The sequence below is a fragment of the Arthrobacter sp. AK01 genome, from assembly GCF_021109375.1.
GTDB lineage: Bacteria > Actinomycetota > Actinomycetes > Actinomycetales > Micrococcaceae > Arthrobacter.
The window spans coordinates 1-56713 of the sequence record NZ_JAJOHP010000015.1 but is presented as its reverse complement, the minus strand read 5'-3'; the positions used below and the strand labels follow the sequence as shown (position 1 = coordinate 56713).

Below are 56713 nucleotides of genomic sequence, written 5' to 3'. Positions count from 1 at the left end.
AGCGTCCAGCGCTCCGTGAAAAGTGAGTCGACGTCGACGCCACGATCGACAATAAACCGGGCGCACGACATCATGTCGGGTACGGACATTGTCCAGGATGCGAATCCGCTGACCTGCCGGTACAGGTGGTCCGTCAGTCTGAAGTTGATCGTTGAGCCTACCCCAACCCAGCAGGCCTGGCCCCAAGTATCCAAAACGTTGAGGACATCGACAGCCGCTGAGGAAGCACCGGAAGTTTCCAAGCTCTTTGATACGCCGATTCCGTTGTTCAAGTCCCTGATTGTGTCGGCAACTGAACCAACCTGTGAGGGGTCAATCGACTCCCAGGCGCCAAATTCCTTCGCTCGCTCAAGGCGGGTCTCCGAGATGTCCATGGCAACAACCCGCGCTCCCATCGCTGTGGCGAGCTGGGTGGCAGCGAGGCCGACCGGTCCCTGGCCAAAGATGGCAAGCGTGTCATCCGCCGCTAAATTCAGGCGCTTTAATGCCCGCCATGCAGTGCCAGTTCCACAACTGACCGCTGCGGCGGCAAGGTAAGTGAGCCCCTCTGGCATGGGCATGACAGTGTTGAACGGAACGGAGATGAGATCCGAATGAGCTCCGTTGGCGCCTGTTCCCATGGCTACCGACCCTTCACGGCACATCTGGGTCCATCCTGATCGGCACTGATCGCATCGGCCGCACCCGAAATAGTGATGGACCATTACGGACTTTCCGATCCACGATGTGGAGACATCACTCCCGACCTCGACAATGACCCCGGCTGGTTCGTGGCCTGCAACGAACGGGTCCGCCAGATGCGGCCCTCTGTAAGCGTGAAGGTCGGACCCGCACATACCCGAGGCTCTCATCTCCAAGATCACGTCATGTGGCCCCGGAGTGGGATCCGGCAAAGTTGCCACTTCGACTCGACGCTCGCCGTGAAACAAAACACCACGCATGAATGCTCCTTTGAAACTCATGAAATTCGGCCGAATCTTTGCGCCGTGCTTAGTGCCATTGAACGGCACATCTCGCTGCGGCGAGGAAGCAGGGTCAAGCAACTAAAATGACAATATCCCACAAAATGGGATATTGTCTACGCCCTTTGATCGTGCTCTCCGCGGCCCATTGCTGGAAAACCCGCCCTAAGACCATTCCGGAGGAGGCTGCCTTGGTCGATGAGTTTGCAACCGACAGGACCCGCGTGGATGCTAATGGGCGCCCAGCGGGGGTGCACTGGAGTGATGCAGCGGAAACTGGTTGTGCACAAGCCAATACTGGAGGGGGCATGGAGCCTTAGAATGCTTGGCAGCACAGCGCGTGGCGAGGGGGTGGTCTGATTGCGATATCGCCACTCGGGTGCCGTGGCACCTTTCCTGGATGGAGGGCGGCATTCTGCTAGCCTAATTTTTCGCCGCGCAGGCCTGCTGGGACTGTGGGCTGATTTGAGGGTCGCCTATACCCCGCCGGCAATGGTGCGCGTTGAGCATGGCGAGCCAATCCGGAGACCCCCGTCAACCACGACATGGACTCCATTTTGGTGCAGCGCCAATGCTGCCCCGAGTGTGACGTCGATTCGCCGAGGCCCGTCGGCCGCCAGTGCTATGACGCTGCAGCGTTTACCGCCGTGCTGGATCTTTATCGAGATTGGCCGCATGTCATGGCGGCTGAATTCGATGGCCGCTTCAGCGTCAGGAACGTCATCCAGGGTGAAGTCCAGGCAGTCTCCACCGTAAGTTCGCAGTCGCAACAAGGTGCTTTGGGCTCCATAGAACGCCTCCGCTATCACGGCCGATCCGACGAACTTGCCATTGACTCGTGAATGTTTCCGCCTGTCTTCCATCCCTATCCTCCGTTTTGCGGTGGGTGCGTGGCAGGTCTTTGTGGGCTGCCTTGCGGACGCAGCGCAACGCCTCGGATGAACCAGCCGGTGATACTCAGAATTCTGGATTGACAATATCCCACAGTACGGGATATTGTCAATCACGCGACTTTCGTTGGTGAACTGTCTGCTTCACGAAGGGAGTCAGTTCACGTGAGGCTATCAGCGATCTACAGCCCTTCCCCTTAAAGCACTTTCTCAACGAGGAGACATGCAATGAGCGACACCCAGATTTTTAGGATCGCATCCATTCCGGCGGACGGGGTCGGCAAGGAAGTAGTCGCCGCCGGTCGACGCGTTCTTGACGCTTTGGCAAGGAATTCCGAGGGCAAGTTCTCCTTTGAATGGGCCGAGTTTCCTTGGGGTTGCGGCTACTACGCAGCGACCGGTCAAATGATGGCCGACGACGGTCTGGAGACGCTGAAAAATTTTGACGCAATCTACTTCGGAGCAGTCGGCTGGGAGAATGTGCCTGACCACATCAGCTTGTGGGGTCTGCGGCTGAGCATCACCCAGAACTTCGATCAGTGGGCCAACATCAGGCCCGTTAAGTTCCTCCCTGGCATCCAGTCCCCACTGCGTAAGGCGGACAATATAGAACTTGACTGGGTCGTAGTCCGCGAGAACAGCGAAGGCGAATATGCGGGATTGGGCGGGCGGAATCTGAGCGGCCGAGGCCCTGGAAATGAAGTGGCTCTTCAAACATCCTTGTTCACCGAGAAGGGCTGCGAGCGAATCATGCGATTCGCGTTCGATCTTGCCAGGACTCGCGCCGTCAAGAGAGTCTCATCTGTGACAAAGTCCAACGCGCAGCAGTACGGCATGGTCCTTTGGGACGAAACGTTCGACCGAGTGTCCTTGGACTACCCCGACGTACAAACCGAGAGCGTGTTGGTTGATGCTATGAGCGCCAAGTTCATTCTCAAGCCAGAAGATTTGTCTGTCGTAGTCGCGTCCAACTTAAACGCCGATATCTTGTCGGACCTGGGTTCAGCTCTTGCGGGCAGTCTTGGTCTGGCTGCCAGCGCGAATCTGAATCCTGAGCGCAGATACCCCAGCATGTTTGAGCCGGTGCACGGATCTGCGCCGGACATCGCTGGTCAGGGTATCAGTAATCCAATTGGGGCCATCGCCAGCGCCGCGCTAATGCTGGACCACTTTGGTATGCATGAGGAAGCCCGTCGTGTTGAGACGGCTATTACCACTGTCACATCCGCTGGCGCTGACCAACTGACCCGGGATGTCGGTGGGCGTGCCACCACCGAGGAGGTTACCGACGCCATCATCGCGGCCATGACTTAAATTGCCGCTTAGCCCGTGGGACGGACCCACGCCAGGCGCCGGTTAAGCAGCTGTGTCGAAGGTAGATCCTAAAATTTATGGCCGCTGACAATCATTTGACACTATCCCAGGCACGCTGAGGACAGTGAGCCACCCCTTGACAGCGTCCAGCGGTATGGATTTACCCTGGTTCATTTTGTGGGGCGATATCAGCGGCGGGTGCCACGGAGGACATGGCGGTGTCCGAAAGAGAGCGCTTCTTATGCATGAACCAGACGGTCAGACCGAAGGCAACGATGAGGGCAGTCCCGCCCATAACAGCGGGCCACCGGCCGAATTGCCACACAATCGCGGCAAGGGTAGACCCGAGCGCTCCGCCGATGAAGTTCCCGACGATGAGGGCGGTGTTGAGCCGGCTTCGAGCTGCGGGGTCCATGGAGACCATCATCGTCTGCAGGAGCACCAGAACGGATTGGACACCAACGGAGAGAAGCGCCACGGCTACAAGCACGGCGATGATCGACGCCGCGCCAAAACCTGACACTGCGACTGCCACCAATGTCAGGGCGAGCCCCATCCCGATAGCGGCGACCGACTGACCCCGGTCATAGACCCGGCCGGTGAACTGTGCTCCGACGATCCCCAGCACACCCAGAAGGCTAACCAAGCCGATTTGAGTGGTCGTGAAAGAGAACGGAGCTGCGGATAGGTGGAAGGTCAGACCCGTCCAGAACGCCGTAAAGACGCACATCAATGCTGCGCCCAGGACTGCGACAATCCTGACGGGGCGGTGCTGGACTACAGCCAACACTACGGATCTGAGCAGCTTGCCGTAGGCTATCCGATCCCGGGGGGCTAGAACGGGAATTGCCCAGGCCATGACCGCAGTGAGGACTAGCATCATCGCGGCGGCCGCGAAGTAGACCATGCGCCATCCGAAGATGTCCGCAACGATGCCGCTGGCCAAGCGCGACAAGAGAATGCCCGTCAGAAGGCCCGAGGCTACAGTCCCGACCACACGCCCTCGTTGATCATCGGTGGCAAGGTCACCAGCCAGTGGCATCAGCAACTGGCCAGCCACGTTGGTGAAGCCTACTAAGGCAAGAGTGGTCAATAGGACGGCGAAGTTGGGAGCGAGAGCGCAGCCCAGCAACGACAGGGTGCAGAGAAACATAATGATTGGAATCATTCGCTTCCGATTCACCGTATCGCCCAGCGGCACGACCAGAAATACTCCGAGTGCGTATCCCAGTTGAGTGAGAGTCACGAGAAGTCCGGCGGTGCCCGACGAGACGCTCAATGCCTCTGCCATGTCTCCAAGAAGAGGCTGTGCCCAATAGACATTTCCGACGGCGGCCCCTCCAGCGAAGGCAAATAGTCCGGTGAGAGCCCGACTGATTCCAGCCTTATGGTCTGTACCGTAGATGGACGTAGTCATGCGAGCGGTCCCTTTCATCGAGGAGTTGGCGGTCCTGCAACGAGTACCGTTTCGTAGTCCGCCGGATGGGGGTGCTTACGTGTCAGATAACCGCACGAACGGCGGCGACGATGCACTTTGGTACCACCTGTCGTCTAACGCGGTGCAGCAAAGACCGGAAGTTGAGAGTTCAGGGTCGAAGATCACCGACAGGCTCGGCCCTGAGCGGCGCAAATGGAGTCGCCTGCCCAGAGCCGAAGCTGCGTCCTGGCATGGCCAGGCCTGAGGAGCGGACTAGGCCTTCGGGAACGCCATGTACTTGACCTCGAGGAACTCGTCGATGCCGATCCGTCCGCCCTCGCGTCCCAGACCCGATGCTTTTACGCCGCCAAACGGGGCAGCCGCGTTGGCAACAATTCCGGTGTTCAGTCCGACCATGCCCACTTCCAGGGCCTCGCCGACACGGAAGCCACGGTCAATGTCCTGAGTGAAGAGGTACCCGACCAGACCGAATTGGGTGTCGTTAGCCATTTGGACGACCTCATCCTCAGAGTCGAAGGGGATGACAGGTGCTACAGGACCGAAGATCTCTTCCGTCATGAGGTCAGCCGCTGCTGGGACCTCCGAGAGTACTGTCGGTGAGTAGAAGTAGCCTGGGCGATCTGGGCGGCTCCCTCCGCAGACGACCTTCGCGCCCTTGCTTACGGCGTCATCGACGAGTTCCTGGACCTTCTGCAAGGCCTTCTCCTCAACGAGTGGGCCGACCTGTGTGCCGGGTTCGGTGCCGTCGCCGACGGTTAGCGCTTCGAGCTTCTCTGCTAGGCGGCGAGCGAATTCTTCCGCGACAGGACGCTGGATGAATATGCGGTTTGCTGCGGTGCAGGCTTCACCCATGTTGCGCATCTTGGCGGCAACGGCCCCTTCGACAGCGCGGTCCAAATCAGCATCCTCGAACACGATAAAGGGGGCGTTGCCTCCCAATTCCATCGATGAGCGCATGACATTCCGGGATGCTTGCTCAAGCAAGCGAATACCCACTTCGGTCGAGCCCGTGAAGCTAACCTTGCGTGCGATTCCGCTCGACATCCAAGGTGTTACCACCGTTGACGCCTTGGTAGTGCAAACGACATTGATTACGCCGGCCGGGAGCCCGGCCTCAACCAGAATGTCTATCAAGGCCAGGGAAGAAAGCGGAGTGAGTGCCGCCGGCTTGAAGACGACTGTGCAGCCGGCCGCGATGGCTGGCCCGATCTTGCGCATGCCCATGGCGAGTGGGAAGTTCCAGGGCGTAACCAAAACACAGGGGCCGATCGGTTCGCGCGAAACAAGAACGCGCGTCTTGCCATCGCCCGAGGTCGTCAGATCACCGCTAATACGGACCGCTTCCTCTGAAAACCAGCGAAAGTACTCGGCAGCGTAGGAGATTTCACCTTTGGCCTCAGCAAGGGGTTTGCCCATTTCACTGGTCATGATGAGGGCAAGTTCGTCCTGTCGGGCCATCACGAGGTCGTAGGCCCGCCGAAGGATCTCACTGCGCTCACGAGGTGATGTCTTTCCCCACTTCTTTTGGGCGCGGCCGGCGGCTTCAATGGCCCGTTGCGCGTCCTCGGGGCCGCCATCAGCGACACTAGCAATGACCTGCTCCGTCGCCGGATTGATGATGTCGAATCGAGCACCGGAGGAGGACTCGCCCCACACCCCGTCAATAAAAAGGCCGGTACTGACTTTGGCGATGGCTTGGCGTGCTTGCTCTGCGGTGCGGAGGTCGCTGACGTTGGTGGTCATGAGGTTTCCTCTATTTCGTTGCTTTGGTCTTCATTGCTGGTGAGGGTTGGGCTGGCCGCCGGGACCGACCCTGGATCGAGAACTTGGGCCAGGTGCAGGCCGGGCCTTGAAGGATCGAGCTGATTAATCTGCCTCGCACACGAAAATCCGTCTGTCATCACAGCGACTTCCCGGTTGGTGGCCCTAAGCGCCGGGGCCAGTGCATTCTCAGCCACCTGCATACTGACGTCGTAATGATTGGCCTCAAAGCCAAAGTTGCCGGCTACTCCGCAGCATCCATTTGCGTCGACAATGTCGCGCACACCGACAGCTTCCAGCACTGTCCGCTGAGCAGCTGCGCCGAAGACCGAGTATTCGTGGCAGTGAGTCTGGAGTACGGCCCGATCCGGTGCCGGATGCGCGGGTGACGGTTCCCAACCCGCAGCCACTTGATCGGCGACGTAAGCCGCGAAGCTTCGTACACGAGATGCGACACGTTTCGCTTGTTCCGTGTGAACCAGTTCAGGTAGGTCCTTCCGAAGCGCCGCAGCACAACTTGGCTCGACAACGACGATTGGTCGATCGGTTCCATCATCGAGTGCTGCGGCTGCTTTGGACAGGAGCCGTTTGGCGGTGCCCAACTGTCCCGTGGATATCCAAGTCAGACCACAGCATGCGTCCGCCGAACATTCCACGCCGTTCCCCGATGCGGCGAGAACACGCGCTGCGGCACCTGCGACTTCAGGGCGGAAGCCACGTGTGAACGTATCCACGAAAAGGACCACGGAGCCGGCATCGACGGACTCCACAGCGGAACGAATACCAGCTGTGGCCACTTCGCGCCGCCACTCCCCCGCGCCGGCGAAGCGAGGCAGCTTGCGTTTTGTGGTCAGTCCTCCGGCAGCGGATGCGACTTTACCCAAAGGAGTGGCCAGAACCGCATTGACGATGCCGGACATAGAACCAGTCACTTTGAGCCAACGGGGCAGCCATCCAAGGGAGAAGTGTGCTAACGGCCGCAGGCGCCCGCGGTAATAATGGTCGAAAAACTCCGACTTGTAGGTGGCCATGTCGACGCCGGCGGGGCAGTCCGTTGAGCAGGCCTTGCAAGCAAGACATAGATCCAGGACCTCCCGGACTTCCTCGGACTTCCAGCCTTCATCCACCGTTCGTGCGCCGCGAACCATGTCCTGAAGTACACGAGAGCGGCCGCGAGTGGAATCCTTTTCATCCTTGGTGGCGCGATAGCTTGGGCACATCACCCCGCCGCTGTCAGCGCGACACCGCCCCACGCCAATACAGCCTTGGACTGCATGTACCCACGGGTCGGTTCCTGAGGACCCTACCGGCCGGAGGTCAAAGCTTGTCCGCCATTCCCGATCGGGAATCCCCTCTAGTGCAAGGTTTGCGTCCATGGGATCGGGATCCGTCATGGACCCCGGATTCAAGATGCCCACGGGATCCCAAAGACGTCGCGACTCAGAAAAAGCCATCATCATCGCCGGGGAGTACATCAGCGGGAGAAGCTCGGAGCGGGCGCGGCCATCGCCGTGCTCGCCAGACAGCGAGCCTCCGTGGCTGACCACGAGTTCTGCTGCCTTGCGCGTAAAGAGCCGGAAGACCTCTCGGCCCTCGTCGCTGCGCAGGTCATAAGTGATGCGCACGTGCATGCAGCCGGCACCAAAGTGTCCGTACATGACCCCTGTAAGTGCGTGCTCGGCCAAGAGGTCGCGAAGGTCCGCTAGATAGCCGGCAAGCCGTTCAGGGGCGACAGCTGAGTCCTCCCAGCCGGGCCAGGACTCACCACCAGAGGCCAGTCGTGAAGATAGCCCTGCGCCGTCCTCCCTGACGCGCCAAAGTGAGGCGCGTTCCTTGGGGTCCGCTGCGGCGCGGCCTTGCACCAGGCGGCCGTTCTCACCCAGGCGAGCGAGTAAACGGTCAGCTTGAGCCTGCACAGATGCCGGATCGTCACCGTCGATGTCGACAAAGAGCCAGGCCCTTCCATCAGGCAACCCCAGGACCGAATTAGGTCCCCGACGATGCCTCATAGTAGCCACGATGGCCTCATCCGTGCCTTCGACCGCAGCGGGCGAGAACTCAAGAATCGTCGGAATGTCGCGTGCTGCGTCCACCACATCCTCATAACCGAGACAAACCAGCAACGCACTTGCCGGTTTTGGAACGAGCTTCATGCGTGCGCCAACCACAATCGCCCAGGTCCCTTCCGATCCCACGACCGCCCTCGCGATGTTGAATTTGTTTTCCGGCAGGAGGTTCTGCAGATGATAGCCCGAGACTTGCCTGGGGATGCGGCCGAGTTCAAGACGGAAAGCGCCAAGATTATCCTGAGCCAGACGTTGCAGAGAGGCGGAGAGTTGACTCGCCCGGGCCACTGACTGGGGATCCCGTGAATCGGTGGCCCGCAACCCCGTCTCTGTCGCAGTCAGACGGGACCCATCAGAGGTAACAAGATCAATCTCCTCCACATGATCCGAGGTTCGGCCGTACCGCACGGAATGATTACCGCACGCGTCATTGCCGATCGCACCCCCGACAGTTGCCCGATTCTTTGAGGAGGGGTCGGGCGCGAAAGTGTGGCGTCCACCGGTAGCCACCTCGACTTCGCGGGACAAGTCCGACAAAATGACCCCCGGTTCGACGCTCGCGGTCCCGGACTTCTCGTCAATGGCGAGGATCCTATTCATGTACCGCGAGAAGTCGAGCACTACACCTGGACCTATCGCATTACCGGCCATGGAGGTTCCACCACCACGGGCGACAACAGACGTACCGTTTGCCCGGCACACCGCCATAACGGACACGACGTCGTCCACAGTCCTCGGGAACGTGACCGCCAATGGCTCTACCCGGTAATTGGAAGCGTCATAGGAATACTCGGAACGCCGCCGCGGCGTCGCGTCGGCCTCCACCCCAGCGTCCGCCAATTCCAAGAGAAGGCCGGTCGCCGGACGTCGGGCTTCGGCGACGGCCCCGGAGACCGATGCGCCGTCGATTGGGCTGCTTTGTATATACCCTTCAGGGTCATGCAACACTGGACGGCTGTCGGAATCGGTCATGGAGGAAAGCTCTTTCTCATAAGTACAGGGCAGTAGCGGCAGGCCAACTCGTGTTGTTTTGGCCTGTGTTTTAGAAGGTGTGGAGTATGGTGCGGAGGAATTCGGTGGGCTCGATGGCTTCGAGGGGTGCTGGGCCTTCGTTGGCAAGGAATTCGTAGCCTGTTTCGGGGCCGTATTTTTCGTTGTTTGCTGAGATCTTGCCGTTGATCTGGAACAGGATCTCGATGGAGGGGTGCTGGCCTGCCTGGTAGACGGCGCCGGCGTCCAGTCGCAGGAACCCGATGCGCAGGTTGCGTTCGGTGAAGCTTCCCAGCCATTTTTCGGATACGCCGGGCTCGCCCTGCGGGAGCCAGTCGTAGGCGTCGGGGTTCATGGCGATGACGTCGGTGTAGCGGGGGGTGGCGAATTCGAGCTTGCCTCCGGTGGCGGCTTCGAAGATTGCCTGTGAGCCGTCTACTTCTTGGGCAACGCCGTTTTCGTCGGTGAAGTGATACTTGCCTTTTTTGAACTCTCCGGACTTGGCCAGTTCGGCGTTGGTTGCTTCGCGCTGGGCGACGCTGAGGTAACCGGCGCCGCTGGCGCCGCCGCTTTGCAGGACCATGGTGCGGAGTCCCTCGGCACGAGCCTGGGGGCCGTAATGGACGCTTTCAGGGAAGTAGCCGACCCATCCTTGCTCCAGGACCTCGGTTTCCGTGTAGGGCAGTCTGCCTTCGATGACGTAACGGATCTGGTCGAAGTTGTGCCGGTGGCGTGGGGTTCCCCAGCCGCCGCTGCCGGTGAGGCCCATGTTCAGGTCGTAATTGTTGGGCGAGCCATCTTCACCGAACAGAAGGTGCTTTTGATCGAGCGTCCCCTCCCGCATGGTTCCGACTCGCTCGCTGCCGGTGTCGGCTGCCTTGCTTACGCGCATCTCCCTGCTCCTTCACAAAAGTCGATACAAAATAGGTTTCTCCCACAGGCAAAAGCCGACGGAGATGCGGTAGCCAGCCCAGCCGCCGCTAAACGTGTCGGGCCGGCCACCGATAATTGACGGTATCCCATATTGCGGGATATTGTCCATACCTAAGCCATGACTCGCATGTCTATGCAAGCGGCGACGAGCAGCTCCTTGGGTGACCGATCAGGATTGACAAATCCCATATTATGGGACATGCTTCACATGTCGTAAGAAGATGCTGACAGGCTGAATCGTCGCCGTCCAAGACACGCGGCCCCGCTGTCAGGTTCTGCTTGCACGCCTATTAACCACGCAACGCCATGAGGATCGACTATGACGACGACACCCCTGACACACACCCCACAGGACTCTGGCGTGCCGGCGTCGGCGCGGGACTTCAGCGTCAAGGACCGGGTGGTCATTATTACTGGCGCAGCCCAAGGCATCGGTCGGGAGTTGGCGCGCCAGTTCGCTGCGGCCGGAGCCGTAGCCGTGGTCGCTGATCTTGACATCAGCAAGGCGGATTCAGTTGTGGAGGAGATCCGCAGCGCCGGAGGCGATGGTCTTGCCGTCCGGGTCAACGTAGCCGACGAGGCTTCTGTTGAGGCGATGGTCGAGACCATCATCGAAAAGTGCGGCCGGATCGATGTGCTCATTAACAACGCCTCAATTTTCGCGACCATCGAAAAAGGCCCGTTCGATCAGATTCCGGTCGCGCAGTGGGAACAGGTCATGAAGGTCAACGTCACTGGAACCTACCTTTGCGTCCGCGCAGTCGCCAGCCATATGCGCACCGCAGGATACGGCCGCATCATCAACATCTCCTCCGATTCAGTGACACGGGGCACGGTGAACTACCTGCACTATGTGACCTCGAAATCGGCGGTCATTGGCATGACCAACTCCCTGGCACGCGAGCTGGGTGAGCATGGCATTACCGTCAACTGCGTCCGGCCTGGCATGGTCGCCACCGAAGTCGAACGAACCGTCAACCCCACCGTCGAAGGCCGCGAACGCGCAGCCTCGCAGCAATGCATCCCCCGCGGAATGGTCCCCACGGACTTGGTCGGCATCATGTTCTTCCTGTCCACACCGGCATCGTCCTTCATCACAGGCCAAACCATCGCCTGCGATGGCGGCTACACCCACAGCAGTTGACCCACAACACAAGCCACACACATCCTGAGGAGACCTCGCTCATGAAGCAGTACCCACACCTATACATCGGTGGCCGTTGGGTTGAACCAGCAGATCCCCACTATGTGGAGCTCATCGACCCCACGCGCGAGGAGGCTTTCGCCCGCGTGGCATTGGGGAGTGCCGCGGATGCAGAACTCGCCGTTTCTGCGGCCCGCGGAGCATTCGAGAGGTTTTCAGCCACATCAGTGGAAGAACGCATTAGGTTGATCGACCGCGTCATAGACGTCTACGAGTCGCATGCCGATGAGTTTGCCGAATTGATCGCCCGTGAGGTCGGCATTCCTGTTAGCAACCGCGCCCAGGTCACGGGACCGGCCGATCACATGAGAGTCGCCCGTGATTTGCTGCGGGAGTACCCATTTGAAACGCGCGTTGGCAACGCAATAGTCCGGCGTGAACCGATTGGGGTATGCGCGCTCATTTCCCCATGGAACTGGCCAGTCCAAACCGGTGTTATCAAAATGATCTATGGTCTGGCGGCTGGGTGCACCATGGTCGTCAAGCCCAGCATAAACTCGGCCGCGAGCGGGGTGCTCATGGCACAGGTTTTGCATGAGGCAGATGTGCCGCCAGGGGTCTTTAATCTGGTGAATGGTCGTGGCCGCGAGGTCGGCGATACGCTCGCCCGCCACCACGACGTGGACATGATCTCGTTCACCGGCTCCACGGGCGCTGGAAAGCAAGTCGGTGCTGCAGCAGCGGGGACCGTCAAACGCGTCTGCTTGGAGCTGGGGGGGAAATCAGCGAATATTGTTCTTCCTGACGCCGATCTTGAACGGGCCGCGAGATGGAACATCCAGCGGTGCTTCGTCAACGCCGGACAGTCCTGCCATGCCCCAAGCCGGATGCTGGTGCATGAAAGCCAGATTGAGCAGGTGGTGCCATACCTTGTGGACGAGGCACGCCGCTATCGACTGGGCGACCCTCTGGAATCCACGACGACCATGGGCCCAGTTGTCAGCGCCACGCAGTACACCTCGATCAGGGACCTCATCCAGAGCGGTTTGAACGAGGGCGCCCACGTTGTCACTGGCGGTCTCGATCGGCCTGATGGACTTGACCGCGGCTATTTCGTGCAGCCCACTGTGTTCACCGGTGTCACACCTGAGATGACGATCGCCCGAGAGGAAGTCTTCGGTCCCGTTCTAGCTGTTCTCCCCTACCGCGATGAGGAAGAGGCTCTGCGTATCGCCAACGATTCACCCTACGGACTTGGGGGGTATGTCTTCGGAAGTGACCGGACAAATGCCCACCGCGTAGTCAACGGACTGCGGGCCGGTCGAGTCAGCTACAACGGCGCAGCCACCGATTCGTATACGCCAATGGGCGGTTACAAACAATCCGGGATCGGCCGTTCAATGGGCAAGTTCGGGCTCGAAGAGTATCTCGAAGTCAAATCTGTCTACGGGTTTGACGAAGAAGCGCAGGCCCTGCCGGCACTGGTCGGTTCAGTAGAAACTGTCCCAAGTACGTCAGGAGCTCCGAGAGCATGAATACCGAAACGACCCCATTGCTGCGGAACCCGCTCAAGGAGAAATTGTCCAAAGGAGAACCGGTCTTCTCGATGACCGTGCGGCTTGTCCGGACCATCGACATAGCTTCGATAGCCTATACGGCAGGTTTCGAATCCATATATATCGACATGGAACACAGCAGCTTCCCGTTGGAATCGGCTGGACAGATCTGTATGGCCTGTAACGCCCTCGGAGTGACTCCATTGGTCCGGGTCCCTGGCTTGGATGCACCGTTCATAGCCAAAGTCATGGACGCCGGCGCAATGGGAATCATCGTGCCAGGTGTGCAGTCCGCTGACGAGGCACGTGCCGCAGTCCGTGCTGTGAAGCATGCACCCATGGGCATACGGTCGTTTTCCGGCGCGGCTCCACAGCTGAACTACCAGTCACTCCCTGCTGATAAGACGATTCGTGAGCTAGACCAAGCATCGTTGGTAGTGGCGATGATCGAGTCACGGGCCGGTCTGGAGGTGGTGGACGATATTGCAGCAGTTGAGGGTGTGGACATGCTCCTCGTGGGTGCGAGCGACCTGAGCGCAGAGCTCGGTTTCGCTGGGCAAGTGGAACATCCAGAGGTTCATAAGGCGTTTCTCCGGGTCATAGAAGCCTGCCAAACCCATGGCAAGGCGATAGGGATCGGTGGACTCGGCGGCCGTCCGGATCTCGTCCGGCAGTACCTGGAGCTCGGAGCAGGCTTTGTCTCCACAGGCAACGACATCACTTTCCTTAGCGGAGCCGCATCACAAAAGCGCAAGCAATTCGTCTGACCGATACATCACGAAGCAGGGAGCACAAATGAAAATCTGCGTGTACGGCGCAGGAGCCGTCGGTGGGCACATTGCCGGTCGGCTGTCTGACAGCGATGCCGAGGTTTCACTTATAGCTCGTGGAGAGCAGCTGGCCGCGATCCGTCAGCACGGCCTGCGGGTGGAGACCCGTGACAGAACACTCCATTCACACCCGGCTGTCACCGACAACCCCGAGGACCTCGAGCCTCAGGACATCGTCATAGTTGCAGTCAAAGCTCCGGCTCTACCGAACATAGCGGAGCAGCTCGCTTCCTTGCTGCACAAGGACAGCTTGGTGCTGTTCGTCATGAACGGTATCCCTTGGTGGTATTTCCACTCCCACGGTGGCGACTTGGATGGCACCCAGTTGAGGCGGCTGGATCCAGAGCAGACACTGTGGGAGCACATCGGCCCAGAACGGGCGGTGGGTGCCGTGGCCTACACTGCCTGCAGCGTGGTTTCACCGGGCGTCATTCGCGCTGAGAACCCCGTAAACCGTCTCGTCATTGGGCGCCCCGACGGCGTTCCGGACGGAAGACTTGATGCTCTCGCCTCACTTTTCGACTCAACTGGGCTCGACGTGTCCGTGACCCCGAAGATACGCGATGCCATCTGGACCAAGCTTCTGATGAATCTCATCGGCGGGTCACTGGCTGTCCTCACCGGTTCGCCGATGAGGGAAGTGCTGAACAAACCCGCCGTTGCCGGCACAGCCAAAGCCATGGCCACCGAAGGGGCCGCAATTGCCCAAGCGTTGGGGTGCGACCCGGGCGACCCGTACGCAGGCCTGAGCAAACTGTCGAAGTCCACCCATCTCCAGAGCATCGCCCAAGATCTGCAAGCGGGAAGGCCCATGGAGATCGACGCCATGTTCCGGGTCCCTCTGGACCTGGCCGAGCTCGCACAAATCCCCACGCCCAACCTCGATCTGGTGATCGAACTCGCCACGCAGCGTGCACGTGCGGCCGGTCAGTACCAGGACACTGACAAGTGACGTCAACGGTCCGGTGTACCGGCTCCGCCGTCTAGGCGAGGCTACGGGCGAATGAGAACTCCCGACTACGAAAGGACTCCAAAATAGTGCCAAAGCAGCGCACCCCGCAGAGAAATTGGGCAAGCCTGAGATCAGGCGACCGTGTCACAGTCTGCGAATCTGCTTTCCTTTCCTACCGGGCGACCGTGGATATCCTCACCGACGATGCACGGGTGATCTGGGTTCTTCCCGAGTCAGGCGACACCCGCAGGGCATTCGACTCTCGCGAAGAAGGAGTAACAATTCGTAGGCTGAGCAGCACCTAACGCTCTGGGTAGAACCGACCAGCAACCCAAGAATTCCCTTCTCAGCTCCCTCAAACCGCCGGGACCTCCCTTCTCGCAAACAGGGGAGGTTCCGGCTTCCAGGTCGACCACACGCTTCAGGCCAAAGGAAATCTTGGCCCCTAGACAAGGGAGCCCACGCGGCGAGGCCGGCCACTACCGGAACAGACGAAGAATGGAAGGCCGCAATGACCCTTCTGACCGATGATTCAGCTGGACCCGCGGTCTGGGTCACCGCGTCCTGCGATCCCCAGCCGACAAGCAGGCTCGCCTTAGTGAGAACTGCCGGGGACCGGAAGGTTGGTCTCGGAGAGGACCCGCCAACGTCAAGGCCCTATGAGGAAAAACACTTGGCCTTCGGCGTCCTGCACATCCTCCCCGACGCCGAACAATGAGCACTATGTTTCAGTCCCTCGGTAACCGCAGTTACCGGCTGTGGGCCGGCGGCTCGCTCATCTCCAATATCGGCACCTGGATGCAAAGGATGGCACAGGATTGGCTAGTTCTGACGGTTCTCACAGACCACTCCGGCACGGCCCTGGGAGTAACTACCGGACTGCAATTTCTACCGGTCCTGTTCTTGGGCCCATACGCAGGTGTACTTGCTGACCGGAACAGTAAACGTTCAATCCTGCTGTGGACACAGACTGCGATGGGTTTTTGCGCCCTGGCGGTTGGACTTCTAGTCGTAACAGGCGCGGCGCAGCTCTGGAATATATATGCCGCAGCGCTATGCCTTGGCTTGGCCAGTGCAATCGATGGCCCCACCCGCCAGGCTTTCGTGTCAGAGCTGGTTGACAATGACCAAATCGCGAACGCTGTATCCCTGAATTCTGCATCGTTCAACATCGCCAGCCTAGCGGGCCCCGCCTTAGCAGGCTTGCTCATCCTGTGGATCGGCACGGGACCAGTTTTCCTCCTCAATGCCGCCAGTTTCGCCGCGGTCCTGGTGTCTCTGGGACGAATACGCGGCGCTGACCTCATACCGTTCATCCCCGCTGCACGACGCGGTCCTCAAGTGGCCGAGGGACTCAGCTATGTCCGAGGACGCCCTGATCTGGCTCTTATTCTCATCACAGTGGGAGTGGTGGGCGCATTTGGACTGAACTTCCCCATCACTAACGCGCTTATGGTCACATCCGAGTTTCGGCTGGGTCCCGGGGAACTGGGCGTCCTCAGTTCCCTCCTGGCCGTAGGCACGCTCGCGGGGGCCCTCCTGTCAGCACGAAGGGCCACGCCACGGTTTCGGTATCTAGTGGTGGGAGCGACAGGGCTCGGCACTTTTACCCTGATAGCCAGCATCTCACCGGCTTTTTGGGTCTACGCCGTGGTGTTGGTTCCAGTGGGCCTTTCGGCGATGACTTTCCTCAACGTGTGCAACACCAGCATCCAACTCTCCGTCAGCCCTCAACTGCGAGGCCGGGTGCTGGCGCTCTACCTTGCCGTGCTTCAGGGCGGCACGGCCCTTGGAGCGCCGCTGATGGGTTGGATCGGTACGGAGTTCGGTGCCCGGTGGGCCCTTGTCACGAGTGGAAGCGCCGTAGTAGTGACTGGAGTACTGACCCTCATCATCATTTGCCGGCGGAGTCCGCTGACGCTCCGTACGCAGTTCAGGAATATTCTCACCAAAGGCCCGAATCCAGCAGATTGCGCCAAGAATCACGTCAGCTCAACGTCTGGGGTCGACCTCCCTGCCGAGGTTAGCTGACGGTAAGCACCGCCCCCTGTCCCCGATTACTGAATGAGGATTAGGGGGCGCGGACTCTGCTGATGGATATACGCCCTGTGACGGTAGCCGTCTCACGTTGGCGGCTTAGAACGTCAGGAGGACCTTTGTGGCCTGGCGCTCGTCCATGGCCTTGTAGCCGGAAGCGGCCTCCTCGACTGGGAGAACAAGGTCGAACACCGTACCCGGGTCGATTTGATCGGTCATGATGAGGTCAATCAGCTCTGGAAGGAACCGTCGTACAGGTGCTGGGCCACCATGAAGGTGCACTGTTGAAAAGAACAAGTCGAGGCCATTCAATTCGACCTCGTGAGCGACACCGACATACCCAACATGTCCGCCAGGACGCGTGGAATTGATGGCCTGCAACATGGACTCGGGAGTACCGACCGCCTCCACGGTTGAATGCGCACCGTAACCTCCCGTCAATTCCTTAATTCTTGCGACTCCGGCATCGCCACGCTCCTCAACAACGTCGGTGGCACCAAACTGCCGTGCAAGGGCTTGCCGGTCGGCATGCCGGGACATGGCAATGATCCGCTCGGCACCTAGCCGCTTAGCTGCGAGAATTGCGAGAAGCCCGACAGCACCGTCGCCCACGACGGCTACCGTCTTGCCGGGGCCGGCCGCGGCTGCTACCGCCGCGAACCATCCGGTGCCGAGGACATCCGAGGCAGCGAGCAAACTCCGTTCCTGCGCCGCAGTCGGCTGACCGGGAATCTTCACGAGCGTGCCGTCAGCGAGGGGTATGCGCGCGTATTCTGCCTGCGTTCCAATCGACCCCATCATGACTTGGTGGATGCAACGGGACTGGTAGCCGGACTGGCAGATCTCGCAGGTGTTGTCCGATGCAACAAACGAGCCAACGACGAAGTCGCCTATGTTCAGTCCTCGCACCTGAGCGCCGATCCGTTCAACAACTCCGATGTACTCGTGCCCCATGCGTGTGGGTTCGTCCAGTTTCTGAATGCCACGGTAGGGCCAAAGATCCGAACCGCAGATACAAGCGGCAGTTACTCGAATGATCGCGTCGGTCTGCTCGACGATTGTTGGTTCATCGACAGTTTCGACCCGGACATCCCGGGGGGCGTGCATGACGACAGCGCGCATCGTTGCTCCTCCTATATGGGTTACTCAATCCGTCCTACAACATCACGTTCTTCTGACCCATGGGAGTCCCTCCTGAAAGGGGTACCACCAGGGACTCCCTCTTGTCCGTGTGGTTTGTGTCTTCCGGAGCTGCCGGAATCAACATCGTGCCTTCGATACGTTTCCGCTGCGGTCGGGACGGGTACGGCTGCCCCCTTTTGTGCCTTGGGAAAATATCGTTGAGGTGTCTCTGCTTCGTCGCGGCCAGAATTCCAGTTCCTTCGCCGGCTTCCCCAAAGCCGGGGAGTTCTGCCCGTCCGGCGAGTGCAGGTTTGTACGACCAGTTACCGACGGTCTGCCACCCCACAACCTAGAGGGACCGACGGCGAGAAGACCGCGTCTGAAGGACTATCAGCTCAGGGTTCCTCGCAGTACCCCCCTCAAGCGGGACTCCCTAGGACGATCTGAGCATGATCCGATGGGTGTTGGAACCAGCCTGAAATGAAAGTGAAACTCATGACCGCAGATGCTTCCATCGCACATGACAAACAAAGTCACGATCCGGGTGACAACGGCGCACGCTCCGCGCACTGGGGAGGGATCTTTGCCCTGTCATTCGGCGCGTTCGCGCTCGTCGCCTCCGAATTTCTGCCCATCAGCCTGCTTACTCCGATTGCAGCAGACCTGAAGGTCTCCGAGGGAGCCGTTGGTCTAGGCATAGCCATCTCGGGGGCGTTCGCTGTATTGACCAGTCTGTCGATCTCCAACCTAACGCGTGGCATGAACCGAAAGACCCTGCTGATCGGGCTGGCGGCACTGATGGGTATCTCCGGCGCCGTCATCGGATTTGCACCCGGATATCTACCCTTTATGGTCGGGCGAGCGTTCATCGGTGTGGTGATTGGAGGTTTCTGGTCCATGTCAGCCGCCACGGCCATTCGCTTGGTCCCTGCCTCTCACGTTCCGCACGCTCTGGCGATCGTCAACGGCGGCAACGCACTTGCAACTGTGATAGCAGCCCCTCTGGGCAGCTATCTCGGATCAATCATGGGGTGGCGAGGCGCATTCCTCTGCCTGGTGCCGGTTGCCGCGCTCTGTCTGATCTGGCTTTGGCTCAGCTTGCCGTCACTTGGAATGCCTCACCGTTCCACAAAGACCGATGGCGCCCTCTCTATTTTCAATACGCTCAGAATCCGCGTGGTTGCATGGGGTCTAACGGCCTGTGGTGCTTTCTTTTTGGGCCAGTTCATCCTCTTCACCTACCTTCGCCCTTTCCTGGAGCGAGTGACCTTGGTCGATGAGTCCACGGTTTCCCTCGTCCTACTCATACTCGGCGTGACAGGTTTAGCGGGCACTGTTCTGATCGGACGGGTCCTCGGACGATGGCTGTACCGGACACTGGTCGTCATCCCAAGCCTCATGGCACTCGTCGCCGCTGCGTTGAGTCTGTTCGGTGGTTCGCTGGTCGCCGTCTTAGTGCTCTTGAGTTTGTGGGGGCTACTGAGCACCTCAGCACCTGTGGGGTGGTGGAGTTGGATCGCCAACGCCATGCCCCAGAATGCCGAACAGGGAGGCGGTCTCATGGTGGCTGTCATTCAGACATGCATCGCCCTCGGATCGACGTTGGGAGGGCTGATATTCGATTCCATCGGCTACCAGAGCACATTCCTCGCCAGCGGAGCCATGCTCGTTCTAGCCGCAATCACGGCCGGGGTCACTGCGCGGGTCTCCCGTCGGGCGACCGCATAGCCATTCACACATGACAAACCAGAAAGAAGTACTCAATGGCCCTCAATATCGATGGATACACCTTTTCTCTCGACTCCCAGATCAGCCGACGTCCGGTGCGCTACCGTAATCGCTACGGTATTGAGATGGCGGCGGACCTCTATATGGCCATCAGCTTGGATCGGAGCCTCCGCTACCCCGGCATAGTAGTCGGACCGCCACACAGCGGCGTCAAAGAACAAGGTCCAGGCGTGTATGCCCAAGAACTGGCCAAGCGCGGATTCGTAACCCTCGCCTTCGACCCGTCCTACAACGGCGAAAGCGGCGGTGCGCCTCGACGCCTCACTTCACCGGAGATCTTCGCGGAAGACTTCAGCGCCGCAGTAGATCATCTTGGCAGCCTGCCGTTCGTTGATCGGGACCGCATTGGATCCATAGGTCTCTGCGGCAGTGGTGGTTTCGCGCTCAATGCAGCTCAAGTAGACACGCGCATCAAGGCTGTCGCCACCGCAGCGATGTACGACATCAGCGGAGTCAAGCGGGACGGATGGAAGAATCAGGGCACGGATGAACAACGGCGCGCTCTACTCAAGTCCATTGCCGCCCAGCGTTGGAAGGATGTGGATGAAGGAGCTCCTGCTCTCGAGCCAACTTTTCCATCAGAATTCGACATCGAGGAACTAGACCCTGTGACTGCGGAGTTTTTCGAATACTACGTCACCGCCCGTGGTCGCCATCCCCGATCGGTTGGTGCATTTACTATCACCAGTGAAGCGGCTCACGTGAATTTCGGGGCAGTTCGACACCTCGAAGACATTGCTCCTCGCCCCATTCTGCTCATCACCGGCGAGCACGCGCACTCACGGTACTTCAGCGAAGATGTCTATAGCCGAGCCCCGGGCCCAAAGGAGCTAGTGGTCGTCGCCGGTGCGCGGCACATCGATCTTTACGATCGCACAGACATGATCCCCTTCGACAAACTTGAAGAGTTCTTCTTGGCCGCGTTCTGAGTCGCTTGACTCTACGCTGACGATGCGGAGGCGGCGGGCCAACATCCCTGTACAAGCGAGAACGACCGCCCCGCGCCTTCAGATTTGCATCCTAAATGGATTCCTCTTCGCGGGGTCCCTTCCGCGAATGGCTCGGGCCACAACCGCCGTTACCCAGGCACACGCTTCCACCATTACCGCACCGATAGGGGCACTGAAAGGGACTCCCTCTACCGCCGGAGCTGGCATAGCGTTGAGGGCATGGACAATCGAGCTGAAGTACGCGAGTTCCTGATTTCGCGTCGTGCCAAGGTGGCCCCGGAACAGGTCGGGTTGCCAACCGGGACCAACAGACGAGTACATGGCCTCCGCCGTAGTGAAGTGGCCACCTTGGCAGGTCTGAGCGTGGAGTATTACACCCGCATGGAACGCGGAGCGATCAGCGGGGCTTCTCCTCAAGTACTCGACAGCATCGCCAGGGCATTGTGCCTCGATGACGCCGAGAGGGCGCACTTGTTCGACCTCGCCCACGCGGCGAGTCCGATTGCCCGCCCGCCGCGCCGAAGAAGCTCGAAGTCCTATGAACCGCATCAAAGCCTGCAGTGGGCTCTCGACGCGGTCACCGCAGGACCCGCGTTTGTCCGCAACGGCCGGATGGACCTCCTGACCGTCAATACATTGGCCAGAGCGTTCTACAAGGATTGCTACGACATGCCGGGCCAAACCCCGAACATCGCGCGGTTCACGTTCCTGGACGAACGCGCCTACGACTTCTACCCCGATTGGGACGCCTTCGCGGAGGTTACCGTTTCCATCCTGCGCACGGAGGCGGGCCGGGATCCGCACAACAAGGAACTCCACGACCTCATCGGAGAACTCGGGACGCGAAGCGAGGACTTCAGGAAGCGCTGGGGTGCGCACAATGTGCGGCATCATGGCACCGGCTTCAAAACGTTCGTCCACCCCATCGTGGGTGAGATGACTCTGGCATTTGAGGGCCTGGAGATGGCCGCAGAGCCGGGCTTGACCTTGACGATCTACGCAGCTGAGCCGGGATCGCCCTCGGCCGAGCGCATGCAACTGCTGGCATCGTGGGCTGCCAGCGAGTATGGCGCGGCCGCCCAACCGACAACGCAACAAACACGAACCGATAGCTGACGACGACCGCGCCCGACACCCACTGCCCTTGAACGATCAAAATGCGCAGGGAAAGGGGCCAAATATGAGGTTTGCCCTGCCCGGAATTTCGAAAGAAGGACCATCCCATGAGAACAACGATCGCAATTATCGGAGCCGGCACCGGCCTTGGCCTTGCCGCCGCTCACCGTTTCGGGGCCGAAGGCTTCAACGTCGCACTTGTCTCCCGCAGACAGGAACACGTCAATGCCCTCGCCGCTGAGCTGGACGATGCTGGCATCACAGCACGCGGCTACGCCGCGGATGTCCTCGACGTTGAATCGCTCAACGTCGCCCTCACCCAGGCAGCAGAAGATCTCGGGCCAGTTGAAATTCTTCAGTACAGCCCCGTGCCATCAAAGGAATACCTCCGGCCGGTTCTGGAAACCACGCGCGAAGAGCTAAGGTCAGCACTCGAATTCTCGGTACTTGGAGCCGCTGCGTCCGTTGGGGCCGTCCTGTCAGGAATGCGGAAACTCGGCCGCGGAACAGTCATCTTTATCAACGGTTCCAGCGCTATCCGGCCCAACCACAACTACGCCGGCACCTCCGCTGCATTCGCTGCCGAATCCGCTTACGCCCGGATGCTCCACGACTCACTGGCCTCAGAAGACATCCATGTCGCGCAACTCATCATTCCTTTAGGCATCGGTGGCGGTGACCCCGCGCATGAGCCCGCGGCCCTAGCCGACACACTTTGGCGCATGTACAGCGACAGTGAGGACTTCCGCACCTTCGTCGGGTCTTCGGTCTGAAGTCTGGCGCGAGATCTGCGCCAATGAATTCATTCGCCGACGTCGGCAGTGACGTCGCCGAGTGATTTGCGCTCTCCGGGCCGGCCGCCGGCAGTGGTGTCTTTCGACGCTTGCCGGGAATTCACCGCCGCGCTTAGACCGATGCTCAGGCCAGACCAGGCTTAAGGACTCCAGCCAGCTGGTGGGACCACCGTTGCCAAGCGGGGCGTGTAGTCCTCGGCCCGATCAAGAAAAGCGTGCCGTCGCTGGCAGTCTTTGAAGGGGCCCTGGCCCGAGAACAGCACTCGGGTGTGAGGGTCCCAATGCTGGACCCACCACGCGGACAGGGTGTTCTCTTGTACGGACTGCTTGTAGGCCTCATGGAGGGCCATGAACCTTGCCACTGCCTCGGGATGCTGCCACCACTCAGGACACCAGTGCCGGTCAGAGGCTTCGTCGGGCACGGATTCAATGTCGCGGACCAGCATCTCGACCCACATCACGAACTGTTCCACCAGTTCTGTCTCAGCCACTTCCTGCACCTCGTTGGCAGGCCCGTTGGGATCGGTCATACCTCCACCCTCCTGACAATCTTTCCGGCTGCCGTCTTATCCGCGCGGATCTGCTCGGCATCTTTCCGTTCCCACCACGGAGTGAGCTTCACCTTCGCGGGTTTGACGTTGCTGTAATGCATGAATGCTTCGCCCACAGGGAGCTGCTGGATGTCATGGGCGCGGAGCACCGGACGCTCTTCCTCGCTGGTGGTCCTTGATGACCCGCCCCTGCCCTGTGACGTCGATACACGCTGACGCTTGGTAACTCCGGCGGCTTTGGCGATCTTCTCCAGCTCGTCCAGTTCCTCCAAACCGGGCAGGAACATGCGAATGGAAGAGGTGCCCCGGATGGCTGTGGCAGCTTCGTTGCCCCACCGTTGCCGGTTCTGCGCGAAGGACTGGCTGAAACCGATGACACGGATTCCGCGGCCACCGGAATCGGACAGGGCGCCGGCCATGTCCGGCAGCGCGGCGACGTTGGGTGCTTCGTCCAGGACCATGGTGAAGACGGGCCAGAGACGGCCACCGGGTTTGCTTTGGGAGATTCGCTGGGCTTTGCGGAACATGAAGTCGGCGAACATGGCCACCAGCGGGGCGATGGGTGAGCGTTCCCCGTCGGTCAGCAGGTAGACGGTGTTCGGCTTGGCCAGGAAGCGGTTCATGTCGAACCCTTCACCTTCTGCAGGGCTGAGCATCTGCATCGCCGTTGGTGATGACAGCGGCTCCAGCAGGCCTGCGAGGGTTTCCTGGATGGAGTCCACCGTTTCGCCGGCACGGGAAGTGGTCAGGGCCCGAAGACGGGCAGAGAAGGCCTCCGGTGCGGCGTGGTCGATGAGGATTTCCAGCGGTTCTTTGTCCACGAAGTTGTTGGACCATCGAACGACGTCTTCAATGCCGCGACCGCCCAGAGCTGCCGCGTGAAGGAACCTTCCCAACACTGCGGCTGCCTTGGAATTGAAGAAGTCTCCGTTCTTGACGTTCCCCATCGGCTGGGCCCCTGCCCACGCTTTGGCACGGGCCAGCGCCTCGTCAGGGTCCTCGCACCCGGCAATGACGTTCCAACGAACCTTGTTCGGCCAACCGGAAATGTCCTGAAGGTCGAAGACCTCCACATGCGCGCGGCGTTGCCGCGCCACGGCCGTCAACATCAGCACATCATTTTTTGTCGATGTCGTGACTACCGGTCCCGGGGCGTCCAAGATGATTCCCACCGCCAGGAAGAGCGACTTACCGGAGCGCTGCGGGGCGAAGACCCACATGGAATCTTCGTGCTGGACGTACAGGGTCTGGCCGTCCAGCTTGCACAGCGCAACAATCATTTCATCTTCTGTTGCGTCCTCCGGGAGTTCCAGAGCCTGCCGGGCCTTGGCCAGGGCTGCCTTCCTGCCCATCCGAGGTTCCAAATCCTTGTACCTGGGCAAGCCGTCGTCCTTCGGCTTTCTACCCCCGAGCACGATGGTGAGGAACGCAATTCCCAGGAAAGCAAGAATAGCGAGCACTATCAGTATCCATGTCGCGGCCCCTGGCCAGGCGAAGGTGCCTGCCTTGAAACGGGCCACCAACTCCGTGAAGTCGGTCCATGGCATCCCCGTCGGTGTCAGGAACTCACCAAGGAATGCGGAAACCCAGGCGAGGCCTGCCAGCACGACAACGAAGCCGGCAAGGCCCAGTTTCATCAGTGTGTCTGTTGAGGTTTGCTTGCTCATGCCGGGATGACCTCCATGGCTTCGTCGGGCATGGGTTCTTCGGTAAACGCGATAGTAGAGGTGGACTTCATGGCACCGTCCGTGTCGGTCAGCTCGACTTCCAGGGGGCTGCGGACGTGGATGGCTTCGAAGGGATCGTATTGGTCGATCTTGAACAGGCAGGTGCCCTTGACCAGTTTCGTGATGACCTCGGCCGTCCCGACCGGGAGAGTGAACATCTCTTCGCAGGCCAAGGCGTCGGCGCTCTTTTGCTGCTTGTACAGCAGGACCGTGCCGCATTCTTTGAGCATGGAGATCGCCGGACTGTCTGCCGGGATGTCCGAGATGTGGTGGAACGCGAACTGGCACGACAGGGACAGTGCACGGGAGAGTTTGGTGTTGCGCCGGGTCACCGTGGCCACCGACCCCTGAACGGTGTGCCAAGCCTCTTCAATCAGCAGGACCGTGGGGACTGCTTCTTCCTGCCGGTAGAGGGTGTTAGCCAACCAAGTGTTGATGATCGTCATGACGATCGGCAGCGCCGGACCGTCTTCGGGAAGCAACGACACATCGAACACGGTCAGGCCGGCGTTGAGCTGGATATCCGCGCTGGTCTCCCCGTCGATCAGACCTGCCAGGTCGTCCTCGATCATGCGTTCCAGCTCGAAGGCCGGATCCTGACCCCATTCGCGCAGCTCTTCCACGGTCAGGTTCGTGGCCTTCGCGGCGTCCTCGTTGGGCGCGTACAGGGCTTTGAGGACGTGCCCGATGTGCGCGACTTCCCCAGCCTTCTTCGCATCCGTCAACGCCTGCCTGTGGGCCATGCGGACGGCTTTGCCTTCCTTGGGCGTCATGGGTCGGCGGAGGGCTTCTTCCATGACGGCGCGGACCAGCATGGATTGGCCGGCCGGGGTGCGGAACGCTTCGGCGCTGTCGTGGGAATCCTCGTTCAGGCGGGCAGCGATACGGGGATCGAGGATGTTGATCCGGGATCCGCCGCCACCGATGCTGAACCGCACCGGAGCAACACCGAGCTTCCGTGCAAGAGGTGTGTACTCGCCGCCGCCGACGTCCTTCTGGTACTTCTTATCGATGACCACGACGCGGCGGCCGAGGATCAGCTGCCGGAGCACACCCCAGGTCTTCATGGCCGAGGACTTCCCTTGGCCGAGGTCACCGATGTAGCAGACGTTCGGGGATTCGAGCGTGTCACCGTAGGCGGTGAACGGGTCGTGGACGATCATCCAGCCCGACCCGGCATCGACGCCGAACACCAGGCCGCGGTGCGACGTCGGCGGGGAAGCAATCGCCATATGCGAGAACTCCATCTGCCGTGTTGAAGACGCCACACCCGGGGCTGCCGGGTCATAGAACCCCAGTTTCGACGCGAAAGCCCACTTCCGTTCGTGGTGCCACCGGGTCTTGGCGTTCGCTTTGGCCTCAACGAGCTCCCGTTCCCTGGCTTCCTTCTTCTCAGCCTTCTTCCCCGCACGCTTGCTCAACGGTTTGTTGCGCCGCAAACCTTCGGCCGCGGTATCGGCTGCAGCTGCTTCCAGCTCGAGTTTCCCGACACGGGCCTGGGCCCTAAGGGTCCGCTTGGATTTGCTGGCCACAGCCCAAGGCAGGCTGAAACGCTTGGTCTCGTTCGCGGTGCTCATCGGATTCCCCTCGTAAACGGCATGGTCGTGATTAGGGCAAGGTCGTTGCGGTGGTCCAGCCAGTCAATGAACTCGATACCTGCATCGGAGGCAGCTGCCTCAACGATGTCGGTGGTGGACAGGATCTCGTTCGCGTCCTCCACGGCGAAGGAGATGTACAGCCCGTAGGCTGCGCCGTGATGGCCGGAACCGGGCTTCAGATCCAGGAGCCGCTGGTGGGAGGCCCCCATCAACACTTCTTCGGTGCCATCGGTGACGACACCGGACTTGCTGACCTTATTGCTCGTTGCCCTGTCCATCGCGGCATCCGAGCGGGCCTTGGACCGGGCGCTGCGGGCATCTTCAAGTTCCATGACCATGGACACCGAGTGCACCACGGCCGGTTGGATGCCGCTGATGATCGCTTCCAAGGCCTCGACCGGGATCGGTGCGGGGCTGAAGGCCGAGGCCGGCACGTAGCCGGTACGGATATGCCAGTGATCATTGACCACCAGGGAGATCGGAGAGGATGCGCCGTCCAGGTGCTGCCAGCAGTCCATCAGGTTGGCGCCGTCGTAGTCGTCGATGTCGAAGTCCGGGTCTTGCAGGTGACGCAGCAGTGCGGCCATGGCTTGGGGGCCAAGGGGCCGCGAGTTCGTGATGGAGCCCATCATGGACGCTTGGGCCATGGCGGAGCGGATTTCCTGATAGATCGCCTGGCCAATGCCTTCGTCCCCTGACCCGTAGGCTTCCGCGCGGCGGTACAGGGCTGCGGAGCCGGGGATCCGGAACGTCTCATAGGTGCGGTGCTGTTCGGAGCGTGAACGGGTTGTCTCGCACAGGTCGCCGTAGGACTCCAACAGGATCCGGGGAACGTTTTGCGCGACCCGCCGTTTGACCCATAGCAGGTGGTCGGCGGAGTCCATCGGCACGGCCCGGGCCAGCGTCTGGACATGGGTGACGAGGGACTGTCGGCGGGCCAACCGGGCGAGGTACTGGCCACGGGCTACATGCCCTGATTCTTTCCGGTATTCCTCCCGGATACCCGAGGACGAACCCATGACTTCCATCGTGGCCGTGTAGTAGGACTTCTTGACCTTTCCCTGATGCCGGAAGATCACCAACGGCCCTTCCGGGGTGTCGATGGCGAAGTGACGGACGGTGCCCACCATGAGAGGGGCGTTGTCCTTGTGCCGGACAGGGACTTCGACCATCCCGTTCTCGTCGGCGCGGTCACGGTCCTTCTTCCCGGCCTTGATCATCCGCGTCTGCGGACGGTCCTTCACCGGGACGTAGACCAGGGACTTGTTCTTGGCCCGGACCTTCTTGTGCCGGACCTCCACGAAAAGAGCACCCAGGGAGCGGTGACCGGAGAACTTGTTGGGCGTGGTCAGGATGACCCCTGCCAGAACCAGCACCGCGGCGATGATCAGGGCCACCACGCTGCTGCCGCCGGCCAGGACGATCAACAACGCGGTACCGATGGCCACCGACAGGCCGATCCATTCCGGTGCCGTCCGGTTCCCACCGAACAGGCCACGGCTCTGGACCTCACCGCCTACAACAACCATTCTTCCCATTGCTACCTACTCCTTGCCGTACTTCTCTTACCGGCCACTGATGTGGTCGGTATCCGGTGCCATCGAACGGGCAGAGCGCTGGCCGCGCATGGAGGCCTGACGTGCCGCTTCCCTGCCTGCCAGCAGGAACGCCGTCGCGCCACCGGCTGCGACCTTCGCCGATCCCCGGCCCACTGCCCCGGCACTGGTTTTCAAAGCCTGTGCCGCTTTTGCACCGCCGGTTCCGGCACGGTCGGCTTTTTGCAGCTCCCCGATCGTGCGGGTCTCCGGCTGGCCCTGACCACTCTGACCGGTGGGTGTGCCTTGTTCGTTGGGAACCCGGGAAGCTGCACTGCGGCGGCCCGAAACCCCGGCTCCTTGGGAACCAAGTCCTGATCCTGACGTGCTCTGACCTTCTGAAGGCGTTGCCTGCCCGGTCAAGCCGTTCGACCCGGGACCACCACCGGGGGTAGTCCCGTTCCGGCCGCCGGGGGTGCCGGACTGAACCTGGGCGGTTCGCTTCTGCCGGATCGCGGAGGAGATCGCTGCCCCGGCGCCGGCGACCATGGCCGCCCCGGCGACGGACTGACGGCCCTCGCCCAGATTGCTTGAGGATGACGGAAGGATCGGCACGTACTTGTAAATCAACGGCAGCGCGAAAGCTAAAAGGCACATCGCGGCTGCGGCAAGGAACACCGACGTCGCGTTCACCATGCCGTCTTCCACGCCCTCGCCGACGAACGCCGGACGTGAGGCGATGTAGCTGAAGACTGCTCCCATGAGCAGAAGCAGCAACGGCTTTGACAGTGAGATCCCGAGCCACAACGCGCCGACCTTGCCTACGCGTTCGCGGTACTTCGGGTGGATCAAGAAGCCGACCATCATGGCTATGCCCAACCCCAGCAGGTACAGGGCGAGCGGCTGCAAGGCGAGTAACCCGAGCATGGCCCAGGCCGCGATGAACAGCAGGCCGAATAGCAGGACCGCCGCCAGCGGCCCGAACGCTCCGCTGGCTTCGTAGGAAGCGAACCGGGAAATGGCGACCCCGAAGTCCGTGACCCGGCTGGAAGTCCAGAACGATATGCCTTCAGTCATGTCGCTCATCCAACCGTTGATCACGTAGCCGATCGGAGGACCGAACAGCACAAGGATCATGGACAACGGCCCGTACCAGAGCAGCGACGTCCGGGCGGAGTCCATATCGATCTCTTCGTTCGAGACGTCTTTCCAGAGCTTGAAATACACCAGCCCCATGATCAGGATCCCGATCCCGGCAAACACAGCCCACGTCGCCCGGAAACCGTCATCAACCTCGAACACTGAAACCTTCAACAGGTTGTTCAGCACCTCGTTGGTGGACTTCACACCCTCGGCCTTGACGGTGTTCGCGAACTTCTCAAACCCGTCCTTCGCGTTCGCGATGAACGCCACAGTATCCACAGTGCCCAAGACGACCTGACCACCCGGCATCGCCGAGATAGTCGTCCGCATCACCACACCAGCAATCGGAGCGTATTTCTCCCATAGCGCTGAAGCCACGCAATAGGACACTGCTGCGTCAGGAGCCCCGGTTGAGGAAAGGCCGCTGCAGAAACGAGGTTGTGTTCGGTCGTAGTCCAAGGACTGTTCGGGGGTGGTGAGAAATGCTCCGAAGGCCTTGGCAGCAGTGTTCTCACAGTTGCTTCCGCCCATAGTTCCGTAGAAGACCACGTTGCTGCAAGCCTTCTTACCGTGCTCCAGGTTCAAGCGGTCCCGTATGCCGTTCCGTTGTGCTTCCGGCAGCCCTGCAAGGCGTTTGAGCTGGTCCGCGTTCAGCTTCTCAGTCGTGTTCACTTCGTCAGCTGCCTCAGCGGGTCCAGCGAAGACGACGCCGAAGCCTAGGAACAGCGCCAGCAGGGTCGCGACGAGGCGTAACACCCGGCTAGCGCTTAGCGTTTGCATACTCAACCCACCCCTCCTTGCTCTTGCCCTCGAAGACCCAGTTCACTAGCGACTCGTCCAGAATCGGGATGGCCCCCGTTGGGCCCTTAGGGTCTTGCCCTCCAGGCCCTGCATCCTTGACCCTGCCTCCGAACGACGGGTCGTCGGCCTTCGGCATAGCGTCCGTAATTTTCCAGTCACCATCCCATCCGAGCTGCATCGTGACAGTTCCGAAGCTTGCCAACGGGACGCTGTCAGTTCGGCCATCAAGAGATCCGGTGAAGACCTGGACCACGGCCTTCTTCTTTTCTTCGCAGCCCGCAAGCCGGTACATGCCCCCAGCACTAACGTCGGATCGCTGTATCCAGCCCCCTTCAAACGCTCCAGGAGGCTGCTCTTTCAGTCCGGCCAGGGTGTCCCCAGCCAAGGTGGCCGTATCAAACCATGGACCAGTTTCTGAGAGCTCCTTCAGCGTCTTCTTCTGTTGGGCCCAAGTGGTGACATTGACGTCCCTGAGAAGGTGGGCGTAGTTAGCGGCGGCTTGGGCGGCAGAGCCGCAGCTGCCGTTGTAACCGGTGATGGTCTTGCCGTCGCTCGCGGTTTTTGTTCCGCCTTCGCCGATCTTGATCCCGGAGACGGGGAATCCGAACTTCCCGGAAGCCTGCAGGGAGCTGGGATCATCCGGTTTGGCTGCCGGTGTCGGTGGGTTCAGCAGGACGACGGCCACAGCGATAATCAGAATCACCGCCCCCAAGGCTGTGAGCAGTTTCCAGTGCTTCCGCATGGGCTAGGCTCCTGCTGCCGTGGCCAGGGCCAGGATGCCGCCGATGATGACGCTTGCGCCGGCAGCGGCACCGAAGGCGATGCCGGTCTTCTTGGCCCCTGCTGCGCCGTCTTCGATGTCGTCGGAGTGGCCACGGTTGCGGGCGATTCCCCACTTCATGAGGTTCCAGATGAACATGCCGGCAAGGAGGATCAGGGCAAGCGCCCAGAGTGCGCCGAGGACCATTTGGACGGCTCCGGTGAACTTCACACCGAGGACATCGATGCTGGGCGTCACGCCGTCCAGGGGGTTGTCTATGGTGGGTACGGCGCTGCGGATGATGATTTCGTTGCGGATCGTGGTGAACATGATTATTGGGCTCCTTAGAGGTTGATGGTTTTGGTGGAGGTGGCGCGGTCGATGGCCAAGAGGCCTTCAGCGATTTCCGCTGATGCGCGTTCGAAGGCGCGGCGGGCCGGGTCTCCGACGAGCTGCCAGTCGATGATCGAGCCGGTATCCAGTGCCCCGTCGTAGGGGATGTCGATCAGGACCCGCACCGCTGAGGCTAGGTTCTCGCGAAGCTCTGCCTGCTCGGCTGCGGAGACTTTCGCTCCGCCGCCCTGGGTGACCAGGACGACGGCGTTGGTCACCAGGTTCTTGTAATGCGGGTTGCCGGTGCGTTCGGACATGGATTCGAGTTGCTCGATCATCCGCAGGGCGGACACGACAGCGTTGCGCTTGAGCGTCGTGGGGATCACGAGCTGGTCGGTGACCTCGATGGAGGCGAGCCAGTTCGCTGAGCGGGTGTTGTTGCCGGTGTCCACGATGATGGTGTCGTAGAAACGGCTGACCACGGTGTGGATGCGGTTGAACTCGTCGGCACCAATAGATTTCATGCGGTCCGCGTCCTCGTCCGCGACCAGGACGGAGAACTGGTTGTTGCCCTGATGGCGGGTGTAGTAGGACAGTTCGCCCTTGCGGGCGGTGACGGTCTCGAAGGACTCCAGAACGTTCAACAGATCCCACACGGTGCGGGTAGAGTCGTTCGCGTTGGTCCGGACGCCGGCGGTGCCCATCATTTCGTTGTTGTCCCACACCAGTGTCTGCTGGCCGGAGTGGATCCCGAATGTGGAACCAAGCCCGACGCTGCACATCGTTTTGCCCACCCCGCCCAGGGGCTGGGCGACCATGATCTGCATCGGGCGGGAGTAGACCCGCTGGATTGCAGACAGATCCGCCCGACGTGCCAGCTCGGCCGCGCCCACCTTAGGGCTGATCAGACCGAAGCTGACCGCCCGCAGGAACGCCTGCCAGCCCGTGGCCGGCGGCAGCTGGTCATTCACGTTCTCCTTACGCAGCACAGCGGCGCTGCGGCGGCCACTGACCAGCGGAGCCTCCCGGTGCAGGTCCTCCACCACAGGGGTTTCGGCCTTTGCTGCTGCGGCCGGTTCAGTGTCCGGTACTGCGTGGATGATCGGGGCCGGTTCCGGGGTGATTTCTTCGGGTTCGGTGTCGGTCAGGCTGATGGGTGCGCGGCTCTTCCGTTCGCTTCCTTGCCAGTTCGTGCTCATCGGATGGTTCCTCTCCCTCGGTTCAGGGTTTGCTCTTGGGTTCAGGACGTCGGGTCTTGCGGGGATATGGCTGTGACCAGCCAGGGCTGCTGCTGCCCGGACCGGTGCAGGAGCATCGTCCAGCGGCCCGCATCGGTGGAAAATGTTGCGGTGACCGTCAGCGGGTTGCCGGCGTCGCGGCTGATAGCGGGCCCGTCCGTGACTTTGCGGATGGGCACCCTGGCCGGGTCGATGTACTCGGCATCCTCGGCGTATTCCGGTGCGAGATGCGGGGCGAGGTCCGCGAACCAGGTTGTCTCCGGAACATCGGGCCGGGCGAACAGGCCCATAACCTTGGCCGCGGTGTCCTTGACCGCTTTCTCTGAGGCGGCGTCCCACGTCACCTCCGGGACGCCGTAATGCTCATCGGCGCCGTGGTCGTGGCCATCGCCGGCACCGTGGCTCTCCTGGCCGGGCTGTCCGGTGTTCACCGTGGGGGTCGAATCGGCTGCCGGTTCGGTGCCCGCGTTTCCGGCGCAGGCACTCAGCGAGAGCGCGGCGACAAGTGCGGCTGTGAGTACGAGGTGCTTGCGCATCAGAGAATGCCTTTCTCTTTCATGATCGGGGTCGGGTCGATGGTGGGATTAATCGGGACCATGGGGTTGGGCAGGGCGCCGGCGAAGAACTCCATGTGCAGGTGGCGGCCGGTGACGTTGCCCGTTGCACCTTCGGTGCCCAACGGTGTTCCGGCGGCCACAGTGTCGCCTTCCTTGACCTTCACCGAGCCTGCTTCCATGTGGTACATGCCGATGGTGAGCTTTCCATCCACTGTCTGACCGGTAACGCCGGTGCCGAACAGGCCATCAAGATTGCGGACCTTGACGATCTTCATATCCGTCAGGGCCACGATCGTTCCCGGCCCTCCGGGATGAACGAAGTCGATTCCGTAGTGGAAGTTCGCCAGCACACCCCCGGCAGTGCCGGGCGGGGCCGGCCGGGGACCGTAGCCGCTGCTATTGGTCGCCCCTTCCATGGGAGCGACCCACTTACCGGCCAAGTCCCCCACAACCTGGTTGCCCTCAGCCGGGCAGACGCCGGACGGGTCCACCGCAGCGCCGGACTCCCCACCCAAGGCTTTGAAGACCTCTGTGGCCTGGGCACGGAACTTCGTGTAGTGGTTCGGGTCTGCGTTCCGTTGCGTCCGGTGGATGGCGATGGTCGGTTCGAGGGTTTCCCAACCCTCCACCTTCTGGAGGGCTTTGAAGAAGTTCGTCGCCGAGATGGTGGGGTCCATCCGGTCTGTGTAGGATCCCCACGCGCCGTTGGCGCGCTGCTGGAACAAACCACGGGAGTCCGGCCCGGCTCCGTCGCCGTAGTCGATGACGCGGAGCGTGGACTCACCGATCGCAGCCTGGATGCCGATCAGCTGCGCGGAGACGGGCAGCTTGAGGGACTTGGCGGCGTTCATGATCGCTTGGGCATTCTTCATTTGCTCGGCCTCAAACCCGGCCACTCCCCCGGCGGGGGCAGGTCCAGCGGCTGCCCCGGCGGGTGCAGCACACGATGATGCCGCCTGTGCCGGATCACTGTCATCCAGGACAACAGTGACAAGCCCAACGGTCAGCAGCGCAACGATCGAGGCACCGGTAATGACTTTGCGGGCGGTCATCGCTTCACCACCGGACGTTGCTTGCGGACCCAGGAATCGGCGATCCACAAGGTCCCGGCAGCCTCCACGGTAAGAACAACTTCGGGGTGACGGATCCTAAGGACCACACCGGGACGGTCATCGTTGAAGACTGCTGAGGCCTTGTGGCGGGTCAGCAGCTCTGCGTCTATCAAGGCGTCCAGGACTTCGGGCAGGTCCCCTTCGAGACCGGTACGGCGGGCAAGCGCTGCCTCGTACGTCACGCACGCTGCTCGGCCTTCGATGAACTCACGCTCATCCATCAGGCCCACCAGTTCAGTAAGGACCAGACGTTGGTTCTTTGGGACGTTCAGATCGCCGATCCATGACCGGAAGCTCTCACGTCCGTCCTCGGCGCGGGTACGCAGAGACGCGCTCATAGGCCACTCTGTGCCAAACGGCAGCATGCTCTTCAAAATCGTTCCCTCCCCACTGGGCATCCCTACACTTATCAGTCCCCACCGACGTATTTAATAAATCCATACGATGGAGCAATTCGCATTGTCCACGAAATCCCACAGAACCGCTTGTCACGCTCTCTTGCGGGGATATAAAACCCTTCACTTACAAGTCTAACATTAAATGTTAGTGTATTATCCAGTTGTGATGAGATACGGCAAAATAATCAAGTGCCCCGATATGCGAAGCCCCTCACCGCCGTCCAGCCTCAGGCTGAGGCGGCCATGAAGGCTTTCGGGATGAACCAAGTGCGCGCCGCCATCGTCCGACACCTTGCACTGCACCCCGACGGAGTCACATCGGGACAGATCACGCGAGAGCTTTCCGCGACATACCAAACCATCTTTCGGCACCTGCAGGACCTGGAAGAGCAAGGGATTGTGACTTCGGACGCCGGCGAACATCGGCACGGCCAGCGGGTTATCTACACCCTGAATAAGGCTGCCCGCGACAAGGCCTTGGCTGACTATGCGAAGTACCTGGACGGTCGGTAGGGCCTACGCGCCGCCCCACCTCTTGCCCTGCCAGCACCCCCAAAACTTCACATTTTCATTGAGCTTGTGACAAGCTTGTCAAACAGCAAGTAATTCTTGACTCAATATATCATCACTTCGCACAATTATGTTTTTGTCCCACCCTTTGCGCGTATTGTGAAACGCACGACGCAAGCCTCAGCCCCGGAAGCAGATCAATGGCCCTTAGCGCACAGGAGTTCAATGGTTGGCTGTTGGCCCATCACCTGCCCAACGGGACCTCAGACCTAGCCAAGCTCCTTGGCCTGAACAGGGCCACCCTCAACAAGCAACGCCTCCGCGGCCGCGTCAGCGAAGCCACGGTCGTGGGCATCGCCCGTGCAGCGAAGATCAATCCAGTCACCGCCCTGTCCGAGTTCGAGCAATACCATGGTCTGGCTGACGGCATCCAGGCACCAACTGATGCGGAACTTCTGAGCCAAATGACCTACGTGGACATCACGGTAGAGCTCCTCAAACGATCCAGGGCAGACATCGCCCGTCGCCTGGCCGACTACGAGCTAAGCGCAGTCCCGCACGAAGACTCAGTCCGCGAGTGGATTGACGCCGTGGACCCGGGTGACCTCCGCCGCCAGCTCGCAGCCAGCGCCGGCCTCCAGCTGAGCAACCTCTCTGCCCTCCTAACGGATAACCGCCTACCGCCGGAGATCGCCGTTACTGCTGCAAAACTGGCTGGTACATCGACCGTCAGCGGACTTGTCGTCACAGGCTTGATCAAGCCCGAAGAAGCCGGATGGCCCCTTTACTGTCGGGAGAACAGCTTCACGCGCATGGATGACCTGGCACTTATTGACGCAGCAGAGGCCAAACTGAAGCATTTGCGGCGGAAGACGAAGAAAAAAGTCGACGCCGACGCTACGTTGCAGCACTATTGGGAGACGCTGGGCTAATGGACATACTTTTCTGGGTTGTACTCGCACTTGCCGCCGGGCTTAGCCTCACACGTGTCCCCGGCCTGAGCCGCAGCCGAAACCAAGCGATCTTCCTGTGCGGCGTTTCCCTCTGCGCGGCCTTCGCGATCATGCTGCCGCCGGTCTACACGGCCATTGACAGCCTGTTCGTCCGGACCAACTTCACAGACCTTTTCGCCAAGCTGGCGCTCTTCCTGGCGGTCAACATTCTTATCGCTCAGATAGCCAAGCCTCTTCAGGCCCACACGGCGTTGAGGCTCACTGCCGGCATTCCCGGACGGCTGATCCTCGTCCTTGTCTACGGACTGGAAATGGTCCTCTTTGCCCTAACGGACACCAAGACCCCATCCCCCGGCCTCGGCGCCTACATCAACGAACCCATAGCGTTCGGGTACAACGCCGTCACCGTCCTCTACATCGCTTTCCTCTGCAGCTTGCTGATTGGCCCCCTCTACGCCCAGGTAGGCAAACCCGGCCATCCCTTGCAGCGCTGGTCCTCCGGGCTGCTCCTGGCAGGCTTCGCGCTGGCCATCATCCGCGCCATGGTCCTACTGATCGGCTGGGTGGTTCCGGGACTGTACGACGTCGGACAGAGCATCAGCGCTGTCTCCGCCCTGGCCGTCGTGGCAGGCCTCGGATGCGCTTGGATTGCCCTCCGCAAGTACAGCGCCCCTACGATCCGGCAGAGCCACCTTCGAGGGGAGTCAGCATGACAAAAGTGAGGCCCGCAATACTAAAGGAACAGACGACACACCCCACGAGGTTGCAGGATTTCGTTAATCAAAAACGATTAGATGGCCCTATGGCAATCAAGAAACTTGCTCACGGAGGACGTCCCTCAAAGGGGCCCCGGCACACCTTTGTGGTGAAACCCGACCTTACCCGGGCCGAGAAGCTGCGGGCCATCATGGAAATACTCGACACCAACGCAGTCGACTACCTAACTCCCTTGGTGGCCGACCATATCGATTCCATTGATCTTGAGGAACTACGCAACCAGGAGCGATTGCCCTACCCAAAAGCTAGTTAAAGCAGAAGGCCCGCACTAGGCGGGCCTTCTCAAAGTATGCGTTCAGATCCAGTTCTTGGCGGGACACGATCTGAACTTTTCAAGCTCCCTCTCACGAGGTAGCTCCCTTTTTGCACCTTCGAGAAACGAAAGGTAACTGCTGTCTATGGTACCGGAAGCGCTCTTGGCGTCAACGCATGCCCCCCCGGGTGTCGGAACGCAGACGACACCGCAACAAGCCTGGGCCCTTGCCTCCCTGATTGCAGGGGAGCCTTCCTACAGGCTCGGCCGCTGGATCGGCCAGAAGTTCCAATACCCCCGGCCAGCTCAGCCGCCGAAAATCACGCCGACACTGCCTGACCGCCCGGCCGCCGTAACGCTTCACGGCCCCGACGGCCGCGTAGCCACCCTCTGCCTGGACCTCGACACCTCCAAGGCCCTCAAACACGTCGTAGACACCGACGCAGCGCAGCTGGCCACCATACTGAGGAAAGTCGACGTGGGCTTCATCGAAGACTTCTCCCCCAGCGGAGGCCGGCACCTGTACATCCCCCTGCAGGAGCGCATGGACGCGGCCGACGCCCGCGAACTCGTAGAAGCCTTCGCCCTGATGGCCACGAGCCTGGACCCGAGCCCTCACCAAAACAGCACCGATGGCTGCATCCGTGTCCCAGGATCCGCGCACAAGTCCGGTGGCCACCAAACCCTCATCACTCCCTTGGCCCAGGCTTACGACGTCCTGCGCCGCAGGAACTCCCCTGCCGCCGTCCGTTCCCTCCATGCCGCACTGGCGCCGGAGCTGGCCCGCAACCGTGCGCGCAAAGCCCGTGAGACGAAGCTGATTACTGCCCAGCGCACTGCAGCAGCACTGACACTTGCCGCAGATGCAGCCAGGGACTCCCCGCTTCGCAGGATTGCCCGTACGGGGCTCTACGACACGGCACGCTACAAAAGTCCGTCCGAAGCGCGCATGGCCGTCCTGAACCATTTCGCAGCCCGAGGATGGACCCGCGACCAGGTCCAGAACGAGCTGGGCTGCCAGTTCCCTGGACTCGCAGCCCTGTACGGCACCGCCAGCAAGCAGGAACGGCTCCTACCCACCGAGTGGGCCAAGGCCGAAGCGTTCACAGCCCACCGGCCGCCGCAAAAAAGCTCGTTCCCGAAAGCACGGGAAACGACTGTACTTATTAACAACACAAGCCTTACTCAACCCACAGGGGGGGCCACTAAACCTAGCTCCGCGGCAATCCACCAGCTCGTGAACGATCTGGAGAATATCCTTTACGCCGTTCTTGATCACCGCCTTCAAGCACGCGGTCGCGAAGGCCTGGGCCTTCGCCTCCTAATCCGTGGCCTCCTGGGATACATGCGTGCCAAACAAACCAACATCCTGGACGTTGGTTGCCGTACCCTCGCCGTGGCCCTGGGAAAGCACCACGTCACCGTCGCCCGCCTCCTGCCAGTGCTGGTCAAAGCCTGCGACGGCATCCTGACCAAAGTTGCTGACGCCAGGCACAAGGCAGCGGACGTCTACGTGATTCAGTTGCCTGAGCACTACACCCAGCTGGCCCGGGAACTCACCTGGCGCAAAGGACAGGTCCACGCGATCCGCCCCGCATTCCGGGCTCTCGGCGACGCAGCTGCCATCATCTACGAAGGAATCGAACGTAGCCGGCACTCCCCCACCACGGCTGACCTTGTGCGGGCTACTGGCATCAGCCGCAACGCGGCCACCAAAGTACTGACTGACATGGAAGCTTTGGCCATGATCAAACGCCAGGGCCGACACTGGACGACCACTACGGTGAACCTTACGGACCTTGCCGCGCGTCTCGGCGTGCTGGACGACTTCCAGGCCCACATCAGCCGAAATCGACGGGAACGAGCCGCCTGGCACGCCTACCTCGACCGCTTCCGTGACCAGCAAGTAGCCGAAATAGACCTGTATGAGGCTGAACGGGACGAATGGTGGATGCCACCACCCGAAGATGAAGCGGTCTTATGGATGGCGGCATAGCAAGGGGCTGCCGCCCCAAGGTTTTCGAAGGACTCGAAGACCCCGACAGGGATACCATCCGCTGCGCCGGAACGACCATCACCGTGGCAGGAATTTCAGGGATCGCTACACCAACGCCTACGACCCCACAACGGCCCAGGACATCGAAAAGATCATCTTTGTAGGCGGAGAAGTGCGCGCATGGGTGCGCTACGGAGACACCACATGCCTCATCATCCACACGCCCGGGACGACGCCCGTTCAGTGCAAACCCACACAGGAACAACAAGCCGAGAAGCCGCCGACACCCGGCCCGACCGTACAGCCGAAGCCCACAAGCTCCAGCTGGTCCCGCCGCGCTGGACCCCCCCCAGGGGTGGCTAAAGCTTTGACGGATTTGGAAGCGTTGGCCATGATCAAACGCCACGGGCGGCACTGGAAGATCACCACCGTTAATCTGACTAACCTGGCAGCCCGGCTAGGCGTGCTGGACGACTACCAAGCGCATATCAGCCGCAACCGACGGGAACGAGCTGCCTGGCACGCCTACCTGGACCGCTTTCGGGATCAGCAGATGAACGAAACAGACCTGCACGACTTTGAAAGGGAGGAGCACTGGATGCCACCCGATGATTTCCTTAATCTGATTAGTTGCGTGATGGATCTAAACCCAACGAGGCCCAGTGAGTTCTTAGGAGTACGGCCAGGGCCGTCCTGCAAATTCTTCGTATGCTTCGGCTTGTCGGGAGAGCACTTTGACAACGTTAGGGTTGTCGGACGCCAAGGGCGAGAGCTTGATCCGTCCAGCATGAGGCTTTTCCGCAATCCTCCCTGTACTCGTTCGGCAATATTGGCCTTCCTCGGCTTCGCATCGTGGGCACCCCCGGGATTCAACGTCCTCCAGAACTGCAGGCACCAGCTCCTCAGCAGCAGCCTCGGCTGCTCGTCTCTCATCCCGTGCAGTGGCCGCCTTCTGCGCTTTTGCTGCGTCGACAACGAGTGGCGGCACATTGTGGCCCTGAGCCAACAGCGCGGAGTATGTCGTACTGGGATACTCAGGATGGTCTTGAAGGATCTGGCGCAAGGTGTGAATCTGTTTCGGGGACAACAGCTCCCCCGGCTCCAAGACATGCGGTCCTCGTTCTCCGGAGGGGTTCCACGCTGCCGTAGGTGCCGCACCGAATTTGGCGGCGATGGGAAGATCCGCCGCAATGATTAGCCGTGATTCTGCTAAGTGCCCGAATACCTCAACCAGGTCGACAAGGCACTTCTGTGCTGCTTTGGATGCCCCCCGTAGATTCAATGGTGTCGTGCAGCCAAGAAGCATATTTTGAAACTCGCCCAGCGAAGCCGTGAGTACAGCTGCAAAGTCAACGACTTCTTCAAGGGAATAGGGCTGAAATCCGTGTGCGGCTGGGTCATACGCGGGAACAGCCTCAGAGACTGCAGCAGCCTGGATATTCTCCTCAGCTTGACCGGCCGTGAATTCCTGGGGCTTGGTTACAGGGGGAACGCCAGAGTGCACGGCACTGAAACCAATGGTTCCACGACCGGGTATGGACCCACGCAGTTGTTCTGTAAAGGGACGGAAGCCGCCCTGAGTCCGGGCGAAGGCAGCGATCATGGCGCTCACCTTGTCGTGGTGCCAAAGAAATTGGACGTAGGGACTCCGCCCCCGGCCCCCGGTTCGCTGTTGAGGCCGGGCCAAGTCTTGATCAATGGCCTCCGGGGTGGGCTCCGGGCCCCTTCGGAGTCCCATAAGCGTTAGGCAGCCGCCTGTGTCTTTCGACGTCCACCCAAACTGCTCTCCCAAGGCGGTCTGGCTTACCCAAACGTCGGGATCCAACGATTCTGCAGTATCCAATGTTTCAGAACTCACGACGACTATTTTGCCCTGAGGCTTGTCCAACAGCCCCTTCCCACGCTTACAGGCAGTCAATGAAGGCAAAAGGTTTAGGAGTAATGACAGTAATGCAGTCAATAGTCGCTTTGACATCATAGATTGCAACAGTAGTATTGATAGTAAAGACTTCAAAGACTGTTTAGACGCGATTGATAGTAAAGACTTCAAAGACTGTTTAGACACGATTGACTGCAACGCCGTTAATGACAGTAAAGACAGTAAGGTGACCTTATGACTACGAATGAGCCATTCGATCGGACCGGTTTGGATAGAGTCGTCGCGCTCGTCAACGGCAAGGGTGGCGTGCTCAAAACGACACTGACCGCCAATCTAGGCGGACTCCTGGCTGTTTCCGGGTGGCGTGTCCTGCTGGTTGACTTCGACCCTCAAGGCAACCTGGGACTCGATCTTGGGTACCGCCATACAGCGAACGTTGATGATGATGGCATGGGCATGGCACAGAGCCTTATGTTCGGTGCGCCGCTGATGCCAGTGAAGGATATCCGTCCCAACCTGGACGTCGTACCCGGGGGATTGCACCTCGATCAGGCTGCGGCCGGCCTCGTATCACTTGCCGGCAAAGATGCGCGCAGGGCCAAGCTCGCCCTTGCGGCTGCCTTGTCGCCCGTGGCTGACCAGTACGACATCATCTTTATTGATTGCCCGCCAGGAAACGAGCCACTTCAACTGGCGGCCCTGGGTGCGGCGGCGCAGATCATCGTCCCGACTAAGACGGACCGTGGCGGACGAGAGGGCCTACTGGGCGTCGCCAAGCGCCTTGATTCAGTTATCGACGTCAATCCTGGCATCGACCTTCTGGGCGTTATTATTGCCGCTACATCTTCATCGGCGCGATCGGTGCAGCGCACTGTCCGTGAAGCCATCACTGAGGCATTCGGTACCGAGGACGTGCTCTTTGAGAGCATGGTCCGCCACGCAGAATCGCCCGCACAAGCAGTCCGGGAACGGGGCGTTCTCGTCCATGAACTCGAAGAACAAGTCAATGCCGGTCCCAAATGGTACGAAGTCCTGCGCGGCGCCGCCAAGGGAGAGCCGAGCCAGCCACGATCCGCAGGGAACGTTGCAGAAGACCTCCACCGGGTTGCACAAGAATTGGTCGCCCGGCTGGAAGCCGCAGAGCAAAGGAGCGCATCATGACCCAGAACCGTGAACCCATCGGCCCTCCGCCGCGGCGACCCGCAAACGGTGTCCAGAACCTACTCAAGGCCAATAGAGGGCCGGCAACGGACAGCCCCCAGTCAACGGCTGCGCCGGTCCCTTTGCCATCGACTTCGGCCACCAAGCAAGTCACCTACTACATGCCCGAGAGTTCCAGGACTCGAGCCAGGGCCGCATACAACGCCACCCGCGGGCAGGAGGAAGACGCGAGCTGGTCGGAATTCGTCACCCGCGCTGTGATGAATGAGGTCTACCGCAGGGAAAGGCTCTACAACGAGGGCGAACCATTCCCTGGCGGTACACGAAACTTGGCGCCAGGAAGAACCCTCGGTCCATAGCATTACTATCTTTGCTGGCATTGACAGTATTGGCTCACGACCTATCTTGATCAGGAAGAAACCACGTGTCTATATCCACGCTTTCACGAAAGCTCCTTTGGGGTAACGCTGCCAGTCACTGTTCATGGCCAACCTGTAGGCGGCAACTTAGCCAGGACCTTGTGAACACCACGGCAGCAATAGTCCTTGGTGAGGAAGCACATATTGTTGCAAGGGAGCCGGACGGCCCTCGCGGCGAGTCTCCGTTAACTGCAGCGGAACGTGATGACTACAGCAACCTGATTTTGCTCTGTCCCACAGACCACACTCTCATCGACAAGGCTCCGGAGGATCACTCTGTTGAGGCCCTGCTCAAGATAAAGGCTGACCACGAGGCTTGGGTGCGAGATTCTTTGGGGCCAAAAGTTGATCAGGCCGAAATCCGTTGGGCGCAGATTGTCGACCAGCTGAGTGACAAGCTCAGCCTCGACACCTGGGCACTCGACGTTCATGCCTTCTTCGATGGGGGACCGATCACCTTGGCGGTAACCACGGAAGAGAGGCTTCGCGAGTGTGCGCTATGGATTGCAAAAAGGCCTTGGCCGGCAGGACAGGACAAACTCAAAGCCGCTATACGCAATATGGGTATTTTCCTGAATGAACTGCTCTCCGAGTTCAATGTGTACGCAGAACTTCGTAACGGAGGAGAACGACGGAGGTATCCAGCGTTCTACAAGATCCCTGTATGGGATACGGAGCTGTACAACTCACTATTAGCGGAGTACAGGAACAACAGGACGTATCTTTCGGACCTCACCCTTGAAATCACGCGTTACATCAACCTTTTCGGTGACCTTGTGCGAGAAGACCTGGATCCTTCCTTCCGCCACGATGAAGGACTCACCGAGGTATTGGCCGAGGGGCAACCGCTTGAATACGGCGCCTACGTGCCCCAATTCGCTCGGGAAGATTTGGAAGTGGCCCTCGAAACGCAGGCGCTGGTTGCATTTAAGGATTCCCGCGCTTCGCGTTCCCCGCGTTTCAAGTGGTGAGCAGGGCAGAAAGAGGTGGCATCACGACCGCGCGAATGTTTGTTAGCGGAGGTCTCGGCTACTGTCGGCCTACGGCGGAGGGGTGGATCTCAAAACCAAACGTAGTCCCCGCTTCTCCGAGGGCGTGATTCCGCCCGCAGACAGCGATCATTGTCCACAGGCGTTCAACTGTGTCCGCAATGCGTTGGTTGATGGAGCTGGCGAGGTGGTCCCACAGTGCGTTGTTGGACGAAGCTTCCAAAGCGGCCGTGTAGGCCGCCGCCACTTGATGGTCTTGGACCACGGTGTCCTCCATCCGCTGCCAATATTCGCCCGGGCTGTCCCACGGTTGAGGCGCGTCTCCGAGTCTGTCGAGATGATAGAAGCGCCCCGATCGGCCGTATCTGCCGAGAGTGGCAATAAGTGGGATGACAACAGGATCAGCTTCAACCTCTGCAACCAGACCGCGCACGTATTCGGTGCTGGTTGCCGTCCGTGCTGAAAGCTCGGCCATGACAGACGAGTGCATGTCAGCCAGATTGTGTCCAAAGCCTTTCATTTGACCTATGGTGGGCCAGGATTGGTTGGTGTCCAGCGAAGCAAGTCCAAGGGTGAGCTTGTAGAGCTTTTCGACGCCGATTGAGAGCAAGGTCAGAATCGGATCCCTTGTCGTTTCCAGGAACGCAGCTGTACGAACAACCCGGGTTCCGTAGGCCAGCAGGTTCCTTGCTGAAGACATCTCCTCGATGAGGGCGAACGCCTTTTCGCGGTCCAAATGGGGGATCGACATGTGCTCACCCTATCGACGCGAGGGTGCCGCACCGCCCTAGGGCTGTTTCCCGTCGTCGTGTTGGCCAGAACGGGGCGGAAGATGCCGATACAGGGTGGTACGTTTCAGGCCGGTCTTTTCGGTGATTTCACGGATGCTTGCTCCCTTATCGCGGAGCATGGCTGCGTGTTCAAGCTTGGATGGATCTACTACGGACGGACGCCCGGTCCGCCGGCCATGGGCAGCTGCGACAGCCCGGGCGTGGGAGGCGCGTTCGGTGGCATACGTGCGTTCCATTTCTGCGAACAGCGCCAACATGACCACGGCAAGCTGTGCCATCGGACTGTCGGGGTCGGAGGTATCGATGGGCAGGGGATCAGCTAGGGTGCGTACGCCTACCCCCGCTCGTTAAGTTCGTGCATCAGGTTTAGGGTGTCCCGGACCGTTCGGCCGAGCCGGTCCAAGGTATGAACGACGAGCACATCACCTGACCTCGCATGGTCAAGTGCCCCTTGGAGGCCGGGCCGGTTTCTTGTGGCACCGGATTTCTTGTCGGCGAACACTTTGGTGATGCCTGCGGAGGCTAATGCGTCCAGTTGCCGGCCTAGGTCCTGTTTGGCTGTGGAGACCCTCGCGTATCCGATTTCCATGTTTCGAACGTACCGAAAGTTATCTTTGTGACGGTCGACTGTTGCAGGTGTTTTGGAATTACATACGGGACGGATATGTTTCGCGGGATCTCGGATTCGGATGGGCGGGGGAGTGTCCCAAGCGAGGTGTCCCACTTCCAAGGAACTGGGACACCAGCGGGGCCAGGAGTATCTGGTATTTGGGGCGTGGAACAGCGCACATGACCAACTCGTAGCGGAGTGGACGGGTAAGCCGGGGGCGAGGGTTGTCCGGGACCGTCTGTTTCCAAGGAGATGGAACGCTCAATGGGAGAGCCGGGGAAATTTTGTCGGAGACCTCCGAGATACTTAAAGCATGGATTCCCCGCCTGATTACCACGTTGATCTAACGCCATTTCGCGTGGAACGCGATGGAAGATGTTGGTGGTGTGGTGCCATAGCTGACAGCCAGGAACACAAATACAAACGAACGGATCTGGCGCGCCTGCAAGGCGATGGGCCGAATCTTGTATGGGGTGGCGATGAAGAAAGGCTCCACTACATCAAGAGCATTAGAAAGTCGTCCGCCGTCAGGTTTGAGAAAGACCTGTGTAGGCGATGCAACGACACTCGCAGCCAGCCTTTTGACCGAGCTTATGAAACGTACTCGGCGTACGTCTGGGAAAACGCGGAGATTCTATGGGATGCCCCAGGGTTGGATATGAGGGCGATCTTTGGGGCCGACTGGAGACAAAAGCAGCTGGACCTGGGCCGCTATTTCGCCAAGCATTTCGCGTCTCGAATGGTGCTTGATGGCCTACCTGTTCCAGCCGGCCTACTCGATTTTCTGAACGGTAAGAGGGTTGCCAAGAACGTGCGCTTCTGCTTCGCTCTCGATGAGGCTTTGTGGCTCCTGCGAAAACACGGTGATCCTCAAGGGGCACCCATACAGGGACTTTGGCTTCGCCCCACGATGGCCTGGGTCAGCTCCGATGGCAAGCACCTGCGAGGGTACGAAACGGCCACATACTTGGGGCACGTAGGAGTTTTGTTCTCTTGGTTCCCAGAGAAGAAGCGTTTGGACTCGTTCTTCCCTCACGTTCGCCCCGTTCTAAATGTCGTGAAGGCCACGGACGAGATGATGGAGATCATCGAGGGTTTGAAAGCCCGGAAGGGCTGACCGGCAACAGTTCGAACAGCAGGCCACAAGGCAGAATGGGCTTATGTGCGGCAGATACGTGATGTCCAAGGCAACGAGTGATCTTCTGAGCCATTTCGAGGCCAAGGAAGTTGAGGGCAGCCCTCCAGGGCCGAGCTGGAACGTCGCCCCGACCCAGAACGTGCCGATCGTGGCCGAACGCCTCGACGAGGGCACCCTTGACCGGCGCCTGCTGATAGCCAAGTGGGGTCTGGTGCCGTCCTGGTCAAAGGACGTCAAGATCGGGTCCAAGCTCATCAATGCCAGGAGTGAGACGATCCTGGAAAGCCGTCGTTCCGTTCAGCTGCGGTCAAGCGCAGAGCCATCTTGCCAGCCGAGGGCTACTACGAGTGGCAGAAGACCGAGGACGGCAAGAAGATCCCGAACTATCTGTTCTCCGAGAAGGAACCGCTGCTGGGCTTCGCCGGCCTCTACGAGTTCTGGCCCGATCCGGAGCTGCCCGAGGACGATCCCGAGCGGTGGTTGCTGACCTGCACAGTGCTCACCACAACGACACAGGACGCGTTGGGACACGTCCACGACCGTTCACCGGTCATCATCCCGCAGGACCGCTATGCGGAATGGCTCGACCCTGACCTGACCGACAAATCCGATGTCCAGCACTTGTTGGACTCCTTGCCGGAACCAACGTTGACGCCCCGGATCGTCAGCACCCGTGTGAATAGCGTCCGGAACAACGGACCCGAGCTGATTGAACCAGCCGAGTGAGGTACCGCGCGGTTAGGATTGGCCTCGTTAGGGCAGTTCCCCGTATTGCCGCCCGTGGGGGTGGGCAGCATGAAGGAGGATCACGCATGGCAGGAAAATTCGAAGTTTACAAAGACAAGTCCGGTGGCTTCCGGTTCCGGCTGAAGGCCGGCAACGGTGAAGTTATCGCCAGCAGTGAGTCATACACCACCAAGGCCGCAGCCCTTAGTGGCATTACCTCGGTGAAGAACAACGCCGGTTCCGACGTCGTGGACCTGACCGACTCCTAGCCCCGCGATCCGCCAACATATCGAACGCAAGGCCCCCGCAAGCTGCCGGAGAGCAGCAGTGGGGGCCTTGCTGCGTCAAGTGCGTGGTTTAGCGGTTCTGGTTTTTGTCGGTGCCTACTGCAAGACTTCTGTCAGGAAACCCTGACAGGAAGGCGTGAAGCCATGGGTTGGACATCCAACGACTACCAACACGAGGGCTATGTGGCTGAAATCGCACCCGACGGACGCCTCTCAGGAAGCTCAACCAGTGCGGGAATACTCTTCCACGGGATCACCGGACACTACCAACCGGCAGGAGAATCCGACCCCAATGAGGAGATCGTCCCGCACGACCTCATTATGAGCTGGCGTGGTGCCTGCACCTGTGGGTGGCAGGGAGAGCTGTGGCAACGGGTCCTCACGCCTGAAGAGGCTGACATTGCTACGCGGAAGGAATACGTCCCCTTAGGGGACGCCGCGTATGTCTCGATGGAGGTGGAGGACGCCGTTCAGGAGGAATGGCATGTCCACATCGCACCGTCCGAGGCAATCCTGGGTGTGGAAGCAGCGGCGAAGGAGCACCGACAGGCCGGCCACCGGCTGGACAAGACCGTCGCGGCCGCCAAAGCAGCAGGCGCTTCCTGGACCGACATCGGGCGGGCCGCCGGGATCAGCCGCCAAGCCGCGCACGAACGCTGGGCCGACAAGTAACCCTGCCCGGTGCCGCCCAGGTCTAGGGTGGGCAGTTCCACTCGGGCAGGCGTGCGTTGAGTTCCCTGATGCGGTGAGGGTACTGGCGCTTCTTTGCATGGACCCGTTGCCTGGCGACCCAACAGGCCAGTGCCCGTTCTTTGGGGTCCCAGGCGCTGCGGTGCGGGTGCCTGCCGTTCTCCTTGACCCATTCGATGAATTCGGTGGCCCTGCTTTGCCAGTGACGTTCGACGTTGAGCGCGACCCCGTCCAGCCAGCCAGGGAACGCAGCATCGAGCGCCTGGGTGGCTTCCTTGGCCAGCAGACCTCGCCGTTTCTGGTTTCGCAAAACAATGAGAACCCCTGCAAGCCGCTCTGTCTCGCTCCCGCTCTGACCGTCAGGGGCAGGCAGACTCCCGGTCTGCTGTACATAGGCGGCTATCTGCTGGGCCGATTCGACGTATGACTGTCTGTCCTGGTCCGAAAACGTCTCCCGCCATTCGGGCAGGCGCGAATCCAGTTCCTTGACGCGGGCGGGAAACCGTTCCCGACGGGCATCGTGTCGTTGCCGGTTCAGCCACTTGCTGAGGAAGCGTTCTGCAGGGTCATCAGCGGAGGGTTGCGGGAATCGGCCATGCTGCCGGACCCAGGCAATGAACTCGTCCGCTCTGCTGTGCCAGAGCTCGGTGGCGTGATCGGCCCGGGCAGTCCAGTCCGGGTGCGCCTGATCCAGGATGCGGGCAGCGTCGTCGGGCAGGTTCCCCGCCGCGTGGAGCCTACGAAATCTTTGGAGAGCGAGTGCCAGGCGTTTATGTTCGCCGGATGGTGGCGTGTGCTGAGTCGGAAGGTACCCGTTCTCCTTGTAAAACCCGGATATCAGCTGGGCTGTCTCTTCTGCGCTTCGTTTGTCCCGGCTCTTGGGGCGCTTGCTAGTCCGTGCGGATGGCAATGGCTTTAGAGCCTTCCGGTATCAGTGCTTCAGCGGCCGCTTTGGCGGCATCGTACGTATCGGCCTCGGCGTCCACGTGGCTGAGTTCGCCGTTGCCGGCCACTACGGTCAGGATCACTTTCACCCCCATATCCTAGGCCGCACTCTCCAGGAAGGTCTGTTCCAGGGTCGCTTGCAGCACGGAGGCCTTGCCGCTGCGTCGGAGATCCACGGGCCGGGTCCCCTGCAGGGCAGGGGAAGGGACCATCATCCACAACGCGAAATAGTTGTGTGGGATCCGTAGCTCCATGGCCCGTTCGAAGAGTGCCACGACCACGGGGTTCAGGGTCAGGTCGGATCGGAACTGGTAACCAGGGCAATACGTTCCTCCATCCATAAAGACCCGTGCGAGTTGTCGCATGGCTGGTTCGGGATCCTCGTGAATGGCGGAGAGCCGTTCGTGGACCTGTTCCAGGCTGGGTAGATGAAACTCGTTGCGGATCCGCTCCCACAGTTGCTCCGGAACGGGGGAGCGGTACAAATCAGCGGGCACTAGCTGATGGACTCCAGCTGCCAAGCGGTAGCCAAGGGCTCCCGCCGCAGCGTGAAGGTGCGCAGCTCCGCGTTGGCGGAGGGAAGTGTGGCTTGGACCTGCCAATGCTCGACGCTGACCAGGTCGCCGGTCCCTACCGCTGCCCTGGTCTGGGTTTCCCACCACGAGTCCCTGGTGAACCAGTGCGCGGTGTGGACGTCGGGATCGACCATCCAGATCCGGCCGTCGTAACGGATCGCCAACGGGGCGCCGTCGGGGCTGAAACGGACATCGACCTCATGGCCGGTTGTGGGGTGTTCGGGTGCAAGGGTCATTGCGTTTCCTTTCTTGCTGGGCGCCGGTCAGGCGGCCTTGACGAGGGGGAGTTCGTCCCAGTGGGTGGTGTACCTGGGGGAGAGCATGTCGCGTTTCATGGACCAGTCGGGCCCGCCCTTGATCCCGGCATGGCCCAGGCCGATGGAGCCGCGGCCGTATCGTTTGGCCACGTCTTCGAGCAGGATCCCGATGCCGCGTTCTTCGTGCGGGTTCTCGAACAACTCCAAGGGCTTCTGGTTTCCGGACGGGCGCAGGTCGGTGACCATGATCCCGGCCCGGACGTACTTCACGCCCTCATGGATCTGGGGAAGCAGCGCGTGGGCTGCCCGGGTGAGCAGAACCGGGTCCGCGGTCGGCATGGGCAACGCCAGACAGACAGAGGGGAAGGATTTTTCGTTCGGGTTGAAGTGCGACGTCGCCGCGAACGCCGTCAGCACCTTGGCTTGCAGGTCGTGTTTGGCCAGCCGGGCAGAGGCCATTTGCGCGTACACGCTCATGACCTGCCGCAACCCTGCCGTTGTGGTGATCGGTGTGGAGAAGGACCGGGAGAAGATCAGCTGGTCCCGGCCGATCCGTTCCTCTTCCATCGGGATACACGGTGTGCCCTGCAGTTCCAGGACGGTTCGCATCATGACGATGGAGAACTTGTCCCTGATTGCCACCGGGTTCGCCCGGGTCAGGTCCAGGATCGAGAAGATCCCCATCGCGTTCAGACGCTTGGTGAGACGTGTGGCTACGCCCCAGATTTCGATCACGGACAGCTTGGCCATCAGCGCTTCGCGCTGCTCGACCGGTACGGACTCCCACCGACACACACCCCCAAAAGCTGGGTTGTTCTTCGCCCACTTGTTGCAAAGCTTCGCCAAGGTCTTCGTTGGTGCGATCCCGACGCAGACCGGCACGCCGACGTTCCGCCGGCACGCGGCCTTCATCTCCCTCCCGAGTTCCAGCAGCTGATCGGGTTCGCCCTTGACGCCCAGGAACGCCTCATCGATGGAGTACACCTCAACCCAAGCGGAGTAGCGGCCCAGCAGCTCCATCACCCGGGCGGAGATGTCCCCGTACAGCTCGTAGTTGCTTGACAGGGCCACCAGACCCCATTCCTTGGCCCGGGGCCGGAGCTTGAACCACGGATCACCCATGGCAATACCCAGGCGCTTCGCTTCGGGGGAGCGGGTCACCGCGCAGCCGTCATTGTTGGAGAGCACGATGACCGGCTTGCCTTCCAGGGAAGGATTGAAGGCGCGCTCGGCGGAGGCGTAAAAGCAGTTCACGTCTACATGCGCGATCTCCTGCATCCGGCGCATCACCGCGGGCTTAGACATCGCGGCCGCCGATCGCCCGTTTAACGGAAAAGCGCGCATTACACATGGTGCAGGCACCTCGTGGCCACGCCCCAGATTGTCAGTTCCGACAAGGCCGGAACCTCGATATCGGGGAAGCATGGATTGTCCGCCTGCAGGATCACGCCCGTGGGTGTGATCCGCAGCCGCTTGATCGTCAGCTCCCCATCCAGGACCGCGACGACCACGGAACCGTCCTTCGGTTCCAGTGCCCGGTTCACGACCAGTTCGTCACCGTCACTGATCCCGGCCTGTTCCATGGACTGTCCGCTGACCCGGACGATGAAGGTGCTGGTCACGTCCTTGACCAAGTGTTCGTTGAGGTCGATCCGGCCGTCAAAGTAATCCTGGGCGGGGGAGGGATAGCCGGCAGCCACCGCTACCGGTGCCAGCAACGCCCTCACCAGAGAGAGTCCCGCATCTATCACACGGGGGCCAACTATCACGCCCACAACACGCCCTTTATTCGAATATATGTTCGGATTAACTGTACTCCAAGGGGACCGACAAGATAGCCGCCTTAGGGGCGGTGTGGACGGCTTGCACGCCAATAGGGGACAGCTTTGAGCTGTGCGGAGGGCTCCACCTGACCCCAGTGGGCACAACCCGTCCACCGCGACTGGTACGAGCTACTTCTCCAGGTGCGGGGGAAGTTCGACGTCGGCAGGGTCAAGCTCCGGTCTGGACCGAAGCAGGGAAAGCGGGTGTCTGAAGGATTTACCGGACCATGCGACGTCGGCCGATACCTCGACCACGATCGGTTCCACCAGTGTCAGCTGAACCGGGCCCTTGTCTTTGCTAAATCTGTTCAACGAAGTTTCGCTGATCTCTTCCGGCCAGGGATGCCCGGGCTGCGCGGGGCGGAGCTGGCGGCCCAGCTCACGCCCTACCCGGGTGGAGAGGACCGTGGACCGGCCGACGATCCGCAGCTGCCCATCGACCGGCAAACCGGCGATAATGGACTGAGGTTGCGATATCGGGCCGATGACGGCCGCGCAAACCGCATCGAAAGTGCTTTTTGTCTTCAGCTTCAACCAGGAGCGCGAGCCATCATATGGCTGCGCCCCTCCCTTGAACACCAGACCCTCCACCCCCGTGGGCGGCAGGTCCTTCAACCAACTCTTCGCCAGTTCCATGTCCGTGGTGGTGGGGGAGAGGTTCAAAGGAGCGGCCCAGTCGCGGGCCAGTTCCTCGAGCAGCTGCCGGCGGCCCGTGAACGGAACACCCCGGATATCCTGCCCGGCAACGGCCAGCACATCAAAGGCCGCGAACGCGGCGGGCAACTCGTGGACCAGAGCCGGCAGAGCCGCCCTGGAGCTGACCATGCGGCGCTGCAGCGCCTCGAAGTCCAGCCGGTCCCCGTTCCAGATGACCGCCTCTCCATCCAGGACGACACCTGGAGGGACCTGCGCCCGCACAGCAGCGCAGAGCTCAGGAAAAATGCGAGAGAGTTCTTTGCCCTGCCGGCTCCACAGAGTCACCCCGTCAGAATCGTTTAAAACGATGGCCCGGTAGCCGTCCCATTTGGGTTCGGCCCAGATCCCGCCCGGGAGGGCAGCGGGTCCGGGGAACGTCTTGACGAGTTTCGCCAGGGCAACAGCAACCGGTGGTTGCAGTGCCCGCGGAAAGGACTCGCTCATGGGATCCCGTTCTGTTCGTGCCGCTCCGGCCGGCCAGGCCATAGGAGTGCCGCCCGGTTACAACTCCACGGGGTGCTCAACAGCGAATCGCACGGGGGACTCGCCTTTGACCAGGTTCTCCGGTTCGGGATTCATGACAGACATGGTGATCTGATCGATGAAGTATTCAATATCCGCTTCGGGGACATCATCTCGGGGTTCCATGGGGCCGGGCCGGCCAACTTCGAACCCGGTGATCTCGTCGTACTCTTCCACGCACATCTGCAGGGTTTCCTGAACTGCGTTCGCGAAACCCTCGGCCGTCTCCGGATCCAGGAAACCCTGGATCTCCAACTCAGCGCTCTTGTCCTCGTTCTGGACGTTCACTTTGAAACCCAGCATGTGTTGCTCCTTTGAGTATTTGGGATTAGTCGCCCGGCATCTGCCAGCACACACGGCAAAGGGGGCGTCTCTCGCTACGCTCACCCTGCCCAGGAACAAACGTATGAGACACAACGAGTGAAAGCCGGTGGTCACCTCGTAGCCGGCATAAAAGACCACCGAGGCGGTAGTGAATCCTCGTTCGCATCGGAATCATAACCATCCCTCTCGTTGTCACTACTCATCCAAGCATGGGCCAGGGGACCGACAGAATAAGGACCTTCGCTGCGCTTCGGCCTGTAAAAGCTTCTTTTTTGCCCTACATGTGGCTGGGTTGTTCTCCGTACAAGGCCACTGATCGTAGCCGTCCGGGGGCCCGACCCGTCAACCCACGCAACCGGGCAATCCCACGCGGTCGCTGCGCTCCCTTATTTCGCGGGATTCCCCGGTCGCTCTCCGGGGTTGACGGCCCACCCTCGACCGGCTGCGACGTGGGGGCCTCGCACGGCGGGGCAGGAAGGAGGTGGCTACATGAGCATCGACGAAGCGATCAAGCTCGCGACTTCGGTCGTGAGCCTGATGACAGCTGTCATCGCTCTACTCTCCACGCGGAACGCGCGCTTAACAAGCAAACGCTCCCGAGCTGCAACTCGGAAGCGTAAGCGTAAAGCAAGGAAGTAGGTGTAGCTACTAAACCCGGTGGTCGTGACCGCTTAGGTTGCGGCCACCGGCTCCTTCTCAGACTAAGTCCTACTCACCGATAAGGAAACCTCATGGAACCACTGGACATCGCGAACTTCGTTCTCTCACTCACAGCACTGGGAGCAGCGATCATGGCCTACCGCGCCAACTCAAAAGCCCCCAAGGGCTAGACCGGATTCCGGGGCGGGCCTGCCACGCGGCGGTCCGCCCTACCGGGCCGGGTTGCCCTTCGGACTCCGCATGAACCGTCCTACGAAGTCAGCGGGTTACCAACACAATCGCTATCGCCACCCCAAGGAGGGCGGCACCTAGCCCGACAACGACCAAGTACCCAGGCTCTGGCCGGCCCATCAACTTGGTGCCCGTCCTACCAAACCTTGCTTGCTGAGAGCTTTCCATCAATTTGCTGAGCGCTTTGCGCTTTACGATCACGAGAACACCGATGACTACGGCCACACCCGCAACAACGCTTCCAACGAGTAGCTCCACGATTCAGATACCCCATCCTAAAGATTGAGGCCAGCCTAGCCTCTTAGGGCCAGCGTGCTCGCGGGGCTCGCACCCCTTTTGGGCGTCCACTCCGCTTCGCTCCGTGGCCGGCTGTTGGGCCCGGTCCCGACGTCGCAGAGCTCCGCCGTGCCCGTGCCTGTTCTGTCTACGACGTTTTTTGGCTGCTGTCCTTCGGATTGTACGTGTCCGCTCCACCCCGTCTAGCCCCTCCAAAAGCAGTCGGGGCCGGCGGTCCGAAAATTCTTTAGCCAGGGATCCTCGCTAGCTCGGATCCCGCAAGATTTTTCTGCCCTTGCCCTGCGGGTAGACAGGCTTCCGTCGGCCACAGCTCCGCAAGCTTCGCCAGCAGCCAAAAAACAACGGGGGGAGAGGGGAAGCTGGCCGGTCACCTAAGCCGCCCCACCCACCACCTTTCTCGGCAAAAGAAGGAGCAACACCATGAACGCAGTCATCAAAATGACCGTGACCACCGTCGATACAGAAGAAACCATCCATGACGTGCCCGTGCTTGTGAACTACCACATGAACGACGGATACGACTGGATGGACGTCATCAGCGAACACGGCTGGGCCGTGATCCCCAGCTGGGGCTGCGACGGCTGGGACCTTGGCCAATGGCCCTATGTCATGGTCGCCGGAATCCGCACCGCTGATGCGATCGGCAACCTGTTCGGCATGGCGACCTACTGCGAGGGCGACGTGAAAACGACGTTCTACCGGACCAAGGCCCGGTGGTGGGCCGCGATCAGTGAACAGGCGTTCTACCACTGGAAGAACGGACAAGCCCAAGGACCGGCAGACCTGCCCCAAGCCGCCGCAGAACTTCCAAGCCGGTACCGGATTCCGCCCACGTTCCAAACAGCCGCCGCCTAACAGCCCCTCGACTCCGTTGCCCGGGGGCCCCCCCCCCCCCCCCCCCCCCCCCCCCCCCCAACGGCCCCAAACCAACAAAGGACCAAAAACAATGACCGAAAACCGCAGCATCGCCAACAGCCCCGCCCAAGCCGTCGTGTTCCTCGAAACCCTCGCCGCAATTGTGAAGAAGTCCCCCGTGACCTACAGCACCGATGGAGCCGCAGAACTCGCCGCACACATCCGAGGCATGGCCGAAGCCGTCAATGCCGAGGCTCACGTGAACCCCGTCGAGCTGGATAACGCCCGGCAATACTCGGCCTTGGACTGGCACAACGAAGCCATAGCCGTCCTGTTCGCCGCAGAACACCGCCCCACCTTCCACTAGCACCAGCGGGTGGACCGTTCGCCCGGTGAGGGCGGACGGTCCCCGGAAATCAGGAGACAGCACCATGACGGACTTTTGGGACGCGGACGGCGATTTTGACTACGAAGCCCACCACGAAGCGGGCCAACGCAACAAAGCAACTGAGACCGCCCAAAGGATCGGTTACCCAGCCATGGCCGACGCGTTCCACTACTTCGGTTTGCAGGACAGGCCGAATTCAACGTTCACGCCCGAATTGCTCACTGCGCTGGACACGCGACAGGTCCAGCTGGAAAAGATCGAAGCGGCACCCGCAGATGAGGAAATAAAGCACCTACAGCGGCAGGCCGAGGAAGCTACCCGAGCGATCTTGGCAATGATCGACAGCGCCACATAGACAACGTGGGCCGTTCGCCTTGTGTGGGCGGGCGGTCCGCCGCAGGTGACCGGCCTAGGTGGGAGGTTGCCGGCGACGGACCGCCGTTCCCGCAACGGGGCCGGCACCACTCACCTGATGCGTGCGGCAAGCCCGGGCCGGGATTGACCCGCGCGGATCAGCGTTGGCCAGGGAAAGCATGCTCGCAGGGCTCGCACCCCTTTAGGGCGTCCACTTCGTGGCCGGCTGTTGGGCCCGGTCCCGACGTCGCAGAGCTCCGCCGTGCCCGGCCCTGTTTGTCTACGACGTTTTCTGGTTGCTGTCCTCCGGATTGTAGGCGTCCACTCCACCCCGTCTAGCCCCTCCGCTTCGCTCCGGGGCCTGCGGTGCAGGAAATGTCCCTCCGGCGCTCCTGCGTCGCTTATTTCCTCCGGGAATTTCCCACACCTTGCCCAAGGGTAGACAGGCCTCCGCTGGCCGCCGAGCAAGCAAGCTTGCCAGCAACCAAAAAACAACGGGGGGAGAGGGGAAGCTGGCCGGTCACCTAAGCCGCCCCACCCACCACCTTTCTCGGCAAAAGAAGGAGCAACACCATGAGCAACGCCACCGCAGCCCCCAAAGGCATCACCGCCCTGATCTACCGCGACGCCCTGGGCACGGACTTCTCCAATCAGGGCATTTCCGCCCGCGTCATGGAGGTAACCGTCATCGGCGAGGGCATCGACCCCGTTTTCGAAGCCACTGAGGAACGGCCCGCCGTCCGACTTGTCAAAAACGAGAGCTTCCACCGCGAAACCGTGACCCACGCCGAGCCAGTCGCCCCGGACGACGAACCCGCCCCGTGGTACATGTTCGGCGGCACGTTCATCTTCAGCAGCGACTCACGATTCCGACGCGCAGCCGGACAATACGGAGCCATCCCGCTCCACGACCGCCGCGAGTAGACCGGAGGGTGGCCGGTCTTTCGGGGCCGGTCACCGCGCGGGCGGTCCGCCGCAGGTGGCCGGCTCTTGTGGGTGGTTGCCGGCGACGGACCGCCGTTCCCGCAACAGGGCCGGCACCACTCACCTGGTGCGTGCGGCAAGCTTTGGCGGGGATTGACCTGGGCGGATCCGCGGGAGCCAGGGGAGAAGCATGCTCGCAGGGCTCGCACCCCTTTGGGCGTCCACTCCGCTTCGCTCCGTGGCCGGCTGTTGGGCCCGGTCCCGACGTCGCAGAGCTCCGCCGTGCC

Annotated in this window: 55 protein-coding genes and 2 pseudogenes (1 of these 57 cut by a window edge); 28 read left to right on the top strand and 29 right to left on the bottom strand. The window is 60.8% G+C overall.

Going from position 1 to position 56713, the window contains the following annotated elements; translation table 11 throughout:
- Nucleotides 1-941, bottom strand: the 5' portion of a protein-coding gene (locus LN996_RS07350; protein WP_269215614.1) for an alcohol dehydrogenase catalytic domain-containing protein. The gene continues 70 nt to the left of window position 1, outside the view; 941 of the gene's 1011 nt are visible here — the first part of the coding sequence; its start codon is at nucleotides 939-941; its stop codon lies off the left edge, out of view.
- A gap of 566 nt (nucleotides 942-1507) precedes the next feature.
- On the opposite strand from LN996_RS07350, the gene LN996_RS07345 reads away from it, so the two are divergent.
- Together LN996_RS07345 and LN996_RS07340 are read left to right on the top strand one after the other, a co-directional pair.
- A complete protein-coding gene (locus tag LN996_RS07345) occupies nucleotides 1508-1804 on the top strand; it encodes a hypothetical protein (protein ID WP_231339767.1) in 297 nt (98 codons plus the stop codon).
- Between the two features lie 276 nt (nucleotides 1805-2080).
- Entirely contained in the window at nucleotides 2081-3166 is a 1086-nt protein-coding gene (locus tag LN996_RS07340; RefSeq protein WP_231339766.1) for a tartrate dehydrogenase, read from the top strand.
- Between the two features lie 160 nt (nucleotides 3167-3326).
- Here the strand turns inward: LN996_RS07340 and LN996_RS07335 are convergent, their stop codons facing one another.
- The 4 genes from LN996_RS07335 to LN996_RS07320 all read right to left on the bottom strand — a co-directional run bounded on the left by LN996_RS07335 (nucleotide 3327) and on the right by LN996_RS07320 (nucleotide 10313).
- Nucleotides 3327-4583: an MFS transporter gene (locus tag LN996_RS07335; protein WP_231339765.1), complete on the bottom strand. Its 1257-nt coding sequence runs from the start codon at nucleotides 4581-4583 to the stop codon at nucleotides 3327-3329.
- A 273-nt stretch (nucleotides 4584-4856) separates the two neighbouring features.
- Nucleotides 4857-6347 carry an NAD-dependent succinate-semialdehyde dehydrogenase gene (locus LN996_RS07330; protein WP_231339764.1) on the bottom strand — a complete coding sequence of 497 codons (1491 nt, stop codon included), beginning with the start codon at nucleotides 6345-6347 and terminating at the stop codon, nucleotides 4857-4859.
- Nucleotides 6344-9403, bottom strand: coding sequence for an FAD-binding and (Fe-S)-binding domain-containing protein (locus LN996_RS07325; RefSeq protein WP_231339763.1), 3060 nt, complete (start codon nucleotides 9401-9403; stop codon nucleotides 6344-6346). Before LN996_RS07325 ends, LN996_RS07330 begins: the two co-directional genes overlap by 4 nt.
- 70 nt (nucleotides 9404-9473) lie before the next feature.
- Nucleotides 9474-10313: a hypothetical protein gene (locus tag LN996_RS07320; protein WP_231339762.1), complete on the bottom strand. Its 840-nt coding sequence runs from the start codon at nucleotides 10311-10313 to the stop codon at nucleotides 9474-9476.
- A 360-nt stretch (nucleotides 10314-10673) separates the two neighbouring features.
- Here LN996_RS07320 and LN996_RS07315 point away from each other — a divergent pair, with 360 nt between their 5' ends.
- The 6 genes from LN996_RS07315 to LN996_RS07290 all read left to right on the top strand — a co-directional run bounded on the left by LN996_RS07315 (nucleotide 10674) and on the right by LN996_RS07290 (nucleotide 16867).
- Complete coding sequence (locus LN996_RS07315) at nucleotides 10674-11498, top strand: SDR family NAD(P)-dependent oxidoreductase (protein ID WP_231339761.1); 825 nt, start codon at nucleotides 10674-10676, stop codon at nucleotides 11496-11498.
- Nucleotides 11499-11539: 41 nt separating this feature from the next.
- The gene (locus LN996_RS07310; protein ID WP_231339760.1) at nucleotides 11540-13033 is read left to right on the top strand and encodes an aldehyde dehydrogenase family protein; all 1494 of its coding nucleotides are present in this window, start codon (nucleotides 11540-11542) and stop codon (nucleotides 13031-13033) included.
- Nucleotides 13030-13821: an HpcH/HpaI aldolase/citrate lyase family protein gene (locus LN996_RS07305; protein WP_231339759.1), complete on the top strand. Its 792-nt coding sequence runs from the start codon at nucleotides 13030-13032 to the stop codon at nucleotides 13819-13821. Before LN996_RS07310 ends, LN996_RS07305 begins: the two co-directional genes overlap by 4 nt.
- 28 nt (nucleotides 13822-13849) lie before the next feature.
- Nucleotides 13850-14836, top strand: coding sequence for a ketopantoate reductase family protein (locus LN996_RS07300; protein WP_231339758.1), 987 nt, complete (start codon nucleotides 13850-13852; stop codon nucleotides 14834-14836).
- A 511-nt stretch (nucleotides 14837-15347) separates the two neighbouring features.
- Nucleotides 15348-15554, top strand: a complete 207-nt coding sequence (locus tag LN996_RS07295; protein ID WP_231339757.1) for a hypothetical protein — start codon at nucleotides 15348-15350, stop codon at nucleotides 15552-15554.
- The gene (locus tag LN996_RS07290; RefSeq protein ID WP_231339756.1) at nucleotides 15551-16867 is read left to right on the top strand and encodes an MFS transporter; all 1317 of its coding nucleotides are present in this window, start codon (nucleotides 15551-15553) and stop codon (nucleotides 16865-16867) included. Before LN996_RS07295 ends, LN996_RS07290 begins: the two co-directional genes overlap by 4 nt.
- A gap of 105 nt (nucleotides 16868-16972) precedes the next feature.
- Here the strand turns inward: LN996_RS07290 and LN996_RS07285 are convergent, their stop codons facing one another.
- A complete protein-coding gene (locus LN996_RS07285; protein ID WP_231339755.1) occupies nucleotides 16973-17995 on the bottom strand; it encodes a zinc-dependent alcohol dehydrogenase family protein in 1023 nt (340 codons plus the stop codon).
- 480 nt (nucleotides 17996-18475) lie between these two features.
- Here LN996_RS07285 and LN996_RS07280 point away from each other — a divergent pair, with 480 nt between their 5' ends.
- The 4 genes from LN996_RS07280 (at nucleotide 18476) to LN996_RS07265 (ending at nucleotide 22622) form a co-directional block, all read left to right on the top strand.
- A complete protein-coding gene (locus LN996_RS07280) occupies nucleotides 18476-19723 on the top strand; it encodes an MFS transporter (RefSeq protein WP_231339754.1) in 1248 nt (415 codons plus the stop codon).
- Between the two features lie 35 nt (nucleotides 19724-19758).
- On the top strand, nucleotides 19759-20712 hold the full coding sequence (locus LN996_RS07275; protein WP_231339753.1) for an alpha/beta hydrolase: 954 nt from the start codon (nucleotides 19759-19761) through the stop codon (nucleotides 20710-20712).
- Between the two features lie 240 nt (nucleotides 20713-20952).
- Nucleotides 20953-21849 (top strand): helix-turn-helix transcriptional regulator, encoded by an 897-nt coding sequence (locus tag LN996_RS07270; protein WP_231339752.1) that lies wholly within the window; start codon nucleotides 20953-20955, stop codon nucleotides 21847-21849.
- A 107-nt stretch (nucleotides 21850-21956) separates the two neighbouring features.
- Nucleotides 21957-22622: an SDR family NAD(P)-dependent oxidoreductase gene (locus LN996_RS07265; RefSeq protein ID WP_231339751.1), complete on the top strand. Its 666-nt coding sequence runs from the start codon at nucleotides 21957-21959 to the stop codon at nucleotides 22620-22622.
- A 161-nt stretch (nucleotides 22623-22783) separates the two neighbouring features.
- On the opposite strand, the gene LN996_RS07260 is transcribed toward LN996_RS07265, so the two are convergent.
- From LN996_RS07260 to LN996_RS07210, 11 genes are read right to left on the bottom strand one after another with little or no spacing between them, the layout of a single operon-like run.
- Nucleotides 22784-23173 (bottom strand): DUF4913 domain-containing protein, encoded by a 390-nt coding sequence (locus tag LN996_RS07260; protein ID WP_231339750.1) that lies wholly within the window; start codon nucleotides 23171-23173, stop codon nucleotides 22784-22786.
- Nucleotides 23170-24861, bottom strand: a complete 1692-nt coding sequence (locus LN996_RS07255; RefSeq protein ID WP_231339749.1) for a type IV secretory system conjugative DNA transfer family protein — start codon at nucleotides 24859-24861, stop codon at nucleotides 23170-23172. Before LN996_RS07255 ends, LN996_RS07260 begins: the two co-directional genes overlap by 4 nt.
- Nucleotides 24858-26498 (bottom strand): ATP-binding protein, encoded by a 1641-nt coding sequence (locus LN996_RS07250; RefSeq protein ID WP_231339748.1) that lies wholly within the window; start codon nucleotides 26496-26498, stop codon nucleotides 24858-24860. The genes LN996_RS07255 and LN996_RS07250 overlap by 4 nt, the downstream gene beginning before the upstream one ends.
- Nucleotides 26495-28057, bottom strand: a complete 1563-nt coding sequence (locus tag LN996_RS07245; RefSeq protein WP_231339747.1) for a hypothetical protein — start codon at nucleotides 28055-28057, stop codon at nucleotides 26495-26497. Before LN996_RS07245 ends, LN996_RS07250 begins: the two co-directional genes overlap by 4 nt.
- Nucleotides 28058-28084: 27 nt before the next feature.
- Entirely contained in the window at nucleotides 28085-29953 is a 1869-nt protein-coding gene (locus LN996_RS07240; RefSeq protein WP_231339746.1) for a hypothetical protein, read from the bottom strand.
- A 4-nt stretch (nucleotides 29954-29957) separates the two neighbouring features.
- The gene (locus LN996_RS07235; protein ID WP_231339745.1) at nucleotides 29958-30740 is read right to left on the bottom strand and encodes a hypothetical protein; all 783 of its coding nucleotides are present in this window, start codon (nucleotides 30738-30740) and stop codon (nucleotides 29958-29960) included.
- A 3-nt stretch (nucleotides 30741-30743) separates the two neighbouring features.
- The gene (locus LN996_RS07230; RefSeq protein WP_231339744.1) at nucleotides 30744-31088 is read right to left on the bottom strand and encodes a hypothetical protein; all 345 of its coding nucleotides are present in this window, start codon (nucleotides 31086-31088) and stop codon (nucleotides 30744-30746) included.
- A gap of 14 nt (nucleotides 31089-31102) precedes the next feature.
- Entirely contained in the window at nucleotides 31103-32290 is a 1188-nt protein-coding gene (locus LN996_RS07225; RefSeq protein ID WP_231339743.1) for a ParA family protein, read from the bottom strand.
- 41 nt (nucleotides 32291-32331) lie between these two features.
- On the bottom strand, nucleotides 32332-32865 hold the full coding sequence (locus LN996_RS07220) for a hypothetical protein (RefSeq protein WP_231339742.1): 534 nt from the start codon (nucleotides 32863-32865) through the stop codon (nucleotides 32332-32334).
- Nucleotides 32865-33938 carry a M23 family metallopeptidase gene (locus LN996_RS07215; protein ID WP_231339741.1) on the bottom strand — a complete coding sequence of 358 codons (1074 nt, stop codon included), beginning with the start codon at nucleotides 33936-33938 and terminating at the stop codon, nucleotides 32865-32867. The genes LN996_RS07220 and LN996_RS07215 overlap by 1 nt, the downstream gene beginning before the upstream one ends.
- Entirely contained in the window at nucleotides 33935-34336 is a 402-nt protein-coding gene (locus tag LN996_RS07210) for a hypothetical protein (RefSeq protein ID WP_231339740.1), read from the bottom strand. The genes LN996_RS07215 and LN996_RS07210 overlap by 4 nt, the downstream gene beginning before the upstream one ends.
- 249 nt (nucleotides 34337-34585) lie before the next feature.
- Here LN996_RS07210 and LN996_RS07205 point away from each other — a divergent pair, with 249 nt between their 5' ends.
- The 5 genes from LN996_RS07205 (at nucleotide 34586) to LN996_RS07185 (ending at nucleotide 38885) form a co-directional block, all read left to right on the top strand.
- The gene (locus LN996_RS07205; RefSeq protein WP_231339739.1) at nucleotides 34586-34909 is read left to right on the top strand and encodes a helix-turn-helix transcriptional regulator; all 324 of its coding nucleotides are present in this window, start codon (nucleotides 34586-34588) and stop codon (nucleotides 34907-34909) included.
- 197 nt (nucleotides 34910-35106) lie between these two features.
- Nucleotides 35107-35838 (top strand): hypothetical protein, encoded by a 732-nt coding sequence (locus LN996_RS07200; protein ID WP_231339738.1) that lies wholly within the window; start codon nucleotides 35107-35109, stop codon nucleotides 35836-35838.
- The gene (locus LN996_RS07195) at nucleotides 35838-36572 is read left to right on the top strand and encodes a hypothetical protein (RefSeq protein ID WP_231339737.1); all 735 of its coding nucleotides are present in this window, start codon (nucleotides 35838-35840) and stop codon (nucleotides 36570-36572) included. The genes LN996_RS07200 and LN996_RS07195 overlap by 1 nt, the downstream gene beginning before the upstream one ends.
- A 152-nt stretch (nucleotides 36573-36724) precedes the next feature.
- Nucleotides 36725-36889, top strand: a complete 165-nt coding sequence (locus tag LN996_RS07190; RefSeq protein ID WP_231339736.1) for a hypothetical protein — start codon at nucleotides 36725-36727, stop codon at nucleotides 36887-36889.
- A gap of 145 nt (nucleotides 36890-37034) precedes the next feature.
- The gene (locus tag LN996_RS07185) at nucleotides 37035-38885 is read left to right on the top strand and encodes a hypothetical protein (RefSeq protein WP_231339735.1); all 1851 of its coding nucleotides are present in this window, start codon (nucleotides 37035-37037) and stop codon (nucleotides 38883-38885) included.
- A gap of 670 nt (nucleotides 38886-39555) precedes the next feature.
- On the opposite strand, the gene LN996_RS07180 is transcribed toward LN996_RS07185, so the two are convergent.
- Nucleotides 39556-40488 carry a hypothetical protein gene (locus LN996_RS07180; protein WP_231339734.1) on the bottom strand — a complete coding sequence of 311 codons (933 nt, stop codon included), beginning with the start codon at nucleotides 40486-40488 and terminating at the stop codon, nucleotides 39556-39558.
- 510 nt (nucleotides 40489-40998) lie between these two features.
- On the opposite strand from LN996_RS07180, the gene LN996_RS07175 reads away from it, so the two are divergent.
- From LN996_RS07175 to LN996_RS07165, 3 genes are all read left to right on the top strand, one after another.
- A complete protein-coding gene (locus LN996_RS07175; RefSeq protein ID WP_231339733.1) occupies nucleotides 40999-41925 on the top strand; it encodes a ParA family protein in 927 nt (308 codons plus the stop codon).
- On the top strand, nucleotides 41922-42284 hold the full coding sequence (locus LN996_RS07170) for a hypothetical protein (protein ID WP_231339732.1): 363 nt from the start codon (nucleotides 41922-41924) through the stop codon (nucleotides 42282-42284). The genes LN996_RS07175 and LN996_RS07170 overlap by 4 nt, the downstream gene beginning before the upstream one ends.
- 161 nt (nucleotides 42285-42445) lie before the next feature.
- Nucleotides 42446-43315: a hypothetical protein gene (locus tag LN996_RS07165; protein WP_231339731.1), complete on the top strand. Its 870-nt coding sequence runs from the start codon at nucleotides 42446-42448 to the stop codon at nucleotides 43313-43315.
- Between the two features lie 58 nt (nucleotides 43316-43373).
- Here LN996_RS07165 and LN996_RS07160 read toward each other — a convergent pair whose 3' ends face one another.
- The 3 genes and pseudogenes from LN996_RS07160 to LN996_RS07150 all read right to left on the bottom strand — a co-directional run.
- Entirely contained in the window at nucleotides 43374-44084 is a 711-nt protein-coding gene (locus LN996_RS07160) for a hypothetical protein (protein WP_231339730.1), read from the bottom strand.
- A 36-nt stretch (nucleotides 44085-44120) separates the two neighbouring features.
- Nucleotides 44121-44243 carry a hypothetical protein gene (locus LN996_RS07155; RefSeq protein WP_231339790.1) on the bottom strand — a complete coding sequence of 41 codons (123 nt, stop codon included), beginning with the start codon at nucleotides 44241-44243 and terminating at the stop codon, nucleotides 44121-44123.
- A gap of 111 nt (nucleotides 44244-44354) precedes the next feature.
- A pseudogene (locus tag LN996_RS07150) lies at nucleotides 44355-44713 on the bottom strand (recombinase family protein); the annotation flags it as partial.
- Nucleotides 44714-45047: 334 nt separating this feature from the next.
- On the opposite strand from LN996_RS07150, the gene LN996_RS07145 reads away from it, so the two are divergent.
- The 4 genes and pseudogenes from LN996_RS07145 (at nucleotide 45048) to LN996_RS07130 (ending at nucleotide 47557) form a co-directional block, all read left to right on the top strand.
- Nucleotides 45048-45851, top strand: coding sequence for a hypothetical protein (locus tag LN996_RS07145; RefSeq protein ID WP_231339729.1), 804 nt, complete (start codon nucleotides 45048-45050; stop codon nucleotides 45849-45851).
- Nucleotides 45852-45912: 61 nt separating this feature from the next.
- A pseudogene (locus tag LN996_RS07140) lies at nucleotides 45913-46598 on the top strand (SOS response-associated peptidase).
- 86 nt (nucleotides 46599-46684) lie between these two features.
- Complete coding sequence (locus tag LN996_RS07135; protein ID WP_231339728.1) at nucleotides 46685-46867, top strand: DUF1508 domain-containing protein; 183 nt, start codon at nucleotides 46685-46687, stop codon at nucleotides 46865-46867.
- A gap of 162 nt (nucleotides 46868-47029) precedes the next feature.
- A complete protein-coding gene (locus tag LN996_RS07130) occupies nucleotides 47030-47557 on the top strand; it encodes a hypothetical protein (protein ID WP_231339727.1) in 528 nt (175 codons plus the stop codon).
- Nucleotides 47558-47579: 22 nt separating this feature from the next.
- Here the strand turns inward: LN996_RS07130 and LN996_RS07125 are convergent, their stop codons facing one another.
- The 8 genes from LN996_RS07125 to LN996_RS07090 all read right to left on the bottom strand — a co-directional run bounded on the left by LN996_RS07125 (nucleotide 47580) and on the right by LN996_RS07090 (nucleotide 52696).
- Entirely contained in the window at nucleotides 47580-48485 is a 906-nt protein-coding gene (locus LN996_RS07125; RefSeq protein ID WP_231339726.1) for a helicase associated domain-containing protein, read from the bottom strand.
- Nucleotides 48466-48609 (bottom strand): hypothetical protein, encoded by a 144-nt coding sequence (locus LN996_RS07120; RefSeq protein WP_231339725.1) that lies wholly within the window; start codon nucleotides 48607-48609, stop codon nucleotides 48466-48468. The genes LN996_RS07125 and LN996_RS07120 overlap by 20 nt, the downstream gene beginning before the upstream one ends.
- A 9-nt stretch (nucleotides 48610-48618) precedes the next feature.
- The gene (locus tag LN996_RS07115; protein WP_231339724.1) at nucleotides 48619-49017 is read right to left on the bottom strand and encodes a hypothetical protein; all 399 of its coding nucleotides are present in this window, start codon (nucleotides 49015-49017) and stop codon (nucleotides 48619-48621) included.
- Nucleotides 49017-49331 carry a hypothetical protein gene (locus tag LN996_RS07110; RefSeq protein WP_231339723.1) on the bottom strand — a complete coding sequence of 105 codons (315 nt, stop codon included), beginning with the start codon at nucleotides 49329-49331 and terminating at the stop codon, nucleotides 49017-49019. The genes LN996_RS07115 and LN996_RS07110 overlap by 1 nt, the downstream gene beginning before the upstream one ends.
- A 27-nt stretch (nucleotides 49332-49358) precedes the next feature.
- Nucleotides 49359-50657 (bottom strand): Y-family DNA polymerase, encoded by a 1299-nt coding sequence (locus tag LN996_RS07105; RefSeq protein WP_231339722.1) that lies wholly within the window; start codon nucleotides 50655-50657, stop codon nucleotides 49359-49361.
- Nucleotides 50658-50695: 38 nt separating this feature from the next.
- On the bottom strand, nucleotides 50696-51127 hold the full coding sequence (locus tag LN996_RS07100) for a LexA family transcriptional regulator (RefSeq protein ID WP_231339721.1): 432 nt from the start codon (nucleotides 51125-51127) through the stop codon (nucleotides 50696-50698).
- A gap of 177 nt (nucleotides 51128-51304) precedes the next feature.
- Complete coding sequence (locus LN996_RS07095; protein ID WP_231339720.1) at nucleotides 51305-52315, bottom strand: ATP-dependent DNA ligase; 1011 nt, start codon at nucleotides 52313-52315, stop codon at nucleotides 51305-51307.
- A 57-nt stretch (nucleotides 52316-52372) separates the two neighbouring features.
- Nucleotides 52373-52696, bottom strand: a complete 324-nt coding sequence (locus LN996_RS07090; protein WP_231339719.1) for a hypothetical protein — start codon at nucleotides 52694-52696, stop codon at nucleotides 52373-52375.
- 1629 nt (nucleotides 52697-54325) lie between these two features.
- On the opposite strand from LN996_RS07090, the gene LN996_RS07085 reads away from it, so the two are divergent.
- From LN996_RS07085 to LN996_RS07070, 4 genes are all read left to right on the top strand, one after another.
- On the top strand, nucleotides 54326-54760 hold the full coding sequence (locus LN996_RS07085; protein WP_231339718.1) for a hypothetical protein: 435 nt from the start codon (nucleotides 54326-54328) through the stop codon (nucleotides 54758-54760).
- Between the two features lie 91 nt (nucleotides 54761-54851).
- On the top strand, nucleotides 54852-55127 hold the full coding sequence (locus LN996_RS07080) for a hypothetical protein (RefSeq protein ID WP_231339717.1): 276 nt from the start codon (nucleotides 54852-54854) through the stop codon (nucleotides 55125-55127).
- 64 nt (nucleotides 55128-55191) lie between these two features.
- A complete protein-coding gene (locus LN996_RS07075) occupies nucleotides 55192-55503 on the top strand; it encodes a hypothetical protein (protein WP_231339716.1) in 312 nt (103 codons plus the stop codon).
- A 572-nt stretch (nucleotides 55504-56075) separates the two neighbouring features.
- Nucleotides 56076-56426 carry a hypothetical protein gene (locus tag LN996_RS07070; protein ID WP_231339715.1) on the top strand — a complete coding sequence of 117 codons (351 nt, stop codon included), beginning with the start codon at nucleotides 56076-56078 and terminating at the stop codon, nucleotides 56424-56426.
- Nucleotides 56427-56713 lie beyond the last annotated feature (287 nt).

Bases quoted from the DNA above. Each gene is read 5' to 3' on its own strand.
- LN996_RS07345 (WP_231339767.1), top strand. From the start codon at position 1,508: ATGGACTCCATTTTGGTGCAGCGCCAATGCTGCCCCGAGTGTGACGTC.
- LN996_RS07340 (WP_231339766.1), top strand. From the start codon at position 2,081: ATGAGCGACACCCAGATTTTTAGGATCGCATCCATTCCGGCGGACGGG.
- LN996_RS07335 (WP_231339765.1), bottom strand. From the start codon at position 4,583: ATGACTACGTCCATCTACGGTACAGACCATAAGGCTGGAATCAGTCGG.
- LN996_RS07330 (WP_231339764.1), bottom strand. From the start codon at position 6,347: ATGACCACCAACGTCAGCGACCTCCGCACCGCAGAGCAAGCACGCCAA.
- LN996_RS07325 (WP_231339763.1), bottom strand. From the start codon at position 9,403: ATGACCGATTCCGACAGCCGTCCAGTGTTGCATGACCCTGAAGGGTAT.
- LN996_RS07320 (WP_231339762.1), bottom strand. From the start codon at position 10,313: ATGCGCGTAAGCAAGGCAGCCGACACCGGCAGCGAGCGAGTCGGAACC.
- LN996_RS07315 (WP_231339761.1), top strand. From the start codon at position 10,674: ATGACGACGACACCCCTGACACACACCCCACAGGACTCTGGCGTGCCG.
- LN996_RS07310 (WP_231339760.1), top strand. From the start codon at position 11,540: ATGAAGCAGTACCCACACCTATACATCGGTGGCCGTTGGGTTGAACCA.
- LN996_RS07305 (WP_231339759.1), top strand. From the start codon at position 13,030: ATGAATACCGAAACGACCCCATTGCTGCGGAACCCGCTCAAGGAGAAA.
- LN996_RS07300 (WP_231339758.1), top strand. From the start codon at position 13,850: ATGAAAATCTGCGTGTACGGCGCAGGAGCCGTCGGTGGGCACATTGCC.
- LN996_RS07295 (WP_231339757.1), top strand. From the start codon at position 15,348: ATGACCCTTCTGACCGATGATTCAGCTGGACCCGCGGTCTGGGTCACC.
- LN996_RS07290 (WP_231339756.1), top strand. From the start codon at position 15,551: ATGAGCACTATGTTTCAGTCCCTCGGTAACCGCAGTTACCGGCTGTGG.
- LN996_RS07285 (WP_231339755.1), bottom strand. From the start codon at position 17,995: ATGCGCGCTGTCGTCATGCACGCCCCCCGGGATGTCCGGGTCGAAACT.
- LN996_RS07280 (WP_231339754.1), top strand. From the start codon at position 18,476: ATGAAAGTGAAACTCATGACCGCAGATGCTTCCATCGCACATGACAAA.
- LN996_RS07275 (WP_231339753.1), top strand. From the start codon at position 19,759: ATGGCCCTCAATATCGATGGATACACCTTTTCTCTCGACTCCCAGATC.
- LN996_RS07270 (WP_231339752.1), top strand. From the start codon at position 20,953: ATGGACAATCGAGCTGAAGTACGCGAGTTCCTGATTTCGCGTCGTGCC.
- LN996_RS07265 (WP_231339751.1), top strand. From the start codon at position 21,957: ATGAGAACAACGATCGCAATTATCGGAGCCGGCACCGGCCTTGGCCTT.
- LN996_RS07260 (WP_231339750.1), bottom strand. From the start codon at position 23,173: ATGACCGATCCCAACGGGCCTGCCAACGAGGTGCAGGAAGTGGCTGAG.
- LN996_RS07255 (WP_231339749.1), bottom strand. From the start codon at position 24,861: ATGAGCAAGCAAACCTCAACAGACACACTGATGAAACTGGGCCTTGCC.
- LN996_RS07250 (WP_231339748.1), bottom strand. From the start codon at position 26,498: ATGAGCACCGCGAACGAGACCAAGCGTTTCAGCCTGCCTTGGGCTGTG.
- LN996_RS07245 (WP_231339747.1), bottom strand. From the start codon at position 28,057: ATGGGAAGAATGGTTGTTGTAGGCGGTGAGGTCCAGAGCCGTGGCCTG.
- LN996_RS07235 (WP_231339745.1), bottom strand. From the start codon at position 30,740: ATGCGGAAGCACTGGAAACTGCTCACAGCCTTGGGGGCGGTGATTCTG.
- LN996_RS07230 (WP_231339744.1), bottom strand. From the start codon at position 31,088: ATGTTCACCACGATCCGCAACGAAATCATCATCCGCAGCGCCGTACCC.
- LN996_RS07225 (WP_231339743.1), bottom strand. From the start codon at position 32,290: ATGAGCACGAACTGGCAAGGAAGCGAACGGAAGAGCCGCGCACCCATC.
- LN996_RS07220 (WP_231339742.1), bottom strand. From the start codon at position 32,865: ATGCGCAAGCACCTCGTACTCACAGCCGCACTTGTCGCCGCGCTCTCG.
- LN996_RS07215 (WP_231339741.1), bottom strand. From the start codon at position 33,938: ATGACCGCCCGCAAAGTCATTACCGGTGCCTCGATCGTTGCGCTGCTG.
- LN996_RS07210 (WP_231339740.1), bottom strand. From the start codon at position 34,336: ATGAGCGCGTCTCTGCGTACCCGCGCCGAGGACGGACGTGAGAGCTTC.
- LN996_RS07200 (WP_231339738.1), top strand. From the start codon at position 35,107: ATGGCCCTTAGCGCACAGGAGTTCAATGGTTGGCTGTTGGCCCATCAC.
- LN996_RS07195 (WP_231339737.1), top strand. From the start codon at position 35,838: ATGGACATACTTTTCTGGGTTGTACTCGCACTTGCCGCCGGGCTTAGC.
- LN996_RS07185 (WP_231339735.1), top strand. From the start codon at position 37,035: ATGGTACCGGAAGCGCTCTTGGCGTCAACGCATGCCCCCCCGGGTGTC.
- LN996_RS07180 (WP_231339734.1), bottom strand. From the start codon at position 40,488: ATGATCGCTGCCTTCGCCCGGACTCAGGGCGGCTTCCGTCCCTTTACA.
- LN996_RS07175 (WP_231339733.1), top strand. From the start codon at position 40,999: ATGACTACGAATGAGCCATTCGATCGGACCGGTTTGGATAGAGTCGTC.
- LN996_RS07170 (WP_231339732.1), top strand. From the start codon at position 41,922: ATGACCCAGAACCGTGAACCCATCGGCCCTCCGCCGCGGCGACCCGCA.
- LN996_RS07160 (WP_231339730.1), bottom strand. From the start codon at position 44,084: ATGTCGATCCCCCATTTGGACCGCGAAAAGGCGTTCGCCCTCATCGAG.
- LN996_RS07155 (WP_231339790.1), bottom strand. From the start codon at position 44,243: ATGCTCCGCGATAAGGGAGCAAGCATCCGTGAAATCACCGAAAAGACC.
- LN996_RS07145 (WP_231339729.1), top strand. From the start codon at position 45,048: ATGGATTCCCCGCCTGATTACCACGTTGATCTAACGCCATTTCGCGTG.
- LN996_RS07135 (WP_231339728.1), top strand. From the start codon at position 46,685: ATGGCAGGAAAATTCGAAGTTTACAAAGACAAGTCCGGTGGCTTCCGG.
- LN996_RS07130 (WP_231339727.1), top strand. From the start codon at position 47,030: ATGGGTTGGACATCCAACGACTACCAACACGAGGGCTATGTGGCTGAA.
- LN996_RS07110 (WP_231339723.1), bottom strand. From the start codon at position 49,331: ATGACCCTTGCACCCGAACACCCCACAACCGGCCATGAGGTCGATGTC.
- LN996_RS07105 (WP_231339722.1), bottom strand. From the start codon at position 50,657: ATGTCTAAGCCCGCGGTGATGCGCCGGATGCAGGAGATCGCGCATGTA.
- LN996_RS07095 (WP_231339720.1), bottom strand. From the start codon at position 52,315: ATGAGCGAGTCCTTTCCGCGGGCACTGCAACCACCGGTTGCTGTTGCC.
- LN996_RS07090 (WP_231339719.1), bottom strand. From the start codon at position 52,696: ATGCTGGGTTTCAAAGTGAACGTCCAGAACGAGGACAAGAGCGCTGAG.
- LN996_RS07085 (WP_231339718.1), top strand. From the start codon at position 54,326: ATGAACGCAGTCATCAAAATGACCGTGACCACCGTCGATACAGAAGAA.
- LN996_RS07080 (WP_231339717.1), top strand. From the start codon at position 54,852: ATGACCGAAAACCGCAGCATCGCCAACAGCCCCGCCCAAGCCGTCGTG.
- LN996_RS07075 (WP_231339716.1), top strand. From the start codon at position 55,192: ATGACGGACTTTTGGGACGCGGACGGCGATTTTGACTACGAAGCCCAC.
- LN996_RS07070 (WP_231339715.1), top strand. From the start codon at position 56,076: ATGAGCAACGCCACCGCAGCCCCCAAAGGCATCACCGCCCTGATCTAC.